At 70.9% G+C, this 55,033-nt stretch carries 54 protein-coding genes (1 of these 54 cut by a window edge); 21 read left to right on the top strand and 33 right to left on the bottom strand.

Features of this window, described 5'->3' with window-relative positions:
* On the bottom strand, window positions 1–461 hold the 5' portion of the coding sequence (locus YU1_RS0108465) for a helix-turn-helix domain-containing protein (RefSeq protein ID WP_029003696.1). Its footprint begins 127 nt before the window's first position; 461 of the gene's 588 nt are visible here — the first part of the coding sequence; it begins with the start codon at window positions 459–461; its stop codon lies off the left edge, out of view.
* A 186-nt stretch (window positions 462–647) separates the two neighbouring features.
* Window positions 648–878: a hypothetical protein gene (locus YU1_RS0108460; RefSeq protein ID WP_029003695.1), complete on the bottom strand. Its 231-nt coding sequence runs from the start codon at window positions 876–878 to the stop codon at window positions 648–650.
* Window positions 879–1,067: 189 nt separating this feature from the next.
* Here YU1_RS0108460 and YU1_RS0108455 point away from each other — a divergent pair, with 189 nt between their 5' ends.
* Complete coding sequence (locus YU1_RS0108455) at window positions 1,068–2,339, top strand: GTP-binding protein (RefSeq protein ID WP_198018869.1); 1,272 nt, start codon at window positions 1,068–1,070, stop codon at window positions 2,337–2,339.
* 28 nt (window positions 2,340–2,367) lie between these two features.
* Here YU1_RS0108455 and YU1_RS0108450 read toward each other — a convergent pair whose 3' ends face one another.
* From YU1_RS0108450 to YU1_RS28600, 3 genes are all read right to left on the bottom strand, one after another.
* Window positions 2,368–5,514 carry an autotransporter outer membrane beta-barrel domain-containing protein gene (locus YU1_RS0108450; RefSeq protein ID WP_029003693.1) on the bottom strand — a complete coding sequence of 1,049 codons (3,147 nt, stop codon included), beginning with the start codon at window positions 5,512–5,514 and terminating at the stop codon, window positions 2,368–2,370.
* A gap of 169 nt (window positions 5,515–5,683) precedes the next feature.
* Entirely contained in the window at window positions 5,684–7,132 is a 1,449-nt protein-coding gene (locus YU1_RS0108445) for an MFS transporter (protein ID WP_280790705.1), read from the bottom strand.
* A 279-nt stretch (window positions 7,133–7,411) separates the two neighbouring features.
* Window positions 7,412–7,951 carry a YcgN family cysteine cluster protein gene (locus YU1_RS28600; protein WP_084539747.1) on the bottom strand — a complete coding sequence of 180 codons (540 nt, stop codon included), beginning with the start codon at window positions 7,949–7,951 and terminating at the stop codon, window positions 7,412–7,414.
* Window positions 7,952–8,135: 184 nt separating this feature from the next.
* On the opposite strand from YU1_RS28600, the gene YU1_RS28595 reads away from it, so the two are divergent.
* From YU1_RS28595 to YU1_RS0108425, 3 genes are read left to right on the top strand one after another with little or no spacing between them, the layout of a single operon-like run.
* Window positions 8,136–10,298, top strand: coding sequence for a transglycosylase domain-containing protein (locus tag YU1_RS28595; protein WP_051356644.1), 2,163 nt, complete (start codon window positions 8,136–8,138; stop codon window positions 10,296–10,298).
* Window positions 10,299–10,318: 20 nt separating this feature from the next.
* Window positions 10,319–10,894 (top strand): DUF1214 domain-containing protein, encoded by a 576-nt coding sequence (locus YU1_RS0108430; protein WP_029003691.1) that lies wholly within the window; start codon window positions 10,319–10,321, stop codon window positions 10,892–10,894.
* Window positions 10,891–11,544: a DUF1254 domain-containing protein gene (locus YU1_RS0108425; protein ID WP_084539746.1), complete on the top strand. Its 654-nt coding sequence runs from the start codon at window positions 10,891–10,893 to the stop codon at window positions 11,542–11,544. The genes YU1_RS0108430 and YU1_RS0108425 overlap by 4 nt, the downstream gene beginning before the upstream one ends.
* A gap of 4 nt (window positions 11,545–11,548) precedes the next feature.
* On the opposite strand, the gene YU1_RS0108420 is transcribed toward YU1_RS0108425, so the two are convergent.
* The 5 genes from YU1_RS0108420 to YU1_RS31875 form a co-directional block, all read right to left on the bottom strand.
* Window positions 11,549–11,752, bottom strand: coding sequence for a hypothetical protein (locus YU1_RS0108420; RefSeq protein WP_029003689.1), 204 nt, complete (start codon window positions 11,750–11,752; stop codon window positions 11,549–11,551).
* Between the two features lie 178 nt (window positions 11,753–11,930).
* On the bottom strand, window positions 11,931–13,070 hold the full coding sequence (locus YU1_RS0108415; protein WP_029003688.1) for an NAD(P)/FAD-dependent oxidoreductase: 1,140 nt from the start codon (window positions 13,068–13,070) through the stop codon (window positions 11,931–11,933).
* A 126-nt stretch (window positions 13,071–13,196) separates the two neighbouring features.
* On the bottom strand, window positions 13,197–13,541 hold the full coding sequence (locus YU1_RS0108410; RefSeq protein WP_029003687.1) for a DUF1491 family protein: 345 nt from the start codon (window positions 13,539–13,541) through the stop codon (window positions 13,197–13,199).
* Window positions 13,541–14,449: a peptidoglycan-binding domain-containing protein gene (locus YU1_RS31880; RefSeq protein WP_051356643.1), complete on the bottom strand. Its 909-nt coding sequence runs from the start codon at window positions 14,447–14,449 to the stop codon at window positions 13,541–13,543. Before YU1_RS31880 ends, YU1_RS0108410 begins: the two co-directional genes overlap by 1 nt.
* Window positions 14,446–15,903: a sensor histidine kinase gene (locus YU1_RS31875; RefSeq protein ID WP_210163760.1), complete on the bottom strand. Its 1,458-nt coding sequence runs from the start codon at window positions 15,901–15,903 to the stop codon at window positions 14,446–14,448. The genes YU1_RS31880 and YU1_RS31875 overlap by 4 nt, the downstream gene beginning before the upstream one ends.
* Before the next feature lie 261 nt (window positions 15,904–16,164).
* Between YU1_RS31875 and YU1_RS0108395 the strand changes: the two genes are divergently transcribed.
* Window positions 16,165–16,611, top strand: a complete 447-nt coding sequence (locus tag YU1_RS0108395) for a DUF5330 domain-containing protein (RefSeq protein WP_029003686.1) — start codon at window positions 16,165–16,167, stop codon at window positions 16,609–16,611.
* Window positions 16,612–16,720: 109 nt separating this feature from the next.
* Window positions 16,721–17,155: a SufE family protein gene (locus YU1_RS0108390; protein ID WP_029003685.1), complete on the top strand. Its 435-nt coding sequence runs from the start codon at window positions 16,721–16,723 to the stop codon at window positions 17,153–17,155.
* Window positions 17,156–17,171: 16 nt separating this feature from the next.
* On the opposite strand, the gene YU1_RS0108385 is transcribed toward YU1_RS0108390, so the two are convergent.
* The 3 genes from YU1_RS0108385 to YU1_RS34365 form a co-directional block, all read right to left on the bottom strand.
* Window positions 17,172–17,543: a DUF805 domain-containing protein gene (locus YU1_RS0108385; protein WP_029003684.1), complete on the bottom strand. Its 372-nt coding sequence runs from the start codon at window positions 17,541–17,543 to the stop codon at window positions 17,172–17,174.
* A 128-nt stretch (window positions 17,544–17,671) separates the two neighbouring features.
* A complete protein-coding gene (locus YU1_RS0108380) occupies window positions 17,672–18,244 on the bottom strand; it encodes a DUF6456 domain-containing protein (RefSeq protein WP_425339141.1) in 573 nt (190 codons plus the stop codon).
* 35 nt (window positions 18,245–18,279) lie between these two features.
* A complete protein-coding gene (locus YU1_RS34365) occupies window positions 18,280–18,732 on the bottom strand; it encodes a helix-turn-helix domain-containing protein (protein WP_245263266.1) in 453 nt (150 codons plus the stop codon).
* A 217-nt stretch (window positions 18,733–18,949) separates the two neighbouring features.
* On the opposite strand from YU1_RS34365, the gene YU1_RS33395 reads away from it, so the two are divergent.
* On the top strand, window positions 18,950–19,396 hold the full coding sequence (locus tag YU1_RS33395) for a hypothetical protein (protein WP_156922008.1): 447 nt from the start codon (window positions 18,950–18,952) through the stop codon (window positions 19,394–19,396).
* Between the two features lie 22 nt (window positions 19,397–19,418).
* Here YU1_RS33395 and YU1_RS0108365 read toward each other — a convergent pair whose 3' ends face one another.
* A complete protein-coding gene (locus tag YU1_RS0108365; RefSeq protein ID WP_029003681.1) occupies window positions 19,419–19,835 on the bottom strand; it encodes a Ros/MucR family transcriptional regulator in 417 nt (138 codons plus the stop codon).
* 386 nt (window positions 19,836–20,221) lie between these two features.
* On the opposite strand from YU1_RS0108365, the gene msrB reads away from it, so the two are divergent.
* Both msrB and YU1_RS28575 read left to right on the top strand, forming a co-directional pair.
* Window positions 20,222–20,653, top strand: a complete 432-nt coding sequence (gene msrB, locus YU1_RS0108360; protein WP_029003680.1) for a peptide-methionine (R)-S-oxide reductase MsrB — start codon at window positions 20,222–20,224, stop codon at window positions 20,651–20,653.
* Window positions 20,601–22,763, top strand: a complete 2,163-nt coding sequence (locus tag YU1_RS28575; protein ID WP_051356641.1) for a S9 family peptidase — start codon at window positions 20,601–20,603, stop codon at window positions 22,761–22,763. The genes msrB and YU1_RS28575 overlap by 53 nt, the downstream gene beginning before the upstream one ends.
* Window positions 22,764–22,767: 4 nt before the next feature.
* On the opposite strand, the gene chpT is transcribed toward YU1_RS28575, so the two are convergent.
* Window positions 22,768–23,433 (bottom strand): histidine phosphotransferase ChpT, encoded by a 666-nt coding sequence (gene chpT / locus YU1_RS0108350; protein WP_029003679.1) that lies wholly within the window; start codon window positions 23,431–23,433, stop codon window positions 22,768–22,770.
* Window positions 23,434–23,709: 276 nt separating this feature from the next.
* Between chpT and cysQ the strand changes: the two genes are divergently transcribed.
* From cysQ to YU1_RS0108335, 3 genes are all read left to right on the top strand, one after another.
* Entirely contained in the window at window positions 23,710–24,519 is an 810-nt protein-coding gene (cysQ, locus tag YU1_RS0108345) for a 3'(2'),5'-bisphosphate nucleotidase CysQ (protein WP_029003678.1), read from the top strand.
* 132 nt (window positions 24,520–24,651) lie between these two features.
* Window positions 24,652–25,242, top strand: coding sequence for a DUF1134 domain-containing protein (locus YU1_RS0108340; protein WP_035714527.1), 591 nt, complete (start codon window positions 24,652–24,654; stop codon window positions 25,240–25,242).
* Between the two features lie 144 nt (window positions 25,243–25,386).
* Window positions 25,387–26,733, top strand: a complete 1,347-nt coding sequence (locus YU1_RS0108335) for a coiled-coil domain-containing protein (RefSeq protein ID WP_210163759.1) — start codon at window positions 25,387–25,389, stop codon at window positions 26,731–26,733.
* A gap of 128 nt (window positions 26,734–26,861) precedes the next feature.
* Here YU1_RS0108335 and YU1_RS28570 read toward each other — a convergent pair whose 3' ends face one another.
* Both YU1_RS28570 and YU1_RS34220 read right to left on the bottom strand, forming a co-directional pair.
* The gene (locus YU1_RS28570; RefSeq protein ID WP_035714525.1) at window positions 26,862–27,170 is read right to left on the bottom strand and encodes a hypothetical protein; all 309 of its coding nucleotides are present in this window, start codon (window positions 27,168–27,170) and stop codon (window positions 26,862–26,864) included.
* Window positions 27,167–27,586 carry a hypothetical protein gene (locus YU1_RS34220; protein ID WP_210163758.1) on the bottom strand — a complete coding sequence of 140 codons (420 nt, stop codon included), beginning with the start codon at window positions 27,584–27,586 and terminating at the stop codon, window positions 27,167–27,169. Before YU1_RS34220 ends, YU1_RS28570 begins: the two co-directional genes overlap by 4 nt.
* Between YU1_RS34220 and YU1_RS0108325 the strand changes: the two genes are divergently transcribed.
* Entirely contained in the window at window positions 27,576–28,514 is a 939-nt protein-coding gene (locus tag YU1_RS0108325) for a LysR family transcriptional regulator (protein WP_029003675.1), read from the top strand. The two genes, YU1_RS34220 and YU1_RS0108325, sit on opposite strands and share 11 nt — an antisense overlap.
* 12 nt (window positions 28,515–28,526) lie before the next feature.
* Here YU1_RS0108325 and YU1_RS0108320 read toward each other — a convergent pair whose 3' ends face one another.
* The 8 genes from YU1_RS0108320 to nifV form a co-directional block, all read right to left on the bottom strand.
* Window positions 28,527–32,447 carry an autotransporter outer membrane beta-barrel domain-containing protein gene (locus YU1_RS0108320; RefSeq protein WP_029003674.1) on the bottom strand — a complete coding sequence of 1,307 codons (3,921 nt, stop codon included), beginning with the start codon at window positions 32,445–32,447 and terminating at the stop codon, window positions 28,527–28,529.
* Window positions 32,448–32,552: 105 nt separating this feature from the next.
* The gene (locus YU1_RS34705; protein ID WP_051356640.1) at window positions 32,553–33,521 is read right to left on the bottom strand and encodes an AraC family transcriptional regulator; all 969 of its coding nucleotides are present in this window, start codon (window positions 33,519–33,521) and stop codon (window positions 32,553–32,555) included.
* A 178-nt stretch (window positions 33,522–33,699) separates the two neighbouring features.
* Window positions 33,700–34,611: an efflux RND transporter periplasmic adaptor subunit gene (locus YU1_RS28560; protein WP_051356639.1), complete on the bottom strand. Its 912-nt coding sequence runs from the start codon at window positions 34,609–34,611 to the stop codon at window positions 33,700–33,702.
* A complete protein-coding gene (locus YU1_RS0108305) occupies window positions 34,608–34,817 on the bottom strand; it encodes a DUF1656 domain-containing protein (RefSeq protein WP_035714520.1) in 210 nt (69 codons plus the stop codon). The genes YU1_RS28560 and YU1_RS0108305 overlap by 4 nt, the downstream gene beginning before the upstream one ends.
* Complete coding sequence (locus YU1_RS0108300; RefSeq protein ID WP_035714518.1) at window positions 34,817–36,898, bottom strand: FUSC family protein; 2,082 nt, start codon at window positions 36,896–36,898, stop codon at window positions 34,817–34,819. The genes YU1_RS0108305 and YU1_RS0108300 overlap by 1 nt, the downstream gene beginning before the upstream one ends.
* Window positions 36,895–37,413, bottom strand: coding sequence for a MarR family winged helix-turn-helix transcriptional regulator (locus YU1_RS28555; RefSeq protein ID WP_051356638.1), 519 nt, complete (start codon window positions 37,411–37,413; stop codon window positions 36,895–36,897). The genes YU1_RS0108300 and YU1_RS28555 overlap by 4 nt, the downstream gene beginning before the upstream one ends.
* Window positions 37,414–37,580: 167 nt before the next feature.
* On the bottom strand, window positions 37,581–38,417 hold the full coding sequence (gene cysE, locus YU1_RS28550; protein WP_084539761.1) for a serine O-acetyltransferase: 837 nt from the start codon (window positions 38,415–38,417) through the stop codon (window positions 37,581–37,583).
* Window positions 38,418–38,419: 2 nt separating this feature from the next.
* A complete protein-coding gene (gene nifV / locus YU1_RS28545) occupies window positions 38,420–39,631 on the bottom strand; it encodes a homocitrate synthase (protein WP_051356637.1) in 1,212 nt (403 codons plus the stop codon).
* Window positions 39,632–39,945: 314 nt separating this feature from the next.
* On the opposite strand from nifV, the gene YU1_RS0108280 reads away from it, so the two are divergent.
* Window positions 39,946–40,152 carry a TOBE domain-containing protein gene (locus YU1_RS0108280; RefSeq protein ID WP_029003671.1) on the top strand — a complete coding sequence of 69 codons (207 nt, stop codon included), beginning with the start codon at window positions 39,946–39,948 and terminating at the stop codon, window positions 40,150–40,152.
* 209 nt (window positions 40,153–40,361) lie between these two features.
* Here the strand turns inward: YU1_RS0108280 and modD are convergent, their stop codons facing one another.
* Both modD and YU1_RS28540 read right to left on the bottom strand, forming a co-directional pair.
* Window positions 40,362–41,201, bottom strand: a complete 840-nt coding sequence (modD, locus tag YU1_RS0108275) for a ModD protein (protein ID WP_156922007.1) — start codon at window positions 41,199–41,201, stop codon at window positions 40,362–40,364.
* A 240-nt stretch (window positions 41,202–41,441) separates the two neighbouring features.
* Window positions 41,442–42,299 carry a hypothetical protein gene (locus YU1_RS28540; protein WP_035714514.1) on the bottom strand — a complete coding sequence of 286 codons (858 nt, stop codon included), beginning with the start codon at window positions 42,297–42,299 and terminating at the stop codon, window positions 41,442–41,444.
* Window positions 42,300–42,815: 516 nt separating this feature from the next.
* On the opposite strand from YU1_RS28540, the gene YU1_RS0108265 reads away from it, so the two are divergent.
* The 6 genes from YU1_RS0108265 (at window position 42,816) to YU1_RS0108240 (ending at window position 48,042) form a co-directional block, all read left to right on the top strand.
* Window positions 42,816–43,370, top strand: coding sequence for a peroxiredoxin (locus tag YU1_RS0108265; protein ID WP_029003669.1), 555 nt, complete (start codon window positions 42,816–42,818; stop codon window positions 43,368–43,370).
* Window positions 43,370–43,915 (top strand): alkylhydroperoxidase, AhpD family, encoded by a 546-nt coding sequence (ahpD, locus tag YU1_RS0108260; RefSeq protein ID WP_029003668.1) that lies wholly within the window; start codon window positions 43,370–43,372, stop codon window positions 43,913–43,915. Before YU1_RS0108265 ends, ahpD begins: the two co-directional genes overlap by 1 nt.
* 283 nt (window positions 43,916–44,198) lie before the next feature.
* Entirely contained in the window at window positions 44,199–45,938 is a 1,740-nt protein-coding gene (gene nifA / locus YU1_RS0108255) for a nif-specific transcriptional activator NifA (protein ID WP_051356668.1), read from the top strand.
* A 124-nt stretch (window positions 45,939–46,062) separates the two neighbouring features.
* Entirely contained in the window at window positions 46,063–46,851 is a 789-nt protein-coding gene (locus YU1_RS0108250) for a 4Fe4S-binding leucine-rich repeat protein (RefSeq protein ID WP_051356636.1), read from the top strand.
* Between the two features lie 82 nt (window positions 46,852–46,933).
* The gene (locus tag YU1_RS0108245) at window positions 46,934–47,626 is read left to right on the top strand and encodes a hypothetical protein (protein ID WP_029003665.1); all 693 of its coding nucleotides are present in this window, start codon (window positions 46,934–46,936) and stop codon (window positions 47,624–47,626) included.
* A 5-nt stretch (window positions 47,627–47,631) separates the two neighbouring features.
* A complete protein-coding gene (locus YU1_RS0108240) occupies window positions 47,632–48,042 on the top strand; it encodes a PIN-like domain-containing protein (protein ID WP_035714568.1) in 411 nt (136 codons plus the stop codon).
* Window positions 48,043–48,255: 213 nt separating this feature from the next.
* Here YU1_RS0108240 and YU1_RS0108235 read toward each other — a convergent pair whose 3' ends face one another.
* The 6 genes from YU1_RS0108235 to YU1_RS0108210 form a co-directional block, all read right to left on the bottom strand.
* Window positions 48,256–49,521, bottom strand: coding sequence for a cysteine desulfurase (locus YU1_RS0108235; RefSeq protein ID WP_029003663.1), 1,266 nt, complete (start codon window positions 49,519–49,521; stop codon window positions 48,256–48,258).
* Window positions 49,518–50,852, bottom strand: coding sequence for a Fe-S cluster assembly protein SufD (gene sufD, locus YU1_RS0108230; RefSeq protein ID WP_029003662.1), 1,335 nt, complete (start codon window positions 50,850–50,852; stop codon window positions 49,518–49,520). Before sufD ends, YU1_RS0108235 begins: the two co-directional genes overlap by 4 nt.
* A complete protein-coding gene (gene sufC, locus YU1_RS0108225; RefSeq protein ID WP_029003661.1) occupies window positions 50,852–51,610 on the bottom strand; it encodes a Fe-S cluster assembly ATPase SufC in 759 nt (252 codons plus the stop codon). The genes sufD and sufC overlap by 1 nt, the downstream gene beginning before the upstream one ends.
* 36 nt (window positions 51,611–51,646) lie before the next feature.
* On the bottom strand, window positions 51,647–53,128 hold the full coding sequence (sufB, locus tag YU1_RS0108220) for a Fe-S cluster assembly protein SufB (protein WP_029003660.1): 1,482 nt from the start codon (window positions 53,126–53,128) through the stop codon (window positions 51,647–51,649).
* A 110-nt stretch (window positions 53,129–53,238) separates the two neighbouring features.
* The gene (locus YU1_RS0108215) at window positions 53,239–53,436 is read right to left on the bottom strand and encodes a 4Fe-4S binding protein (RefSeq protein ID WP_029003659.1); all 198 of its coding nucleotides are present in this window, start codon (window positions 53,434–53,436) and stop codon (window positions 53,239–53,241) included.
* 185 nt (window positions 53,437–53,621) lie between these two features.
* A complete protein-coding gene (locus YU1_RS0108210) occupies window positions 53,622–54,065 on the bottom strand; it encodes a SufE family protein (protein ID WP_245263264.1) in 444 nt (147 codons plus the stop codon).
* Between the two features lie 477 nt (window positions 54,066–54,542).
* On the opposite strand from YU1_RS0108210, the gene YU1_RS0108205 reads away from it, so the two are divergent.
* A partial coding sequence (locus YU1_RS0108205; RefSeq protein ID WP_029003657.1) for an AAA family ATPase occupies window positions 54,543–55,033 on the top strand: 491 nt, incomplete at its 3' end.

Raw genomic sequence — 55,033 nt, 5'->3', positions numbered from 1 at the left:
CGGGCGACGGCGGCCTTGCCGTCGGCGCGCTCGCGGCGGGCGGCGGCGTCGAGCGCGGAGAGGTCGCGCATCACCCGGGCGAGCACCGCCAGGGCGCGGGCGTCGCGCTCGCTGTCGCGCGGCGGCGGGGCGTCCGCGTCCGCGCGCCCCTCGCCGCGCGCGGCGTCGAGGCGGGCCTCGATCTCGGCGATCTGGCCCTCGGCCGCCTTCCACAGGCGGCCCATGAGGCGGCGGCGCGCCACCGCGCCCGGCGGGCGGGCGAGGTCGGCGCGGCGGCGGCGGGTGGTGGGCTCGGGGGCGAGGCGGCCGGGCCGCTTCGGCGCGCCGGCCTCGCGGTCCAGCCAATAATAGATCTGGCGGGTCGACAGGCCGGTCTCGGCCGAGATCGCCTTGACGGGGACGCCCTGCGCATAGAGCGCGCGGGCACGGGCCGCCGTCTCCGGCGACGTGCGCTCGATCATGGGTGCGATCCGCTGTGCGAGGGAAGGACGCGCCGGAGCCCGCGCCCGCCCCGCCGAGGCGGGGCCGCGCGGACAGCAAAAAGGCGCCGCGAGCGGCGCCTCAGCTACAATTCCGGAGCATGGGGAAATCATGCCCGTGCAGCGTCACGCTGTCAAGGCATATTTTCCTAGGATCGTATCCCCAGATCACGCCTTCTGCGGCGCATGGGACTGCCGGCGGGCCGCCAGCAGGGCATCGAGCCGGGCGCGGGCGCGCAGATGGGAGATGGCGGTCACGTTCTCCGCCTGCACGCAGCCGCGCCGAAGCTGATAGGCCGTGTTCCAGTGACAGCCGCACTTCATGCAGTAGGCGGTGCGATCATCGAAGTGATGATCCGCCTCCATCATGATCTTGCTGGCCTGCATGAAGGTCGCCATGTCCGCCGTTCTCCCCGCGCATCAGGCGGTTTCTATGTTCTTGTCCTAGAGCAACAGGATTGCGCGTGGCTGACAACTTGGAAAAACTCCAGACTGGGATGATAAGTCGACCAAAGCAATCGCCCCCTTGCGCCCGCTCCCGATGCCGTGGCATTAAATGATACATTATATCATTTATGGAAGCGCGCCATGCCCGTCACCCGCAACCACCCGCCCCAGAACCGCCTGCCCGACAGCCGCCTGCCCGTCACCGTCCTCTCCGGCTTCCTGGGCGCGGGCAAGACCACCCTGCTCAACCACGTGCTGGCCAATCGCGAGGGCCGCCGGGTGGCGGTCATCGTCAACGACATGTCGGAGGTGAATATCGACGCGGAACTGGTGCGCGCCGGCGGCGGCGATCTCTCGCGCACCCAGGAGACGCTGGTGGAGATGACCAACGGCTGCATCTGCTGCACCCTGCGCGACGACCTGCTGTCCGAGGTCAAGCGCCTCGCCGCCGAGGGGCGGTTCGATGCCCTGGTCATCGAGAGCACCGGCATCGCCGAGCCGCTTCCCGTCGCCGCCACCTTCGAGTTCCGCGACGAGGAGGGCTTCTCGCTGTCCGACATCGCCCGGCTGGACAGCATGGTGACGGTGGTGGATGCCGCCAACCTCCTGAAGGACTACGCCTCCACCGATTTCCTGCGCGACCGGGGCGAGAGCCTGGGCGAGGAAGACCAGCGCACCATTGTCGATCTGATGGTGGACCAGATTGAATTCGCCGACGCCATCGTGCTGAACAAGGTCTCCACCACCGATCCGGAAAAGCTCAGGCTCGCCCGCGCGGTCATCAGGGGCCTGAACCCCGACGCCAGGCTCATCGAAGCGGACTTCGGCCGGGTGCCGCTCGGCGAGATGCTGGGCACACACCGCTTCGATTTCGAGGCCGCCCACGCCCATCCGCTCTGGTTCAAGGAGCTGAACGGCTTCGCCGACCATGTGCCGGAGACCGAGGAATACGGCGTGACCAGCTTCGTCTACCGCGCCCGGCGGCCGTTCCATCCGCAGAAATTCTCCGCCTTCCTGCGCCGCACCTGGCCGGGGCTGATCCGCGCCAAGGGCCTGTTCTGGCTGGCCACCCGCGATGCCCATGTGGGCGAGATGAGCCTTGCCGGCGCGCTCTGCCGCACCGAGGCGCTGGGCTATTGGTGGGCGGCGGTGCCCCAGGCGCGCTGGCCGCAGGACGCCGAATGGCGCCTGGAGCTCAAGCGCCACTGGACCGCCTTCTATGGCGACCGGCGGCAGGAACTGGTGTTCATCGGCATGCGGCAAGGTGGAAGCGGTCTGGACGAGGCCGCCATCCGCGCGGCGCTGGACGACTGCCTGACCGGCCCCACCGACCCGGCGGCGCTGGACTTCGCCACCCTCGCCCACCTGCCGGACCCGTTCCCGGCCTGGGGCCGTCCGGGAGAGAGCGCCTGACGGCGGGTCTCCCCGTGCGGCGGGCCGGTCAGAAGCGCACCGAGAGCGTCCCCTTCAGCGCATTGTCCTGCGTGTTCGAGGCGATCTGGCCCAGGTAGGACACACCAAAACGGAACCGTTCGCCGGCCACCGCGTCGAGGCCGACGCCCACCAGCAGGCTGTCGGCGGCGATCGGCGCGCCGGCGACGGCGAACGGCAGGCTGCCGGCGGCGAATTGCGCCGAGACCACCGGCAGGCCGGAGCCGAACCCGTGCTGCCAGCCGGCGAGCCCGTGCAGGTCCAGCGTCGCGCCGCCGGGGCCGGTGGGCAGCAGGGTCGCTGCGCGCAGGCCGAGCTGCGTGGCGGTGGAATCCAGCGCGCCCGAGGCGATCGACAGCGCGGCCGCGCCGCCCGTCTCGGTCACCGCATCGGTGGAGACGCGGGTGTAGGACAGGCCGGCGAACGGCTCCAGCCGCGCGGCGCCCACGGGCGTGACGCCGAGGTCGAGGCCGTAGCCCAGCTCGGCGAAGGCCTGGGCGGTGGCGGCGGCATAGCCGGAGGACAGGGCCTCGGCGAAGCCGCTGAACGCGACCGTCCGGGCCATCGCCAGATCGTGCCAGCCATAGGCCGCGCCCAGGCGCAGCATCAGGCTGCCCGGCCCCGGCGCGGCCAGCCGCCCGCCCAGGTAGAGCGCGAGGTCGTAATTGTCGCTGGTGCCGCTGGAGGCCCGCGCGCCGGTGTCGAACCGGCTCTGGCTGAAGCCGCCGGCGAGGCCCGCCCGCCAGTCGTTGGAGAGCGGGGCGTCGAGGCCGATGAGGAAGCCGCCGATGGAGCGGCTGTCGCCGGCGGCATTGCCGTTGGCCGTCGCCTGCCCCCAGCCGCCATAGGCTTCGGCCCACAGCGTGAGCGGCAGGCCGGGCACTAGCGTCACGGCCTGGGCGGCATCGACGCCGTTGGCGCCCGGCGCGTCGAAGGCCTGCCGCAGCCGCCCCAGCACGCCGTCGCGCACATAGAAAGCCTGGTCCAGGAGGATGCTCTGGACGCTGGCATAGGCCTCGCCGGACAGCAGGTCATAGGCGGCGGCCGCGGCGGCGGCGTTGAGGCCGAGCAGCGCGTCGAACACGGCGGACTGCGCCGGGAGGCTGTCGAGGCCGCCGCCCGTCGCCCGCTCGTTGGCGGTCGCGCCCGCCGCCGCGAAGGGCACCGCGCTGCGCACCATGTTGAGCGTCAGCCCGCTGCCGGTCGCCGTCGTGGTGGCCGCGAGGAAGGGATAGAGGGCGGACAGCGTGCCGAAGGCCGGGGCCGAGACACGGAAGGTGCCGCTGACCCCGCCGCCGGCCGACAGGATCTGGTAGGCGCCGAGGTGCGGCTCGTAGCTCGCCGCCGGCTTGATGAGCAGGGTGGCGTTGTCCAGCGCGATGGTGCCCGTGGCGGTGATCAGGTCGCTGACCCCGCGCGCGCCCAGCTCGGCCTCGTAGACCGCGCCGGAGCGCAGCGCCACGTCGCCCAGCACCGTCAGCCGGCCGACCGAATGCCCCGGCGCCACGGTGCCGTCGTTGGTCAGGGTCCCGGTGATGGTGCCGCCGCCGGTCAGGGTGCCGGTGTTGACGACGTTGCCCACCACCTGGCCGTCATTGCTGAATTGGCCGGCGTTCGTCACGGTGCCGGTGATGGTCCCGGTGTTCGAGAGGGTGCCGCTGTTGCCGACGGTGCCGGTGATGGAGCCGACGCTGACCAGCGTGCCGCTGTTGGTGACATTGCCCACCACGCTGCCGTTGTTCAGGAAGGTGCCGGCATTGGTCACGGTGCCGGTCAGCGTCGCCCAGCTGTCGGCCGAGGCGCCCGCCGCGATGGCCAGCGGCGCGGTCACGTTGCCGAGGAAGCTGGCGTTGCCGCCGGTCACCGCCACCCCGGCGGGCAGGGTGAGCGTGCTGGCGAAGGAGACGCTGCCGGGGCCGGCGAGGATCAGGTTGCCGGTGCCGCTCACCGCGCCGGACAGGGAGGCGCTGCCGGCTTCCGTGACCGTGGTCGCGCTCATCACATAGATCGGCAGGTTGGTGAGGAAGTTGGTCGGCAGCGCCAGCGTGCCGGCGGTGAACAGATAGGGCGTGAAGGCGGTGCCCGCCGTGCCCGGCGCCGTGGCCTGGAAGCCGGCGAACCCGCCCACCGCGTCGAACAGCAGGTTGAACTGCGCCAGCGGGGTAATGCCGGTGTTGAGCCCGCCGATGTCGCCCACCCGCGACACCGGCGGGGCGGCGCTGTTGTTGTCGCTGGCGCCGACCGTATAGGAATAGCCGATATAGCTGCCGGGGCCGATGGAGACGCTGACGCTGGTGCCGTCCTGGGCGCAGCTGAAGGCCTGGCCGTGATAGGTGCAGCTCGCCGCCGCCACCCCGCCCAGGCTGCCCCACAGATAGGTGATGCCGGTATCCACCAGCACCGGGAGGCTCGACGTCGTGGTGCTGCCGGCATAGCTCACCACCACGGTGCCCGTCGGCGTCTGCCAGTTGGCGTAGCCGTGCGCGTCGGTGGTCGGCAGCAGCTGGATGAAGGCATAGCCGGCGCCGGCATTGCTGCTGGTCAGGCCCGCCTGGATGCCGTCCTTGGTGACGATGTAGCCGGCGCGGACCGTCTGGTCCGACATGCCCTGGAGGTTGAGCAGCGGGTTGGACGACAGCGGCGCGGGATAATTGGTCCAGCCGGTGTCCGGGCGGCCGTAGCCGATGCCCATCATCAGGTAGCAGGAATTGTTCGCGGTGGCGCAGCTCTCGCCGTTCGCGGTGGCCTCGACGAACACCGGCACCACGGCGGTCGCCACCTGCCCGCTGCCGTTGGAGCTGCCCGGAAAGGTCACCGGCAGCGTCGCCCACACCCCGGTCGCCGAATTGCCGCTGGAGGAATAGGAGATGGTTCCGGGGGTTCCCGCGGGCAGGTAGCCCAGCAGGGACTGCGGGATGACGATGCCCTGCGAGCCGGTGTCCACCTGGAGCACCGTGGCCTGGCCGCCGATGGTCGCCGCCACCCGCAGCACCGCCCCGGTGCCGCCGAACACCGGCGCCGACACATAGGGAATGGTGAAGGAGGTGGTGTAGCCGGAATAGAGGCTCCAGCCGGGGCTGGTCTGCGCCTCGGCCCCGAGCGGCACGGCCGCGCCCGCCAGAACACCCCACAGCGCCGGGACCAGCCCCCGCCGCACGCCGCCTCGCGGCCGCGACCAGCCACCCGCACCCATGTTAGCCCCCACCCGCACAGTGCCGTAGAGTGCTACCAAATCCGGAAGCGCACGGCCAGGGCCCGTGGGGGGCGGGAATGGGCGTGGCGAGGGGTGGGCGTGAGGGCGGGCCGGGTCGGCCCCGCCGCCGGGCTCAGTCGGGGGCGTCGGTGGCCTCGTTGACGGCGGCGGCCAGGCTCCGGCGGCGGCGATGGCCGGAGATGTCGGCGCCGGCGTCGTGCGGCAGGCGGGCGTTCCAGAAGGTAGCGGCCATGGCGATGGTGGTCACGGTGACGAAGGCCACCGAGAAATCCGCCAGCCCGGCGACGCTCCGCCCGTTGGCTTCCATGGACAGCTGGAGGGCGAGGCCGGCGACGCAGATGCCCATGGACAGCATGAGCTGCTGGAAGGTGGTGTAGAAGCTCGACGCCGCGCTCATGCGGGCGGCGGGGACTTCGTCGTATGCCACGGTGTTGTAAGCGGTGAACTGCAGGGACATGAAGAAGCCGGCGCCGATCAGCAGCATGTAGAGCGCCCAGTCCGGCCAGGACGGGCGCATCAGCGCGCACAGCGCATAGGTGGCGGTGCAGATGATGCCGTTGACCAGCAGCGTGTTGCGAAAACCGAACCGCCGCAACACCTTGGGGGCGACGCCCTTCATCAGCAGCGAGCCCACGGCGGTGGACAGGGTGATCATCCCGGCCTGCGCCGCGCTCATGCCGAAGCCGAGCTGGAGCATGAGGGGAATGAGGAAGGGCTGGGCCCCCTGGGTGATCCGGGTGATATTGCCGCCGATCACCGAGAGACGGAAAGTCTCTATGCGCATCAAGGACATATCCAGGATCGGCTGGCCCCCGGCGGCGGCCAGGCTGCGGGCGTGGCGCAGGTAGGCGAACCCGCTCAGCAGCCCCGCCGCCATCAGCCCGTAGGTCACCCGGGCATCCCCCTCCCCGCGGCTCGACAGCTCGAAGGCGAACAGCAGCCCGCCCAGGGAAATGCCTGACAGAACAAGGCCCAGGCCATCGAACCGGCCCGGCCGCTCGGCCCGGCTGTCGGCGATGAACAGGCTGACCAGCACCAGCCCCAGCACGCCGATCGGCACGTTGATGTAGAAGATCCAGCGCCAGTCCAGATAGGTGACGAGAAAGCCCCCCACCGGCGGCCCGACCATCGGCCCGATCATCGCCGGCACCAGCAGCCAGGACATGGCCGAGACGAGGTCCGACTTGCTGGTGGAGCGCAGCAGCACCAAGCGCCCGACCGGGATCATCATCGCCCCGCCCATGCCCTGGAGCAGCCGCGCCAGCACCAGGAAGCCGAGGCTCTCGGCCTGGGCGCACAGCAGCGAGCCGAGGGTGAAGACCGCGATGGCGGCGCGGAACACGGTGCGCGAGCCGAAACGGTCCGCCGCCCAGCCGCTGCCCGGGATGAACACCGCCAGCGACAGCAGGTAGGAGGTCAGCGCGATGCTCATGTGCGGCGCCGTCACCCCGAAGTCCCGCGCCATGGCCGGCAGCGCGGTGGACAGGACGGTGGCGTCCAGTTGCTCCATGAACATGGCGCTGGCCACGATCAGCGCGATCGCCCGATAGCCCGGCTGCACGCGCGGTCCGCCCCTCCTGCGAGGCAACGGCTGGGGCGGTCCGCCGGCATCGGCGCCGGACGGCAGGGATTCATGCGGGGAAGGCATCAGGGACTCGTCGGGAACCGCCGTCCGTGCGGACGGCTGGAAACAGATGCGGACCGAGGGTCGTCGCGCATCGTCTAGTCCTTGATCGGCCGGTGGAAAAGCGCGGAATGCGCATGGCTTCCCCGAGAGCCCCGAACGGAGCGGGCGGCAGTTCCGGCAGTTGGAACCCGCCCGGCGGGAGCGGCACCCGCCTCAGGCGCGCTTGGAGGCCCGGGGCTTGGCCCGCGGATCCGTCGGCGCCTTCGCGGCCGGCGCCTTCGCGGCCGCCTTGGCTCCGCGCGGCCAGCGCATGGGCCAGGACACCACGTGCGCCACCAGTTCCATCAGCCCGAACGCATCCTCAGGCCCCGCCGTGCGGCCGGAGATGGCGACGCCGGCGGCCCGGACGGTGGCCGGGTCGCCGGACACCAGCGGGTGCCACCACGGCAGGTCCCGCCCCTCGTCCAGTAGACGGTAGGCGCAGGTGGGCGGCAGCCAGCCGAGGCTCGCCACCGCCTCGGGGGTCAGGCGCACGCAGTCGGGCACCTGCGCCTGCCGGTTGGGATAGTCCGTGCAGCGGCAGGTCTCGCCGTCCAGCAGGCGGCAGCCGATGTCCGTATAGGCGATCTCGCCGGTATCCTCGTCCTCCAGCTTGACGAGGCAGCAGCGTCCGCACCCGTCGCACAGGCTCTCCCATTGCGCGGTGGACATGCGCGCCAGCGGGGTGGTGCGCCAGAAGGGAAGGTCGGCCATGCGCCTTGCTAGCGGATCGCCGGGGCGAAATGAAGGGCATGTTCGGACGCTGCCGAACACCTCGCCCGAACGCGCCCGGCACGCTATAGACAGAATGGACATGCCCCGCGCCGTTTTCCCGCCGCAGGGACATGCCAGAGCTTAGCGCCGTGAGGACACGGCCCAGGGACACGGTTCGGCTGCGGTGAGCGACGGCGAGCATTCCTCCTTCCGGACACGGCTGCGCAACGCGCTGCTGGACCTGGATTCGCGCGTCGACAGCGGACTGTTCCGGCTAGGCGAGTTCACCCGCCGGTCGGCGGCGAACTATTCCGCCTTCATGGAGCGCTTCTCGCTCGGCGGCATTCCGCGCTTCCTCGTGGGCATGGCCTCGGAAGGCTTCACTTTGGGCTCGGCCGGCGCCGTGGTGCTGCTGGCCCTCGCCCTGCCCGCCTTCCAGGAAACCTCCGACGACTGGCTGAAGCGCACCGAGCTCGCGGTCACCTTCCTCGACCGCTACGGCAACACGCTGGGCGAGCGCGGCGTGAAGCAGAACGACACGGTGCCGCTGGAGGACTTCCCGGACACCCTCATCAAGGCGACGCTGGCCACCGAGGACCGGCGCTTCTATGAGCATTTCGGCATCGACGTCGCCGGCACATTCCGCGCCCTGGTGACCAATGCCCGGGCCGGCGGGGTGCGCCAGGGCGGCTCTTCGCTCTCCCAGCAGCTCGCCAAGAACCTGTTCCTGTCCAACGAGCGCACCATCGAGCGCAAGATCAAGGAAGCCTTCCTCGCGCTCTGGCTGGAAAGCCGCCTGACCAAGAGCCAGATCCTCAAGCTCTATCTCGACCGCGCCTATCTGGGCGGTGGCGCCTATGGGGTGGACGCGGCGGCGCGCTATTATTTCGGCAAGTCGGTGCGCGAGGTGAATCTGGCCGAGAGCGCCATGCTGGCCGGCCTGTTCAAGGCGCCGACCAAGTTCGCGCCGCACATCAATCTGCCCGCCGCCCGCGCCCGCGCCTCCACGGTGCTCGACAATCTGGTGGATGCGGGCTTCATGACCGAGGGCCAGGTGTTCGGCGCCCGGCGCAATCCCGCCACCCCCATCGACCGGCGCGACCAGGCGGTGCCGGACTATTATCTCGACTATGCCTTCTCCGAGGTGCGCAAGTTCGTGGACACGCTGCCGAAAAGCGTGAACGAGCGCAGCTTCGTGGTGCGCACCGGGCTCGATCCCAACATCCAGGCGGTGGCGGAAGCCGCCCTCGACCAGTCGCTGCGCGAATATGGCAAGGACTACAAGGTCAACCAGGGCGCCATCGTGGTGATGGAGCCGAACGGTACCGTGCGCGCGATGGTCGGCGGGCGGGACTATGGGGAGAGCCAGTTCAACCGCGCCACCGACGCGCTGCGCCAGCCCGGCTCGTCCTTCAAGCCCTTCGTCTATACCACCGCGCTGCTGGGCGGCTTCAAGCCTACGACCATCGTGGTGGACGCGCCTTATTGCAACGGCAACTGGTGCCCGCAGAATTACGGCCGCAGCTACATGGGCTCGATCCCGCTCATCACCGCACTCCAGCATTCGCTGAACACGGTGGCGGTGCGCCTGGGCGACAAGTTCGGCCGCAACAACATCATCGACCTCGCCCACAAGATGGGCATCAATTCGGAACTGAAGACCTCCCCGGCCCTGCCGCTCGGCGCGGCCGAGGTGACGCTGATCGACATGGCCACCGCCTATTCGGTATTCGCCAACGGCGGCCGCAGCGTCTATCCCCACGCCATGGTGGAGATGCGCATCGGCGACGGCGAGGTGCTCTGGCGGTTCGACCGCGACGCCCCCAAGCCCAAACAGATCCTGCCGCCGAACATCATCGACGAAATCAACCCGATGCTGAACAACGTGATCGAGAACGGCACCGGGCGCCGGGCGCGGCTGGAGAACATCAAGGTGGCGGGCAAGACCGGCACCACCAACGCCTATCGCGATGCGTGGTTCATGGGCTTCACCGGCAATTACGTGGGCGGCGTGTGGTTCGGCAATGACGACTACCAGTCCATGAACAAGATGACCGGCGGCACCCTGCCCGCCATGACTTGGCAGAAGGTGATGGCCTATGCCCACCAGGGCATCGAGCTGAAGTTCATCCCCGGCGTCGGCAACGTGCCCGCGCCCAAGCTGGACGAGCCGCCCGCGGCCATCGAGGTGCCGGGCCTGGAGGCCAACCAGCGCCCCGTCACCCTGTCCCCCAAGGCGGCGGCCGACCTGATGCGCCTCGAACGCCTGTTCAAGGAAGCGCCCCCGCTGCCGATCCGCCCCGCCGGCCCCACCGCCTCGGCGGAGCCCGCCGGCCGGACCAACTGACCCATCGAGACGAAAGCCCCGTGCGCGCCCTCCCCCTTGCCATGACCTTCCTTGCCGCCACCGCCATCGGGCTGGGGGCCACCTGGCTGGCCGTGACCAAGTCGCGGGGCATGGACCTGGTGCGCGCCGGCGCCTGGGAAGGCTGGCCGCGCTCGGGCACGACGCAGGCCGATCCCTATGCCCGGGCCTTCATCTCGCGCTCCGGAGAGCTGCCGCTGGAACTGGCCGACGGCCTCCTGTTCCTGGCGCGCGAGGACAGTTCCGGCCACCCGCTCGACGGGCGCTGCGACATCCGCATCGTCGGCCGGCTGCCGCAGGCGCGGCTGTGGACGCTGTCGGTGACCGACGGCAAGGGCAACCTCATCGACAACGAGGCGCAGCGCCACGGCTTCACCTCGTCCGAGCCGGTCTATACCTCGGCCGGCGACGTCAACGTGGTGCTCAGCCCCCGCGCCCACGCCGGAAACTGGGTGCCCACGGGCGCGCGCTCCCGCGTGCAGGTGGCGCTCCGGCTCTATGACGCCCCCTTCAGCTTCGCCTCCGGCGTAGTGGACGGCTCGATCCTTCCGCGCATCACCACGGAGCGCTGCCCATGAGCCTGCCCGGCGACCGCTCCGCCTTCCGTCCCTCCGCCCCGTTCGCCTCCTTGCGCGGGGGGCTGCCGAACGTCTGGCGCTGGCGGCTGCCGACGCAGGCGGCGCGCCCGTCCGTGCTGCTGGTCCTGGCGATTGTCCTGGTGTTGGCGGCGCTGGTGCACCTCGTCTCGATCCTGGCCATGCCGATGCTGGCGGACCGCACCGCCTTCCGCCGCCTGGCGGCCGACCGGCCGATGAACGAACTGGTGCTGCTGCCAGACGCGACCGCCGCGGGAGGGGCGCTGCCCATGCTCGACCCGGCGTTCGTGAATGCGGTGTGCCTGTACGACCTCGCCAAGCAACCGCTGAAGGTGCGCGTGCCGGCGACGGCCGATTATACCTCGGTGTCGTTCTACACCGCGCGCGGCGTCGGCTTCTATGCCCTGAGCGACAAGGCCGCTGGGCGCGTCATCGAACTCGACCTCATGACCCAGGCGCAGAAGGCTGCGCTGCCCGAGGACGAGGAAATCACGGCCGCCGACCGTCTCGTGGTGGCTTCGCCGTCTGTGACCGGCATCGTGCTGGTGCGCGCCTTCTCGCGCGACCGGGACATGCGCGACGTCGTGCGGCGCCAGCTGGAAACGGCCACCTGCACGCCCTCTCCCACCTGACGCGTCAGCGCGCCCGGCGGCCGCCGCCGGAAAAGAACGGGCCCAGCGGACGGCGCGGCGCCTGCGGCACCGGCTGGGCGATGGCCGCAGGCTCGGCGTGACGCTCGATGCGCACCACCGGCAGGATGTAGATCTGAGCGCTCGTGCCGGTTTCCACCGGGGCCTTGGTACTGCGATGAACGGTCGGGAATGGAACCACGGTCGTCATGCCCTGTCCTCCAGAACGGGTTTGCATGAGTAACGTCGATCCAACCTGAAGGTTTCCTGAAGCTTGGCGGGAGCGTCAAATGGAGGGACTATGCAACCTCCAGCACATGCTCGCACCGCGCCACATCCGGATCAGGTTACCCCAACACCCCCTCCCAGCAGGGGACGGGCACCTGCCTTCAGGCGGCCACGGGCTGCTCGGCGAGCATGCGCACCACCCGCTCGCCGATGGCCAGCGAGGAGGTCAGGCCGGGGCTCTCGATGCCGAACAGCCCCACCAGCCCGTCGATGCCGTGCTCCTGTGGTCCCTGGATCAGGAAATCCGCCTGGGTGCCGCGTTCGGCCAGCTTCGGCCGCACGCCGGAATAGTCCGGCGTGAGGGAGCCGTCCGGCAGGCCCGGCCAGAAGCGCCGCACGGAGGCGTAGAAACTCTCGCCCCGGACCGGATCGACGGCGAAGTCCACCGCGTCCGGGTCCCCGGTTTCCAGCCATTCCACGTCCGGCCCGAAGCGCATGCGGCCGGCGAGATCCAGCGTCACATGGGTGCCGAGGCCGCCGTCGATGGGCGCGGGATAGATGAGGTGCTTGAACACCGGCTTGCCGGCATAGGAGAAATAGGAGCCCTTCGCCAGCACCAGCGGGTGAACCGGGGCGATGTCATAGCCGGCGATGCGCCCGGCCACCTTGTGGGTCCAGGGGCCGGCGGCCAGCACGAGGCTGCGGCAGGTGATCGCGAGCGGGCCGTCCGGCGTGTCCACCTCCAGCTCGAACCGGCCGGGCCGGGCCGTGCCGGCCCGCATGCCGTGGTTGAGCAGCACGGCGCCGCCGGCCGCCTCCACCTCGCCCTGGAGCGCCAGCATGTATCCGTGCGTATCGACGATGCCGGTCTCCTTCACGTGCAGCGCCGCCACCAGGTCCAGCGCCGGCTCCAGCGCGCGGGCGGCGGCGGCATCGATCAGCTCGGTATTCTCGACGCCGTTCTCCCGCGCCCGCACGGCGATGCCGGCGATCTTCTCCGCCTCGGCGTCCGAGGTCGCCACCACCAGCTTGCCGCACTTGCGGTGGGCGACGCCGTGGGTCTCGCAATAGCTGTAGAGCCGCCGCCGTCCCTCGACGCACAGCACGTGGCGGAGCGAGCCGGTGGGATAATAGACGCCGGAATGGATCACCTCGCTGTTGCGCGAGGAGATGCCGCTGCCGATGCGGGGCCCGGCTTCCAGCACATAGACCTCGCGCCCGTCGCGGGCCTGGGCCGCGGCGCACGCCAGCCCGACCACACCCGCCCCGACCACCACATGCTCGACTTCGATGACGTCCATGGACACGTTCCGGCCTGCCAGAAAAGCTGCGACGCGCGCACGCTAAAGCCCGGCGCGGCCGGAGGAAAGCGGCCGTCGCGACATAATGGCGGATATCGAACGAGCGCCGCGCCGACGGGCCGTGGACTATGCCTCGGCGAGGTCCAGGAAGCTGCGGCCCTGCTTGTCCTCGATCTCCACCAGCCAGAGATCGGGATCGAAGCGCATCTCCTTGACGATGCGCGCCTCCACGTCCGCCTCGGGCGCGCCGGGCGGCACGATCGCGCCGAACAGGCGGTCGACCGGATAGCTCTCGTCGATCTCGCTCTGCGGGGCCGGGCCAAAGAGCGCCGCCGTGCCGTCGAGCGGGGTCACCTTGACGAAGACCGCGCCGGCCTCCTCGGCCCCGCGCCGCCGGACCACCGCATAGGCCCCTTCCACCTGGCAGCGCCGCAGCAGGGCCGAGACGAAGATGGCGCTCTTGAGTCGCATCAGTCGATGGCCGTGCCGGAGACGGCGGCCAGTTCGCGCACCATGCGGTCGGAAATCTCGCCGTCCACCGGCAGGTTGCGGTCGCGCTCGAAGCGCTGCACCGCCTGCCGGGTCTCCGGCGACAGCCGCCCGGTCACTTTCAGCGGGCCATAGCCGAGCTTGGCCAGGGTCTTCTGCACCGCCAGCACGCGCGGCGAGGCCGGCACGTCGCCGGGCGGGCGGATGGCCCCGGTCACGTCGGCCGCGCCGCCGAGGCCGGCTGGCGGCACCGGGACGCCGCTGCGCCGAAGCTGGGCCAGCACGGCATCGCTCGCCTCGCCCGTCACGCGCAGGCGGGCGCTCTGCTCGAAGCTGCGGATGGCGGCCTCGGTCTTCGGGCCGGTCAGCCCGTCGGCGGGACCGTCATAGAGACCGCGCCGCGCCAGTTCCTTCTGCACCTCGGCCACCACCGGCTGGGGTTGGCGCGCCGCCGCCGGCGGCGTCGGCGCCGTCGCGTTCAGCAGGGCGGCGATGGATTGGGGCGGCGCCGCAGGCGGCGCGGCGGGCGCGGCCGGAGCCGGTGCCGGCGCAGGTGTCGTGGCGGCCACCGGCTGCGGGCGGGCGGCCTGGACCGGCGCCGGCGCGGGGCTGGCGGAGGGGGCCAGCGACAGCCTCGTGGAAATGGCCTCCGGCAGCACGAAGCCGAAGACGAAATTGGTCCGGTTGCCCTGCTGGAGGGCGAAGACGTTCACCAGCACGCCCACGGCGGCGGCGGCGAGCAGCGCCCCGGCCATGACGTCGAGCCGGCGCCGGCGGCGGACCGCGCGGGCGCCGTCCAGCGCCGCATAGGGGTTCGCCCCGGACAGGAACGCGCCCTCCTGCGCCGCGTCGGCCTCATAGCCGCGCGCGCTGCCGAGTTCGATCCTCATGCGATCTTACGCCCCTCGCCGCCGCGGCGGCCGCTGTCGTCTTCGGCGCCGGCGCGCGCGAACGGCGCGACCACGGTACCTGCGCGCTTGATGGGCAGGCTGATGGTGACGGTGGTGCCGCCGCCCACCGCGCTCGCCACGTCGAAGGCGCCGTCATGCAGTTGCACCAGCGCCCGCACCACGGCGAGGCCGAGGCCGCTGCCGCGCGCCCGGCGCTCGGCGTCGCCGGTCTGGAAGAAGGGCTCGCCCAGGCGTTCCACCTCGGCCGCCGACATGCCGGCGCCGGCATCGCGCACGCTGAGGCTGATGACGCCGTTCTGCGCCGAGACGTTGACTTCCACATGCCCGCCGTGATCGGAGAACTTCACCGCATTGGACAGCAGGTTCAGCGTCATCTGCCGCACCGCCCTCTTGTCGGCCATGGGCCGCGGCAGGCGCGCCGGCAGGATGCTGGAGACCTTGATGTTGCGGCGGGTGGCGTCGAGGCCGATCATCTCCACGCAGCCGTCCACCAGATGGGCCATGTCCAGCGGCTCGAACGACAGTTCATAGGCGCCCGCCTCCACCCGCGACAGGTCGAGGATGTCGTTCACCACGCCCAGCAGGTGCTGCCCGCTCTCGTGGATGATGCGGGCGTAGTCCTCCTTGCGGCGGGCATCGATGCGCTGCCCCGTGTCGGTGGCGAGCAGCTCGGAAAAGCCGAGGATGGTGTTGAGCGGCGTGCGCAGCTCATGGCTCATGGCGGCCAGGAAGCGGCTCTTGGCGTGGTTGGCCCGTTCCGCCTCGGTGCGCGCGTGATGGTCCGCCTCGACCCGGAGCTTCAGCGCATGGACGTCGCGCCAGCGCGCCCGCGCGCGGCCTTCGCCGGCCGGCAGGCAGCGCATCTCCATCCACACGAAATCCGGCGCCGCGCCTTCGGGCTCGCAGCGCAGGCGCACCTCGCAGACGCTCTCGGCCGGCGCGGCGCCGGCGGAGGCGGCGGACAGCGCCGCCAGGAAGGACGGGCGGTCCGGCACCAGGATGCGGTCGAACAGGCCCTGGCTGATCCAGGCCTCTTCCGGCAGGCGTGCGCGCACCGGATCGGCATGCTCGACGCCGATCACCTCGCCGCCGCGCCCGTGCAGCGTCACCAAGGCGAAATCCACGCTGAGCAGCGAGCGATCCAGCCGCTCCGCCGCCAGCGACAGGCCGGCGGCCACGGCGGCGAGCGCCGCGCTGATCAGCCCGCAGCCCAGCAGCCAGCCGCCTTCCGGCACGCCGGTCTCCGACAGGCCGAGGGCGGCCGCCAGCAGCAGGCCGCCGCCGGCCAGCGCGCACATGAAGGCCAGGGCGCCGAGGGCGGCGGCGCTGTGACGTCCCACGGCGGCAAGGTCGCGCATGGACGTCCGGCCGCGCGGCGCCGCCGCATCCTGCCGTGCATCCGGGCCGGCTTCTCCCTGCCGATGATCGCTCAAGACCCAGTCCATCTGCTCCACCGTGCGACCGGCGCGGAAGGCGCCCTGCATGTTCCTAAGGGGAGCTTGGCACGGAAGGCTTTAAGCGAACGCTAAGCGCGGCACCGGGTGCCGCGCCGCCGCCGGACTTGCCATCAGTGTTAACGATGTCTTGAAAAGAAGGGGTGCGCGGCCCCCCGCCGGACTGCCCCGCGCGCTCGCGTCTGGTATTTTGGGGTGAGCCTGGCAAAGGAGGCTGGCCAGGCATGCGCGAGGGCGCCGATGTTCTTTTTGATCCGCATGGCCTTCTGGCTGGCCCTGATCCTGCTCATTCTGCCCATCGGCCTGACCAGCGATGGCGGGCGGCAGGTGGGCGCGTGGCAGGCCCTCAGTGCCGTGCAGGCGGCCATCGCCGACGCGCGCGGCTTCTGCCAGCGCCAGCCGGACGCCTGCGCCGTGGGCGGGGAGATGCTCGGCCATCTCACCGACAAGGCCCAGGCCGGCGCCAAGTGGGTCTATGACACCATCGGCACGCCGAAGGGCGAGCACGGCAAGGCCGACGCCCAGGCCGCCCCCGCCGAACCCGCCCGCCAGAATGCCGGCAAGGACGGCGAAGCCTCCCACGACCTGACGCCGCAGGACCTCGCGCCGGCCTGGGCTGTCGAGCCCGCCCGCGCGGCGCCCCCGGCCGCCCCCGGCATGCCCCTGCCGCCGCGCCGCCCGGCCTGAGTTTCCTCCGGCCGGCGCGTTGCTTTCAACGGCGGACGACTGACCCTATATGTCTGAGGCTCCCGGCGCCGACGGACCGGGCAGGCACGACGACAGACGGGTTCCCGCTATGGATGCAGGCAAGACGGCCGAGGATCTGATCGAGGATTTCGAGTTCCTGGACGATTGGGAAGACCGCTACCGCTTCGTCATCGAACTCGGGCGGGCCCTGCCGCCATTGCCCGAGGCGCAGCGCACCGAGGAGAACAAGGTCCAGGGCTGCACCAGCCAGGTCTGGTTGGTGGGCACACGCCGCGAGGGCCCGGACGGGCCGGTCTTGGAATACCAGGGCGATTCCGACGCCCATATCGTGCGCGGGCTGGTGGCCGTGCTTCTCACCATTCTGTCCGGCCATTCCGCCGAGGACATATTGAAGACCGACGCGCTCGCCGTGTTCCGCCGCATCGGCCTTGAGGGGCACCTCACGCCGCAGCGTTCCAACGGCCTGCGCTCCATGGTGGAGCGCATCCGCGCCGACGCCCGGGCGGCGCTGGCCGCCGCCTGAGCGCGCGGCGCGGCCGTCAGGCGGCGGCCGGCGTCGCCAGCGGGTCGGAGCCGTAGCGGTTGAAGCCCGCTGTCCCCCTCTGCATGGCGAAGATCAGCAGCACCAGCGCGCCGATGATGGTGAACTCCAAGAGGAGCCACCAGCCGGTGCGGTCGATGTCGTGCAGCCGTCGCACGGAGACCGCGAAGGACGGAATGAGATGGGCGAGAAGGACCACCGCGCCGATCGGCCCCTGGTGGTCGAGGCCGGTCTGGAAGATGAGCAGGTCCAGCAGCGAGGCGGCAATGGACAGCACCACGAACACCAGATGGAAGACCCAGTATTCCCCGCGCCGCGAGCGGCCGGAAAACGTCGCGTACTTCCTCATCGCAGCAAGATAACCGTCCATCCCGTTCCCCCTCGGTCCGACGTGGCAACATGGTCCGCCGATCAAGCGCGCCGTCAATACATGTTTCGCCGGCAGCGCCCCGAACGGACGCGCGCTCCACAGCCCAGGCGCGCCCTCCCCCGCCGCGCTCAGCCCCCGGGCGGCGGATCGGACGCCCGCCACGCGCGCGACGCCACGCCGCCGCGCCCCACCGCCGCGCCGGCGAGGCCGTAATGCGCGGCGAGGCGGTCGAGCCCGAGGCCGAGCACCACCTTGGCCGTGCGCGCCGGCCAGCCGCGCTCCCCCTCCACGTTTTCCAGTCCCTTGAGGAAGCAGCACACGTCGAGCACCACCCCGGACAATTCGGGCCCGACGGCACCGACCGCCGCCGCAACGCGGGCCTTCGCCGCCAGCACGGCATCTGAGAAGCTGCCGGGACTGCCACCGCGCGCCGAGCCGAGCGCGGACCAGTCGCTGCTGATACGGGGCGTCAGGCTGGCCCGGGTGAAATCGAGCCGCAGCCTTTCCCCGGCCTGGAACTGGGCCGGTGAGATCAGGGGCTGCCCATCGCGCCCCTTGCGGCGGGCGAGCCAGCCCAGCGGGCTTTCGTCGGCCTGCACCAGCACCGCCTGCGGCCGGCCGTCCACCACCATGGCGCGCACCTCGCGCCGCCGCCGCGCCACGGCGCCCTCCGGGCGCGCACGGACGCTCTCCTGCGTCATCCCCTCCGCCCGGCGCGGGGCCTCCCGGCGCCCGGTCATCGGCCCACCGCCCAGCGCAGGAGATATTCGATGTCCGCCACCTGGGCGTCGAACGCGGCGTCGTCGCGCCGGTCCTCCACGCGGCGGCAGGCATGGGCCACGGTGCGGCGATCCCGCGCGAAGCCCACGGCCACCTGGCATTGCGACAGGCCCAGCGCCACGTGGGCGAGATACATGGCGAGCTGCCGCGCGCCGGCCACCGGCGCCTCCCGCGTCGGCGTGGCCATCACCAGATCGGCCGCGCACTGCTGCTGCCGGGCGGCGAGCAGCACCGCGAGCCGGCACAGCAGCAACAGGTCGGCCGCGCCGGCGGAGACGGCGCCCCCCGTCCCGTGGCTGCCCGAGGCACGGGCCGATGCGGCCCGGCCCCACGGCAGGCCGGCTCGGAACAGCGATGAGGCCCGGCGGCGCCGCAACGGCACCGCGCGGACAGAAGCATTTCGTGCCATATAGTCCTCCGCAATCAAGGATTAATTTCCTATATCTTGCGCAAGGATGGCACAAGGGGAGATAAGTCCCCCGCACGGCCGGGACCGTGAAATGAATTTAATTATTTGATTTTAAATCATCTTATCGATTCGCCGCGGCGTATCGGAGCGGCAAAAACTAGGAACTTATCCCCACCATCACGCCCATGGCGCATCGTGGCATCCGAAAGGATATGCCATGCCCCAGACCGCAGACGCCCCACCCCTCACGACCGACGCCGCGAACACCGGCCGACGCCCTGAACAAGATCGGCAGGATTGCCGGCAATACTTCGATACTGGAGAGGGACAACTAACGCCCCGCCGCCACGGGCGGGACCGCCGGCCGGCCACGGCGGGAGGCAGGCAGCGCGGGCCGGCGGCGATCCTGGCCTTTGCCGCCGGCGATCGGGAGGCGGCGATCGGCCAGCGCCTGGCGGCGCTGGTGGTGTTCGCCCGCACGCGCCCGGACATCCTGGCGGCGCTGCGCGCCTCCCGGCAGGCCGCGCGTGCAGGGGCGCGGGGCTATGATCCGGTGCGGCACGCCGCCCTGTGCCGGCTGGCGAAGGCCGCGGGCGCCCGTGAACCCGCCGAACACAAAAAAGGCGCCCGCGGCCCGAAGACCGGCGGACGCCTCTCGATCTGACCGCCCTGGCGCGGCGGGTGCCTCAGCGGCGACGGCGGCGCTGCTGGCCGAGGCCCATCTGCTTGGCAAGCTCGGAGCGGGCGGCGGCATAGTTCGGCGCCACCATCGGATAGTCGGGCGCAAGGCCCCACTTCTCGCGATACTGCTCGGGGCTCATGTTGTATTGCGTGCGCAGGTGGCGCTTCAGCGACTTGAACTTCTTGCCATCTTCCAGGCACACGATGAAATCGGGGGTGACCGACTTCTTCAGCGGCACGGCAGGCTTCAGCGGCTCGGGCGCGGGCTCGCCCTCACCCTTGGAAACGCGCTGGAGCGCAGCATGCACCTCGTTGATGAGGTTGGGCAGGTCCGCCGCCGCGACCGAATTGTTGCTGACGTACGCAGAGACAATATCCGCGGCCAGCTCGATGTAGGTGGTCGATTCCGTTGCTTCGCTCATGGGTCTTTCTTCAGGTTCGAAACGAAATTCAAGACGGTACGCTTCACCGCGGCGAAAATGTCGCCCCCTAACGCTGCTGCGCGCGCTGCGCAGCGACCACACAGCGATTCGAGCGAGCGCCGCTGCTGCCTACCTATGTTGATCCGACATGAATTGCAAGTTCATTTTCCCCAAAATCAGGGATCTTCTTCCCTGCTCTTTTACAAACGCCGCCAAAGGCTCCGGCAGCACTACAACGTGTAAAGACCACATGACGCATCCTTCATGTGCGGTGCACAGCTTGCGGTGACGAAGCCGCATTGCGGTGCGCGGGTGCTTGCGCCGGCGCCGCCGGATGCCTACCTGTCGCGGCAAGAATTTCGCCAATATGTTTCGAAAGGCGCGCCATGGCCGACGATGTCTCCCAGCAAAAAGTCCTGCGCAGCGAGGAAGAGTGGCGCAAGGAACTGACGCCCGAACAATATCGCGTGATGCGCCAGCACGGCACGGAGCGGGCCTTTACCGGCCCGTATTGGGACGAGAAGCGGCCCGGACTTTACGAATGCGCCGCCTGCGGCGCGCCGCTGTTCAGTTCGGACACCAAGTATGAGTCCGGCAGCGGCTGGCCGAGCTTCTTTCAGCCGCTCGATCCGGCGGCGTTGAAGAATGTGGAAGATCAATCGCATGGCATGCACCGCGTCGAGGTGCGCTGCGCCCGCTGCGATGGACATCTGGGCCATGTGTTTCCCGATGGGCCGCGGCCCACGGGCCTGCGTTTCTGCATGAATGGCACCGCCCTCAACCTCAAGCCCGAAGGCGAGGGACCCGGTGCTGCCTGAAATCCCGCGCGCCCCCCGGCGCCCCACCACCCGCACCGTCCACGGCACCGCCCTCACCGACGCCTATGCTTGGCTCCGCGCCGACAACTGGCGCGAGGTCATGCGCGACCCCGCCGTCCTGGCCGGCGACATCCGCACCTATCTCGAAGCCGAGAACGCCTATAGCGACGCCGCCTTCGCACCCCACGGCGCGCTGAAGGACGGCCTCGTCGCCGAGATGCGCGGGCGCATCAAGGAGGACGACGCCAATGTCCCCTCCCCCGACGGCCCGTTCGCCTATTATTCCCGCCACCGCATGGGCGGGCAGCACCCCCTGGTGTGCCGCAAGGCGCTGCCGGAGGGGGACGAGGCGATCCTGCTCGACGGCGACGCGGAAGCCGCCGGCAAGGCCTATTTCCACCTCGGCCCGGTGCGGCACAGCGCCGACCACCGCCGCCTCGCCTTCGCCGCCGACGAGGCGGGTTCCGAGCTGTTCACCATCCGCGTGCGCGATCTCGCCAGCGGGCAGGACCTGCCGCTGGCCATCGCCGACACCACCGGCGACCTGCTGTGGGGTGCCGACGGGGCGACGCTCTATTACATCCGCCGCGACGCGGAGCACCGCCCCTCGCTGGTCTACCGCCACCGCATCGGCACCGACCCGGCGACGGACGAGCTGATCTACCAGGAGCCGGACAAGGGCTTCTTCGTCTCGCTGGGCGAAACCCAGTCCAAAGCCTTCGGCCTGATCGCCTGCGGCGACCACGAGACCTCCGAAGCGCATCTGCTGGACCTTGCCGACCCGGCGGCGCGGCCCCGCCTCGTCGCCGCCCGCACGGTCGGCGTGCGCTACGACGTGGAGCATCATCCCTCGGTGAAGGGCACCGACAGCCTCGTCATCCTGACCAATGCGGACGGCGCCGAGGACTTCAAGATCGTCACCGCGCCGATGGCCGATCCCGCGCGGGCCAACTGGCGGGACCTGGTGCCCCACCGGGCGGGGCGGATGATCCTCTCCCACACCGCCTATCGCCATCACCTGGTACGCCTGGAGCGCCAGGACGGCCTGCCGCGCATCGTGCTGCACGCCTGGGCGGATGGCGCGGAGCATGCCATCGCCTTCGCCGAGGAGGCCTATTCGCTGGGCCTCAACGGCGGCTACGAGTTCGACCCCGCCACCCTGCGCTTCACCTATGCGTCCATGACCACGCCGTCCGAGGTGTGGGCCTATGACATGGCGGCGCGCACCCGCGAGCTTCTGAAGCGCCAGGAGGTGCCCAGCGGCCATGACCCGGCGGCCTATGTGACCCGCCGCCTGTTCGCCACCGCCCCCGACGGCGAGCAGGTGCCGGTCTCGCTGCTGTACAAGGCCGGGACCCCGCTCGACGGCTCGGCGCCCTGCCTGCTCTATGGCTATGGCGCCTACGGCATCGCCATGCCCGCCGGCTTCTCCACCAGCCGCCTGTCGCTGGTGGATCGCGGCTTCGTCTATGCCATCGCCCATGTGCGCGGCGGCACCGACAAGGGCTGGCGCTGGTATGCCGACGGCAAGCTGGCGAAGAAGACCCACACCTTCACCGATTTCATCGCCGCGGCGGAGCACCTGGTGGCGCACGGCTTCACCCGGCCGGAGCGCATCGTGGCGCAGGGCGGCTCGGCGGGCGGCATGCTCATGGGCGCCATCGCCAACATGCGGCCGGATCTGTTCGCCGGCATCGTGGCCGAGGTGCCGTTCGTCGACGTGCTCGCCACCATGCTGGACGACACGCTGCCGCTCACCCCGCCCGAATGGCCGGAATGGGGCAATCCCATCCGCGACCCGGAGGCGTTCCGCACCATCCTGGGCTACTCGCCGGTGGATAATGTGCGCCCGCAGGCCTATCCGGCCATCTTCGCCCTGGCCGGCCTGACCGACCCGCGCGTGACCTATTGGGAACCGGCGAAATGGGTGGCCCGGCTGCGCGAGGCGAACACCTCGTCCCGGCCCATCCTGCTGCGCACCAACATGGAAGCGGGCCACGGCGGCGCCGCCGGCCGGTTCGACCGGCTGGAGGAAGTGGCGCTGGTCTACATCTTCGCGCTGAAGACCGTGGGCCTGCTGGAGCCTCGAATGGAGAGCGTTCCGGCCTGAGAGATCAGCCTTGCAGGGCGGTGAGCGTGACCGTCTCGCCGTCCTGCGAGAAGCCGAGCACGAGGCCGCAGTCGCGGGCCAGCAGCCCGGCATAGAAAGGCTGCACCGCATGGGCGTCGAGGCCGCCCTCGGGCGGAATGCCCTCCAGCAGCGGCACCACCGTCTGCGGAATACGGGCGCTGACGCCGGTGGCGGCGATGGAGAAGCCCATCTCCGGGCCGGCGCCGACCGGCGCCACCTGGATGACGCCGCCGCGCGGCACGGTCATGCCCGACAGCAGCATCAGGTTCAGCAGCAGCTTCACCCGGTTCTTCGGCAGCAGCTCGCGCGGCAGCATCCATTCGATCTTGGTGCGCGCGTCCTCCATCATGCCGCGCACCACCTGCTCGGCGTCGCCGAGGTCGAGGCTGGCGCGGGCGGAGCCGGCGGCGCCGAAGGCGAGGCGGGTGAACTGGAGGCGGGCGGAGGCCTGCCGGGCGCTCTTGGCGATGAGATCGAGCGCCACCTCGCGCATGTCCGGCGCGTCCTCGTCCTCCAGCACCTCCAGGCCGTTGACGATGGCGCCGACAGGGCTGATCACGTCATGGCAGACGCGCGAGCACAGCAGGGCCGCCAGATCGAGGGCCGAGATGGACAGCGTGAGGGACGAGCCGGTGGGCGCGGAAGACATGGCGTATCCGTTAGCGGTTCCGAGACGGCGAAGGACGCGAAACCGAGGGCGCACACATCATGATGCAGCGCAACCGAATCCCGCAGAACGGCGCGTGCGCGCTCTGATATACCCGGACTTCGCCGGCTACAAGCATAAGCGCCGGCGTGCGGCTGCCCTCTTGCCCGTTGCCCTGCCCGTTCCCCTGCCCGGGATTTGGCTCTAAAAGCGGCCCGGTTCCCCGGCGCCGACGCTGCATTGCGGCATCGGCCGCTCCCCTCCTGCCCCGGCCTGTCCATGTCGCTGCCCGCCCCCGAGGATATGAAGCTGCTCGCGGCGCTCGCCCGCATCGCCCTTGATGCCGGCGGCGCGATCCGCCGCATCGAGGCGGCGGGCATCACCGCGCGCACCAAGGCGGATGCGAGCCTGGTGACGGACGCCGACCAGGCGGCCGAAGACCTGATCTGTCCGGCGCTGGCCGCGCTGCTGCCGGACGTGCCGATCATCGCCGAGGAAGCCATGTCGGCCGGCTGCGACGTCACCATCGGCCCGCGCTTCCTGCTGGTGGACCCGCTGGACGGCACCCGCGAATTCGTGTCCGGCAACGGCGAATATACCGTCAACATCGCCCTGGTGGAGCATGGCACGCCCACCTTCGGCGTCGTCTACGCCCCGGCGAAGGGCCTGCTCTATGCCGCGGCGCCCGGCGGCGCCTTCAAGGCCGACCGCGCCCCGGAGGCGGAGGTGGCGTCGGAAGGCTGGACCCGGATCCGGTGCCGCCCGCGCCCTTCCGGTCCGCTGCGCATCGCCGCCAGCCGCTCGCACGCCGATCCGCAGACCCGCGCCCTGATCGACAGCCTGCCGGTGGACGCCTGCATCTCCGCCGGTTCGGCGCTGAAGTTCGGCCTGCTGGCCGACGGACAGGTGGATCTCTACCCGCGCCTGTCGCCGGTGATGGAATGGGATTCGGCCGCCGGACACGCGGTGGTGGCCGCCGCCGGCGGACGCCTGCTGCGCCCCGACGGCCAGCCCCTGACCTACGGGCATCCGGAAAACGGCTTCAAGGTCGCCGGCTTCATCGCCGAGGGCGCGCCCGCTCCGGCCTGAGCGGGTGGCGGCCGGTCGCGGCGGCGGTAACGGTGGCAGCCTTGCGCCCCGCCTTCTCTGCGTCACAGTGAGACGCAACAGTGCAAGGCCGATTCGCGGCTCTTCCGTCCGACGCCAACCGCGAGATCCCGCATGACCATCCCGCGTTTTTCCCTGGCCCGCCTTGTTGCCGGGCTTGCGTGCCTCGTTGCCCTCGCCGCCCCGGCGGCGGCCCAGCAGCAGGCCCCCGGCGGCCAGCCCGGCACATATTCAACCAACGAATTGGTGACCAAGGGCCATTCTTTCTTCGGCTCGGTCTCGCGCGGCCTCGCCTTGACCATCGAGAAGGCGGTCAACCAGTGGGGCCAGCCCAACGGCTACATCCTCGGCCAGGAGGGCACTGGCGCCTTCGTCGGCGGCCTGCGCTACGGCGAGGGCGTGCTCTATACCCGCAATGCCGGCGACCTGAAGGTCTATTGGCAGGGCCCGTCCATCGGCTGGGATTTCGGCGGCGACGGCGGCCGCACCATGATCCTGGTCTATAATCTGCGTACCGTGGACGACGTGTTCCGCCGCTTCGGCGGCGTCACCGGCTCGGCCTATTTCGTCGCCGGCTTCGGCATGACGGCGCTCACCGCCGACAATATCGTCGTGGTGCCCATCCGGTCCGGCGTCGGCGTCCGGCTCGGCGCCAACATCGGCTATCTCAAATTTACCTCGCAGCCCACATGGAACCCCTTCTGACCAGGCTCGCCGGCGCATACGTAAGGGATGCTTAAGTCAAGTGAAGCGGGTGGCGGTGCTACGCGGTGGCACGCCGCCCGTTTGCATGGCATGAATGGGCCTCGGCGGGGGTGAAAGCGCAGGTTTCGCGTGATCGAACAGATCATGTTCTTTGCATTGGGCCTATTGAGCGCGACCCTGGTCGCGCTCTTGGTGCTGCCTGCCGTCTGGCATCGCGCGGTGCGCCTGACCACGCGGCGGGTGGAGGCGGCGGTGCCGGTCTCCATCTTCGAGATCCAGGCGGACAAGGACCAGCAGCGGGCGGCCTTCGCCTTGTCGCAGCGGCGGCTCGAGCTTCAGCTCGACCAGACGCGGGCGGCCATCGTGGCCCAGGCGGCGACCATCGAGGAGCAGCGGCTCCAGGTGTTCGACCTGGACAAGCGCCTCACCGCCAAGACCGCCGCGCATGAGGCCCTCACCCTCGCCCATGCGGACCTGGAAGCCCGCTTCGCCACCCAGGGGGCGGAGCTTGCGGACAAGACGCTGCTGCTGGAGCAGGCCACCACGACGCTGGCCAACACCCGCGCGGCGCTGGCCGCCACCAGCACCGCGCTGACCGAGCAGATCGGCCGCACCGAGGAGCTTCAGGTCACGCTGGCCGAGCGCGACGCCGCGCTGCTGGAGCGCGATGGCCGGATCATGGAGCTGGAGCGCGGCCTCGGCGATGAGCGCGCCGCCCATGTCGCCACCGACGCCCGCCTCAAGGACACCGAGACCCTGCTGTGGCAGGCGCGGACCGATGCCGGCGCGGACGCCGTCAAGGCAGCGGAGACCGAGGCGCGGCTGTCGTCGGAACTGAGCCAGGCCCGGCGCGCGCTGATGGAGAAGATCCAGCAGAGCGAGGAGCGCGGCACCGCGCTGGCCGAGCGGACCGCGCGCGTCGCGGAACTGGAGGCCGCGCTGGCGCTGGCCACCCAGGACCTGGAAAGCACGCGCAGCGCGCTGCATCTGCTGGAGCACCGGCGCAGCGAGGAGTTCACCGCCTCCCAGGGCGAGACCCGCCGCCTATCCGACGCGCTCGACATGCTCAAGGCCGACCACGCGATGATGAGCGAGGCGCTCGACCGCGCCCGCGCCGCCCGCGACGTCCCGGCCCCGCCGCCCGGGGCCGCGCCGGCCCAGATCGTGCCCCAGGCCGCGCCTCGGGCCGGGAACCGGGACGCGGCGGCGCCCGCCATGGGCGACGCGGAGCGCTCGGCGCTGAAGGAAACCATTCTCGATCTCGCCGCCAAGGTGGCGGCTCGGGCGGCCGATGCCCCCGGCTCGCCCCTGCCCGAGCTTCTGGCCCGCGCGGACACGGCCGAGGCCGGTGCCAACGGCCTCACCCTGGCGGCCCGCATCCGCGCCGCGCGCGCGGCGGACGAGGTGCCGGCGGACGAGGGGCTGGAGGCCGGGATACCGGACACCGAGACGCCGCCTTACGTTCCGGCCCGTCAGGCCGCCGGCGAATAGCACGCCGCCGGGTCCGCGCGGCGGTTCAGGCGGAGCCCCCAAACGCAGAGCGGCGCCCGAAGGCGCCGCCGAGGAGAAGCGGACCGTCCGCTTGGATGCATCGTCGGCGATTGGCCGTCAGCCGGGGCTCACCAGCGGCGGCCGCAGACCTGCACCCAGCGCGGCGGGCCATAGGGGCGGGACTGGCGCACCCAGTAGCAGCCGCCGCGCGGCGGCGGGCCCCAGCCACGGGCCCACGGCGGCACCGGGCCGCGCGGCGGGCCGGGCACCCAGTTGCAGCGCGAGGGGCCGCATACCCAGGCGGCGGGCTCCACCGGCGCGCCGGCCACCGGAGCGGGCGCCGCTCCGGGCGAGATCGGGCTGGCGGCCTCGGCGGCCACCGTGCCGAGCGCGAGCGCGCCGAACAGCGCGGCCGCGCAGAGAGTGGCACTTCTCATCTTATTTCTCCCACCTGACCAGACGGCACGCAAAGGTGCAGAGCTGAAATCGACAAAGCGTGACCTTTGTTCCCTCCAGCCGGGCCGTTCGTCGACTGATTGCTTAAGCAATCATGAATGCCACCGAAGGCCCGCGCCGCCGGTTCGCCATCGGATACTTGCCACTTTGGCGAAATTACGCCACCCGCACTGCGCCCACCGCGACGCAACGTCATGCAACGATGCGAGACGTGGAATTTATTCGGCTTCGCTCCGGCCAAATCGGCGGAAAACCGGGCGTCCTGCGCCGGGCGAAGCCTTGTCCCCAGGCCTTGAATCGTTTTAGCCCGCATGCGTTCTTCCGCTTGCGGGCGGCGGCAATCCTTGCCAGGGATGGGCGGGGACGGCAGCGCACCGAGTGGCTTGATGATCGACAAACTGGAATACCTGATTGCCCTCGCGCGGGAACGCCACTTCGGCCGCGCGGGCGAAGCTTGCGGCGTCACCCAGCCGACGCTCTCCGCCGGCATCAAGCAGTTGGAGGACACGCTCGGCGTGCTGCTGGTGCAGCGAGGCTCCCGCTTCATGGGCTTCACGCCGGAGGGGGAGCGCACGCTGGAGTGGGCCCGCCGCATCGTCGCCGACAGCCGCGCCATGCGCCAGGACATCGATGCCCTGAAGCGCGGCCTGTCCGGCCCGCTGCGCATCGCCGCCATTCCCACCGCTCTGCCCATGGTGGCCGCGCTCACCACGCCGTTCCGCGCCCGCCACCCGGACGTGCGCTTCACCGTCATCTCCTCCACCTCCATCGAGATCCTGAACCATCTGGAGAATCTGGAGATCGACGCCGGCCTGACCTATCTGGACAACGAGCCGCTGGGCCGGGTGAACACCGTGCCGCTCTATCGCGAGCGCTACCGCCTCGTGACCGCGCCGGGGGCCAAATATGGCGACCGGGACAAGGTGACCTGGGCCGAGATCGCCGAGCTGCCCCTGTGCCTGCTCACCCCCGACATGCAGAACCGCCGCATCGTCGACGGCCTGCTGGCGGCCTCCGGCGCGGTGCAGAAGCCGACGCTGGAATCCAATTCCATGATCGTGCTGTTCACCCATGTGCGCACCGGGCAATGGTCGAGCGTCATGCCGGCCATGCTGGCGGACAGCCTCGGCCTGACCTCGCAATTGCGCTCGATCCCCATCGTCGAGCCTGAGATCACCCACTCCATCGGCCTCGTGGTGCCGCATCGCGAGCCGACGACCCCGCTCACGGCGGCTTTGGTGGCCGAGGCCCGGCGCATCGCCCCGCGCCTCGACCAGGACCTGGGCGCCGGGCGCGACCCAGCGCTCGCCACCCTCTCCCCGTAGGCCGCCGGCGGCTCAGAACGTCCAGGCGAGCCGGGCGGTCAGGCCGTTGTCCGAGAGCGATCCGCCCCACTGGCCGGCGTAGGACACCGCCAGCATGGCGGCCGGCGACAGGGCCACCGACAGGCCCGCCTCCAGCGCCAGCGCGTCCTGCGCCAGCGGCACGCCGGAGACGCTGAACGGCGCGCTGCCGGCAAAGGCGAGCGTGGCCGTGGGATCCACGTCGCCGAAGGCATGCCGCCAGCCCGCCATGCCCTGGACCGTCGCGCGCATGGTGCCGAGCACCACGTCCGTATCGGCCCGCAGGCCCAGCGTGGTGAAGGTGACGCCCGCATGGGTGCCGCTGCCGGACAGAGCGGCGATGCCGCCGCTCTCCGCGATGCCGCCGCCCGACACGTTCACATAGGCCAGCGCCGCGAACGGCTCCAGCGCCGCCGGCCCGAGGCCGACCCGCCAGCCCACGTCGCCGAACGCCTGGATGGCGCTCAGGTCCTGGCTGCCGGACAGGGCATTGACGAGGCCGGGAATGGCGATGACCCGCGCCGTGTCCACGTCCGAATAGGCATAGGCCGCGCCGAGGCGCACGCCGAGGGCGCCGAATTGGGCCCCGCCATAGAGGCCCGCATGCACGGTGTCCGCATCGGCCGAGGCATTGCGCGCGCCGACCGTGAGGCTGCCCTGGCTGTAGCCGCCGAAGGCGCCGATCCGGTAGGCCTCGCCCACCGCCCCGTCGATGCCGGTCAGGAACCCGCCGATGCTGCGGTCGAAGCCCGCCGCATTGCCGTCGCCGGACACCGAGCCCCAGGACCCGAAGGCCCGGCCCCACACGCCGTTCGGCTGCGCCGCCGCCCCGCCCGCCGCCGGCGCGGTGCCGAAGGCCTGCCGCAGCCGGTCCACCACCGCCGCGCGCACGAAGCGGCTGTCCTCCAGCGCGCCGGTCAGCAGCGAGCCGTAGAGGTCGCCGGACAATTGGTCGAAGGCGCCGCGCGCCAGCGCCTGCGTCGCCAGCGAGCCCACCGTGTCGTGCAGCAGGTTGCCGGTGGGCAAGGTGTCGAGCGCGACCGCCGTGGCGACCTGGTTCGGCGTCTGCGCGGCGCTGGCGAAGGCCCGCATCTGCGCCACGTCGAGAAAGAGCGTGCCCGACCCGGTCTCCAGCGTCACCCCGTAGAAGGCGGAGATCATGGCGTCGCCGAGCAGGGTATAGCTGCCCGTCACGCCGCCGCTGGCGGTGAGGATGGTGAGGCGCGCGCCGGGCGTATAGAGCCCGCCGATGCCGGCGACCGAGAGCAGGGCGCCCTCGGCGATGGTGGCCGTGCCGCTGACCGTGATGAGGTCGGCCGTGCTGCCGGACACCTCGGCCCGGTAGAGCGAACCGGCCGCCTGGGTGAAATTGCCCGCGACGGCGATGGTGCCGACCGAGTTGCCCGGCGCCACCACGCCGCCGGACAGGATGGCGAGCGTGCCCACCGTGCCGTTGCCGGCGAGCGTGCCGCTCGCCTCCACCTGCGCGGTGCCGCCCAGCGTGCCGGCCAGCGACAGCGTGCCGGCGGTCACCCGCGTGGTGCCGGCGAAGGCAGAGGCATCCCCCACCAGCGTCACCGTGCCAGTCCCGCTCTTGATGAGGCTGCCCGAGCCGGTCAGCGTGTTGGCGAAGGTGCCCGCCCCGGACTGGTCCAGCACCAGCGTGCCGTTGTCCAGGATAGCGCCGCTGCCGAAGCTCGCCGTGGTGCCGGCGAGCGTGCCGCCGAGGATGCGAGTGCCGCCGGAATAGCTGTTGGCGGCGGCGAGCCGCGTGGTGCCCGCGTCCACCTCCACCGTGGCGAGGCCGGCGATGACCGGCGCGAAGGTATAATCCGTGGCGGTGTGGTTGAAGACGATGCTGCCGGTTCCGTTCACCACCGTCACCGAGGCGGCGTTCAGCGTGCCCGGCGCCACCGGCGCGCTGCCCGCGGCGGCGCCGATCACCAACTGGCTGGTGGACGGCCCGAATGCGTTGCCCATGGCCACCGCGCCCGCCGTCACCGTCCCGCCGTCGGCGATGACGAGGGTGGAGGACACCCCGCCCATGGCCAGCAGCCCGGCGACGGTCAAGGTGGAGCCCGCGCCATTGACGGAGACCGCTCCCACGTTGCCGCCGTCGGCGATGGAGAGGGTCTGCGCCGTGACGGTGCCGCCATTGCTGATCGCCAGCAGGCCGGTGCCGTCGGTGCCGACGAACAGCCCGCCATTGACGCTCCAGCGCGACCCGGCCCCATCCACCGAGACCGCCCCGACAGCGCCTGGGCTGAGGCCGAGGCCGGCGGTGCCGGAGCTGACGCTGGCGCCATCGGAGACATCCAGCTCGCCATAGCCGCCGAAGCCGACATAGAGCAGGTTGCTCACCGCCAGGCTGGAGCCGGCGCCGCTGACGCCGAGCAGGCCCGTCGCCGTGGACTGCCAGCCGATCACGGCATCGTTGGCGCTGACCCCGCCGCCGCCGGTGACGGTCAGCAGGGCGCTTCCCGACGCGCCCACATAGAGCACGCCGCTGGTCCACTGGCTGCCCGGCCCGGACACGCTGGCCTCGCCCGGCGTCCCGAACAGATAGCCGATCACTCCCGACGCATCGGCGAGCTTCGCCCCGTCGGACACGGTGAGCGCGCCATAGCCGCCATAGCCGATCACCACCGCGTTGGAGGACGTCCAGGCCGTGCCCGCGCCGCTGAGATCGAGCTGCGCCACCGGCGCGCCGAGGCCGTTGCCCACCAGCGTGTCGCCCGCGGTCACGGCGGCACCGCCGAGCACCTCCACGGTCCCGTCCGTATTGATCGTCACCGTGCCGGCGGTGTCCCAGCGCGCCCCGGCGCCGGCGACCACCACCAGTCCCGGCACGGCGAGCTGGCCGATACTGGCGCCGGTGTCGGACACCCGCGCCCCGTCGCTGATGATGAGCGTGCCCTCGCCGGTCCCGCCCACAGTCAGCGTGCCGCCGATGATCCAGGCGGACCCGGTGCCGAGCACGCCCACCTGCCCCACGCTGCCGCTGTTGCCGATCACCGCCGCGCCGCCGGTGGTGACCACGCCGCCGTCGGCGATGGTCATCGCCCCCTGCCCCAGCACACCGACGGTCAGGCTGCCGGCCACGTCCCAGCGCGAGCCTAAGCCGGTCACGGTCATGCTACCGGTCTCGCTGCTCACGCCCACGCCCACATCGGCGTCGCCCGCCGTGGTGATCGCGCCGCCCGCCGTCACCGCCACCATGCCATTGGTGCCGACGGAGAAGGCCCCCGTCACGTCGAGCCGCGAGCCGGCGCCGCTCACCTCCACCGTGCCGCTGGGCGACAACAGGCCCGCAACGATCATATCGCCGGTCGAAACGCGGCCGCCGTCCTCGATCCTGAGGTCGCCGGAGCCGAAACCGCCCACCTGCAGCCCCCCGGCATTGGTCCAGGAGGAACCGGCGCCGGTGATGGTCACGGTGGCGAAGGCGGTGTTGGTCAGTTCGCCCAGCACCGCGCCGCCGGAGGCGAGGGCGGCACCGTCCGACACCTCCACGGTGGCGGCGCCGTTGGTGCCGATGCCGAGCGCTCCGCTGCTGGTCCAGGCCGAGCCGCCGCCGGACAGCACGACGCCGCTGAACGTGCCCGCGGTCACGCCCACGCTGCCGGTGGCGCCGGAGACCGTCGCCCCACCGATGACGATCAGCCCGCCATCCGCGTCCACGCCCACCGTCACCGCGCCGCCGTTGACGAGGCCGGTGCCGCTGCCCGCCGCCGTGAGCGTGCCGGCGGCGCCGCTGCCGATCAGCGTGTTGTCATAGGCCGACACCACCCCCGCCGGCAGCGTCTGCGTGCCGGTGACAACCAGGTCCGCCGCCCGGCTCCCCGCCCCCGCCGCCAGCAGGGCGACCAGCGAGGTGGAAGCGGCCAACAGGCGCGGCGGAAGCGGGCGGGGCATGGCGGGGCTCCGGAGAAGGCGGGAACGGGGGATCTGGAAATCGGCTGTAGCAGGTTCGCGCGCGGCGTCTTGATCGCGCTTGCGGTGGGCCGGCTTGCGGCCGGCTCAGCGGTCGGTGGGCACGCGGACGGTCACCGCCACCTGATGCCCGGTCTCCCAGGGCGGGGCGCGGTAGATCACATAGGCGGGCGTCTCGCCGAAGCCGCGCCGGGCACGGGGCAGCCAGATGACGCAGACGCCGAAGATGGCCTCCGCGATGAGGTGCTGCGGCCCGGCCAGATCCAGGCTGGCGAAGAAGCCCTCGCGCATGTCGAGCCGCCGGAACGGCGCGCGCAGCGCCGGCAGGCCGAGGCCGGGATCGATGATCGCGCAGTCGTAGCGCATGCGCTCCGGTCCGGTCAGCGCCGGGTCGTCATAGAGGATGCCCACCGGCGACAGGCCGTCGAGGCTGACGCCGGCGGCCTGGAGGGCGCGGGCGAAGCGGCGCCAGTGGTAGGGGATCAGGTCCAGCCCGCCGTGGAAGCGCATGGCGATGAGCCGTGCGGCCGGCTGGCGCACGGCGGCGGTTCCCTCGACCAGGTCGTGATGCAGCCGGCGCGGCGCCGGCGTCGATGCCAGGACCATCGCGCGCATACGGCTCGGCGTCATGCCGAAGCGGCGGGAAAAGGCGCGGGTGAAGGCGGGCTGGCTGTTGTAGCCGGTGCGCAGCGCCGCATCGAGAATGCCGGTGGAGGTGCGGCAGATGATGGTGGCCGCATGCTCCAGCCGGATGCGGCGGGTATAGGCGCCCAGCGTCTCGCCCATGGTCTCGGCGAAGCGGCGGTGGAAATGGAATGGGCTCAGCCCCGCCTGCCGCGCCACCGTGTCGAGGTCGGTCACCACCGAGAGGTCGGTCTCGATCCGGCCGAGCACCGCCAGCAGGAAGCCGTCCTCCACCGCCTCCGGCGGGACGCCGGCCGCCGGCTCGGACTGCCAGCGGGTCCAGGCGTGCCACGCCTGCCGCTCCTCGACGAAGGTCTCGCCCAGACGCTCGTAGGAAAACGCGTCCGGCCCACTCTCAAAAGACTTGTGCATCCCCGGGGCAATCCTGGTCGCGACGGAACGCACGGCGGCCGAAAAAGCCGCCGCCCATTGCATCACCCTGCCGCCCCAACCTGCCGTTGTACCGACGAAAAATCGGCTCAACAGGCGTTGCGAACCTAGCTGCGCCGGCCCGCCTTGTCACCGCACAGCGGGCTACCGCAAGGTCCGCTCACGGCTGCGGCGCGGGCGTCGCCTCCCCGGCCGCCACCGGCTGGCCGGCGCCGGGCAGCACCTCCACGGTGGCGGTGCGGCCGGCCACCAGATTGGCGGTCGCGGGATCGATGGCGATGCGCACGGGCACCCTCTGGGCGAGGCGCACCCAGCTGAAGGTGGGGGTCACGTTGGCCAGCAGGCTGGTGCCGTCGCTGCGCTCGCGGTCCTCGATGCCGGCGGCGATGCTCTCCACATGGCCATGCAGCGGCACCGTGCCGCCCATGAGGTGGATGAGCACCGGGTCGCCCACATGGATGCGCGGCAGCTTGGTCTCCTCGAAATAGCCGGCCACATAGAAGGAATGGGCATCCACCAGCGCCGCCACCGCCTTGCCGGCGGTGACGTAATTGCCGGGGCGCAGGTCGAAATTGGTGATCTTGCCGTCCACCGGCGCGCGCACGCTGGAGCGCTCCAGGTTCAGCGCCGCGAGGTCGCGGTCGCTCTGGGCCGAGGCGAGGGCGGCACGGTCCTGGGCCAGCTCGGTCTCCACCTGCTCGCGCTTCTGCTGCGTCACGGCGCTGTCGTTGAGCTGGCTGTAGCGCTTGGATTCCCGCACGGCCTGATCGAGCGCCGCCTGCTTGCTGGCGAGGCTCGCCTCGGCCTGGGCGAGCGCGATCTCGAAGCGCCGGGGGTCGATGCGGAACAGCAGGTCGCCCTTGTGGACCGTGGCGTTGTCCGGCAGGTCCACCTCGGAGACGAGGCCGGAGACATCGGGGGCCACCTCGACCACGGCGGCGCGCACGCGGCCGTCGCGGGTCCAGGGCTCCTCCATGTAATAGCGCCACAGGTGCCCGCCCACGAGCACGGCCAGGACCAGGGCACAGAGGGTCACGCCGATGCGCCCGGCGGTGGCGAGATAGGATTTCATGACAGCGACCATTGGGTGGACAGGGCGACGAGGCCGCCCAGGACAAGGACATAGAGGCAGACGTCGAAGAAGGCGCGATGCCAGACGATGCGATAGAGGCCGGCCCGCAGCAGCAGCGGGCGCAGCAGGGCCATCACCGCATAGGCGGCGATGGCCAGCGGCAGCAGGGTGGGCACGAAGACCCCGTAGAGATCGATCTCGCCCATCACACCGCCTCCTTCCAGATCAAAGGCTGCGGCGCCTGCGCCGCGAAAGCCGGGGCGGCGGGCATGAGCGCGCAGCGCAGGGCGGTCAGCGCCACGGCCGCGTCGGTGCGGCGGTGGCCGGCGGGTGCGGCGAGCACCGCCTCCAGCGCCGCGTCCAGCGGCTCGCGCAGGTCCGCCATGGCGTGCTCATAGGCCCCCGCCGCCACATCGCCGGAGACGGCGACGGCGCGGGCCACCACCTGCGGCAGCAGGGCCTCGATGGCGGCGCGGGCGGGTGCCGGCAGCACCATGCGGGCGCGCTTCAGGTCGGCCACATTGATGGCGGCGATCACCTCGCGCAGGGCATGGCCGGTGGCCGGCGCGCCCTCCCCCGCCTTGGCGAGGCGCGGCACCAGCAGGCCCAGCCGGTCGAGCATACGCCCGGCCAGCGGCTCGGCCCGCGCCTCGGTGGGGCCGGAGGCGATGGCGGCAAGGTCCGCCGCATTGGCCGCCAGGAGGCGGCCCATGGCCCGCTCCACCGTCATGGAGCGCACCAGGGCGATGACGATGGCGCTGAATCCCATGCCGGCCACCGCCGCCAGATTGCCGTTCAGGAAGGTGGCGAAATCCGCCGAGAAGCGCTCCTGGATACCGCTCAGCACGGCGAAATTGACCACCAGCGCCATGCCGGTGCCGCCCCAGCCGGGCATGCTCAGCAGCATGCCCGCCGGCACCATGTAGAGGGCCAGGGTCACGGCCAGCATGGGGAAGCCGTCGATGCCCGGCAGCAGCGCGAACTGGTAGATGCACACCACCACCAAGGCGATGAGGGTGCCGCGGATGAAGGACAGCAGCATCGGCACCGGGTCGTCGAAGCCGGCCATGATGGAGGCGCCGACCGCCGCCATCTGGGCCGCGCCCGCGCCTTCCGGCCAGGCGGAAGCGATCCAGAAGGTGCAGCAGGCGAGGATGGCGAGCGCCGCCGCCGCGCCGGACCAGATCGCCAGCCGGGCGTCGCGGTGGACCGGGGCCGGCGGCGGCACGCGGCGGCTGGCGCGCAGGCCCGACGGCATGCCCGCCCGGCCGGTGCGCACCGCCAGCCACAGGGCCCGGCACTCGTCCTTCAGCTCCATGAAGAGCTTAATCCGTTCAATGAGATAGGCGAGCTTGAGGGCATCCCAGCCAGCTTGAGGGCCGAGCGCGGGCTTGAGGCCGTCGAGCAGTTCCCGCAACTGCGCCGCCTCCGCCGGATCGGCGCTCTCGCCCGCGGCGGTCCAGGCCTTCAGGCGATCGAGGACCTCGGCCAGCCGGGGCGGCAGCCCCTCCGCCTTGAGCGCGGCGACGCGCTCGCCGATGGTGGCGAGCAGGGGCAGCAGCAGCAGCATGCGGCCGCGCAGGGCCTGCATCTGGCGGGTGGTGCCGCGCAGGTCGGAATGGTCGTAGGCGAGGTGGACGGCGAGGCCGTGCAGTTCGGTGGCGTCGAAGGCGAGCCGCGCCCGGCGGCGGCGAGCCTCGGCGCCGCCGGCGCCGGACAGGGCCTCCACCGCCAGGGCGCCCGCATCCTTCAGCCAGCCGTCCACCCGGGCGGCGATCACCGGGCCCACGTGGCGCGGCCAGACCAGATGGCCGACGAGGCCGGCGCAGGTGATGGCGAGCACGATCTCCTCCACCCGCGCGACCGCCGTCTCGAACACGGCGGACGGGTCGCTGACGGAGGAAAACCCAATGATCGCAGCCGTATAGCCGGCCAGCATGGTGAGGTAGGAGCGCGGGGTGCGGTCCAGCAGCGAGACCGCGAGGCAGCCGCCCACCCACAGCGCCAGGGCCAGGCTCAGCAGCTCCGGCGCGGTGGCGAGGGCGGGCACGCTGACCACCGCCATGACCGCGCCGAGCCCGGTGCCGATGACCCGGTAGACCGACTTGGAGGTGAGCGCGCCGGACAGCGGCTGGGAGACGATATAGACCGTGCCCATGGCCCAATAGGGCTTCTCCAGCCCGAAATAGAGCGCGATGAACAGCGCCAGCATGGCGGCGGCGAAGGTCTTCAGCGAGAAGAACAGGTCACCGAAGCCCGGGCGCAGGGTGAGCAGGGACCGGATCATGCCGCCTGCCCTCCCCGCTCGGCGCCGGGGGCTCCCCGCTCGGCGCCGGGTCTGCGGGCCTCGGCCTCGCGGTGCAGGCGGGCCTCCACGGTGCGCAGCACCTCCAGCGCCACGGCGAGGTCGGCGGCCGCCACGTCGCCGAGCAGGCGCGACCTAACCCCTTGGACGATCGTCTCGATTTCCGCCGCCTTGCGGCGCCCGGCGGGGGTGACGTGCAGCGTCTTGGCGCGCCGGTCGGCGGGGTCCTCGCGGCGCTCCACCAGATGTTCGGCGGCCAGCATGTCGATGAGGCGGACCAAGGACGGGCCCTCGATGCCCAGCTCTTCGGCGAGTGTGCCCTGCCGCTGGCAATCGCGCCGCGACAGCATGAGCAGCGGCAAGGCGGTGGCCTGGGACAGGCCGTGCACGGCCAGCGCATGGTCAAGCTCCCGCCGCCACAGGCGGTTCACCTGCATCACCAATTGGCCGAAGGCCGATGCGCCGGGCGAGGCGGAAGCTGTGGTTTCGTAAGTCATGCATTTAATTAGGAGCCTAATTATTAACTTGCAAGCATCCTGCGCCGCGCTCCGCGCATGGCTCGGCGCCCGCCGCGCATGGCGCGCGTTTCGACGCGGACTTCACCACTCGAAACACCCTGTCTTGCGACACGGGGCCGGCCGCGGCGCGGCCCCCGCGCGCCCGCTCACACCCCGGCCGCATCCTCCCGCCGCACCACGCGCGGGGTCGGGCAGTCGGAGGGCACCGGCGGCAGGTGGCCATATTCCTGGTGATGGGCGAGGCGCGCCTCCAGGAACTCGATGCGGTCCAGCAGCGCCGACACCGCCTCCCCCACCGGGTCGGGCATCAGATGGTGCTCCAGGTCGATGCGGCCGTCGCCGAGGCGGCGGCGGTCGGCCACCGCCTTGACCACCCGGCCGGGGATGCCGACCACGGTCATGCCCGGCGGCACGTCCTCGATGACTACCGAATTGGCCCCCACCCGCGCCCCGGGGCCGACCGTGATCGGCCCGAGGATCTTGGCTCCCGCCCCCACCAGCACCCCGTCCTGGAGCGTGGGGTGGCGCTTGCCCGGGGTCCAGGAGGTGCCGCCCAGGGTGACGCCGTGATAAAGCGTCACGTCGTCCCCCACCTCCGCCGTCTCGCCGATGACGACGCCGGCGCCGTGATCGATGAAGAAGCGCCGGCCGATGCGGGCGCCGGGGTGGATGTCCACATTGGTCAGCAGTCGGGCGAACCAGGAGATGAAGCGGGCGGCGAACTTGCCCCGCCCGCGCCACAGCCGGTGGGCGATGCGGTGCCAGATCACCGCGTGCACGCCGGGATAAGTGAGCACGATCTCAACAGTGGCGCGCGCGGCGGGATCGCGCGACGTCACGCAGGCGACGTCCTCGCGGATCTGGCGCCACAGGCCGGGGGGCGCGGCGGGCACGGCGATGGACCTCGCGAGGACAGGCGGCGCCGGCGCGGCGTCCGGCGGCAGGGCGGGCGCGGCATGCCCCGGCTGGCGGCGGGCGCCCATGATCACGACGCGCTCTCCATCGCCGCGCGGCGCAGGCGCAGGGCCGCGTCGGTGAAGCTGTCCTGGTAGAAGCGCAGCAGCATCTCGGGCGAGACATTGGCCTTGGTGCGCTGGGCGAAGGCCCTCACCCGGTCGAGGATCTGCCGGCCGCGCGCCGCGTCCACCGTGATGCCCTGGTCGGCCAGCGCCTTCTCGATGGCGGCAAGGCCGGAATGCTTGCCCAGCACCACGCGGTGGCCGCGCCCGAACAGCTCCGGGTTCAGCGCCTCGTAGGTGGCCCGATCCTTCAGCAGGCCGGAGACATGGATGCCGGATTCATGGGTGAAGACGTCGGCGCCGACGATGGCCTTGCCGCGCGGCAGCGGCCGGGCGGCGGCGGCGGAGACCAGCTCGGCCAGCGGGCCGAGGGCGGCGGCATCGATGCCGGTGTGCGCCCGCGCGGTCTGCTTCAGGGCGATGGCCACTTCCTCCAGCGCCGCATTGCCGGCCCGCTCGCCGATGCCGGCCACCGTGACGCTGGCATGGCGCGCCCCGCCCATCACCGCCGCCAGCGTGTTGGCGGTGGCAAGGCCGAGGTCGTCATGGGCGTGGAACTCCAGCTCCAGGTCGGTGGCCGCCGCCACCCGGCGCACCAGCGCATAGGTGCCGAACGGCTCCAGCACGCCCAGGGTGTCGGCGAGGCGCAGGCGGAAGGCGCCCGCCGCCTTGGCGGTCTCGGCGAGGCGGCAGAGGAAATCCGGATCGGCGCGGGAGGCATCCTCCCCGCCCACCGCCACCTGGAAGCCCAGCTTGCGGGCGAAGCCCACCACATGGCTCACATTGGCCAGCGCCCAGGCGCGGTCCTTGCCCAGCTTGCCGGCGAGCTGCTTGTCGGAGGTGGGGATGGAGACATTGACGATGCCGACCCCCGCCGCCACGGCGGCCATCACGTCGGCCTCGCTCATGCGGCACCAGGCCATCACCCGGGTCGGCAGGTTGAGCGAGACGATGGAGCGGATGGTCTCGATCTCCTCGTCGCCCATGGCCGGGGTGCCGGCCTCGATCTCCGGCACGCCGGCGGCGGCCAGCGCCTCGGCGATCTCGATCTTCTCCTTGCGGGTGAAGGCGACGCCCGGCGCCTGCTCGCCATCGCGGAGCGTGGTGTCGTTCAGGAAGGCGGTGCGCGCCGCCGGGGCGGGCTCGAAGGGGGAGGATACGGGCGTCTTTGCGAGCATGGGTCCCTTCCGCCGATGACGCGTGACAGGTACCCTGCCCGAAGCAACCCGCGTGCCATCGCGACAAAGTTCTGGAAGATAATGGTTTTCCGGCTACGGCCTACCGGGGTGCGGGGGTGGCGCGACGGGCGGTGTCCGGCTTTCGGCGCGTTCGCGACAGCCGTGTCGCATGGCCCTGTCCGGGCCTGTCGGCGCGCCGCCGCGCCGCGCCGGCGTGCCTCCGTAGAAACCCGGCTTGCGCGGCATCGGGCGGCCCCTTTAAAGCTATATACCTCCGGGCACAGCACCGGCGGCACAGGACAAGGATGGATCCGATGAAGATCAGCGCGCGCAACCAGATCAAGGGCAAGGTGATTTCCGTCGATCACGGCCCCATCTCCGGCAAGGTGGCCATCGACATCGGCGGCGGCAACGTGCTCGTGTCGCACATCACCGAGGACGCGGTGAAGGAACTGGACATCAAGGTGGGCGACGAAGTGGTGGCGCTCATCAAGTCGTCGAGCATCATCGTCGGCAAGTGACCGCGACGGGTGATCCCGGCCGGGTGATTTCGGCCGGGTGAGCCGCGCCACTGAGTGACCGCTCACCGCCCGCCGCCCCATGCACCGGAAGAGCCCTCTCCCGCTTGCGGGGGAGGGAGCAGCCGCGCGCATGCAGGGCCGGCACGCCCTTTGCCCAGCCCACCGAACAACCGCAACACCGCCGCTCCTCGCGCCGGAGAAGCCGTCGCTCAGGCCGGCTCCAGCGTCACCTTCACGTCCGCCGGCGCCGCCCAGTAGGGGGCGGAGGAGACCAGGATGTGGGCGCCGGCGCGGGCATAGTCCGCCGCGTTGCCGGCATTCACCCCACCCGCCGCCGCCACCAGCGCGGGGCTGCCCGCCTCGGCCACCGCCGCCACCACGGCGGCGATGTCGGCGGGCGTCATCTTCTCGCATTGCAGGATGTCCGGCCCGGCAGGCAGGATGGCGCGGGCGCCCTCCACCGTGTCCACCTCCACCACCACCCGCTTCTCCGGCGCCAGGCGGCGCAGCCGGGCGATGGCGGCGGCCGGGTCGGCCAGGAAGGCGCGATGCTCGGGAAACACCAGCAGCGTCTCCGACAGGCCGAGCCGGTGCGGCTCCGCCCCGCCGGCGCGGATCGCCGCGATCATCGCCGCCTTGTTGCCGGGGAAGGTCTTGCGCGTCGTCACCACCGCCACGTCCGGGGCCACCGCGCGGGCGGCATCGACGATGGCCGCCGTGGCGGTGGCGATGCCGGAGAGATATTCCACCAGCGTCTGCGCCACCTTCCAGGCCTGATGCAGCGCCCCCGCCGGGCCGGAGGCCTCCAGCAGCAGGTCGCCCGCATCCACCCGCGTGCCGGTCGCCGCCCGCACCTGCGCCACGCCGCCGGCGGCGCGCACCAGTTGCGCCGCCGCCTCGATGCCGCACACCACGCCCGGCCGGCGCATCTGGAAGCGCATCCGCCCGGGCTGGGCGCCGATGCCGAGCAGATGGGTGGTGAGGTCGCCGTGCGGCACATCCTCCGCCAACAGGGCCTCGATCCGCTCCGGCGACCACTCCCGCATCATCTCGGCTCCGCTCGCTCGCGCCCCATCGCGCGCGGGCGGGATCGCGCCGGGACCGCCCCGCCGCGCGACGGCCCGCCCGTCCGGGCCGAGCTTAGAGCGCGGCGCGGCCGGCGGCCAGCCCGCGCTGAGCCGGATTTCAACAAGAGGGTCTCCGCCGGACGCCCCGGTCCGCAGCCGAAGCCGCGGCTGCGAGCCGGACAGGCCGGATGGGGCGCGCGGGCCGGCCCGCGCCCGCCGCCTTCAGTGCGCCATGCCCGCCGCCGTGCCGGCGCCGATCGCCTCCATGGTGCGCACCGCGTCGAGCGTGGCGTCGGCGATGCGCAGGGCGCGCTCGCCCGGGTTGAGCCAGCTCGGCTCGGCGCCGAGGCGGGGATCCACCTCCGCCAGCTTCAGCTCGGCCGGCACGTCCACGCCGCCGCGCACCAGGCCGCGCAGGTGCCCGGTGAGCGGCGCCGCCACCGGCTGATCGTCGCACAGGCCGATCACCTCGTCCCGCGTCACCCGGTCGCCGATCGCCGCGGACGAGGTCCACAGCCCGGCGCAGGGGGCGCGGGCGAAGCGCTCGCGCCCCGCCCCGGCCAGCGGCGTGGAGCGGCCGTGGGCGGGCAGCGTGGAGCCGTCGCGCAGCACGCCGATGGCCTCCGGCGCGGTCTCCACCGCCACGTCCACATGGCGGCCGGCGGTGAAGCCCGGCCCGAGGCCGATGGTGAGGCGGGCGAACGGGCGGATGTCCACCTTCAGCCCGCGCATGCGCAGGCGCGCGTCCACCAGCAGGTCGATGAGGCCGAGGCACAGCAGGTCGCCCAGCTCCATGGCCGTGACCATGACGCCGCCGCGCTCGGTGAAGCCGCGCAGCACCTCCACCAAAGCATGGGCGGGGCGGGCGGACAGGCCCATCACCTCGGAGAAGCCGGTGACCAGCGCATCGTCGAACGACAGGCTGCGCCGCAGCACCGGCTGGGTGGGATCGCGCGAGAGCACGACGCCGTAGCCGGCATGGAACAGGCGGTGGGCGACGGCGGAGGCCACGTCGTTGGTGCCGAGGACCACCGCCACCGGGGCGCGTCTCGACGGGATGAATTCGCTTTCGCTGCGCATCGTGTCTCCGGCCCCAAAGGGCTCCGCTCTGCTCCGCCCCGTTCCGCCGCCCCCCACCGGGCACCGGCGGCGCGGGCAGGCCGCGCGGCGCCGGCGCCTGGCCCCGAAAGGCCAGACGGCGCATGCCCCGCCCGGCTCCCGAGGGTGGCCCCGGGCGGGACGCAGCCCCTCTAGCGACATTCGTGCCAAGCGCTGCCCCCGCCCCGGCCGGCCGGCGGCGGCGCGGCGGGGCGGCGCCGGCCGCAATCTTCACGCTTTCTCAACCCCGCCGCCGCCCGCCGCTTGGCGGCGCGGTGGCTTTCCGACACGGCCCGACACCGCCGTTGCGGCGCGTCGTGTCGGGAAGCCGACATTCAGGCCTTGTCGCAAAGCTGCTGATTGGAATCAGAAGCATTTTGCACAGCAGCATGGCTGGCACGTCGATTGCTTGGAACGGTCCATGGCGGCGCCTGGCCCAGGCCCTCGGCGCCCGCGCGTGGCGCCCTCCCCCCAATGGCGCGACCTTTGGAGACAGACATGCTCGGCATTGGCAGCACTCTTCCGGCCTTTTCCATCACCGGCGTGAAGCCGGGCTTCAATTTTCATGAAGAGAACGGCACCTCCGCCTTCGAGACGCTCACGGACGCAAGCTTCCCCGGCAAGTGGAAGATCATCTTCTTCTACCCGAAGGACTTCACCTTCGTCTGCCCGACCGAGATCGCCGAATTCGCCCGCCTGTCCGGCGATTTCGCCGACCGCGACGCGGTGGTGCTCGGCGGTTCCACCGACAATGAGTTCGTCAAGCTGGCCTGGCGGCGCGACCACAAGGACCTCAACCGCCTGCCGATCTGGTCGTTCGCCGACACCAACGGCTCGCTGGTGGACGGGCTGGGCGTGCGCTCGGCCGACGGGGTGGCCTATCGCTACACCTTCGTGGTCGACCCTGAGAACGTGATCCAGCACGTCTATGCCACCAACCTCAACGTCGGCCGCAATCCGAAGGACACGCTGCGGGTGCTGGACGCGCTCCAGACCGACGAATTGTGCCCCTGCAACCGCGAGGTCGGCGGCGACGTGCTGAAGGTGGCCTGATGAGCATCGAGACGCTCAAGGCCCAGCTTCCCGCCTTCGCCAAGGACGTGAAGCTGAACCTGTCCTCGCTCACCCGCGAGGACAGCCTGACGCCCCAGCAGCTCTACGGGCTGCTGGTGGCCTGCGGCCTGACCACGCGCAATCCCGCCGTGGCCCAGGCGCTGGAGGCCGAGGCGGCGCCGCACCTCTCGCCCGCCGCGCTGGACGCGGCCAAGGCGGCGGCCTCCATCATGGCCATGAACAATGTCTATTACCGCTTCACCCATCTGGCCTCCAACAAGGCCTACGAGACCTTGCCGGCCAAGCTGCGCATGAGCGTGATCGGCAATCCGGGGGTGGAGAAGGCCGATTTCGAGCTGTGGTCGCTGGCGGTTTCCGCCATGAACGGCTGCGGCCGCTGCATCGACGCCCACGAGGCGGTGCTGCGCGAGGCCGGCATCACCGAGCCGCAGATCCAGACGGCGGTGCGCATCGCCGCCGTCGTCGCCTCCACCGCCGTGGCCCTTGAGGCGGCGGGCGAGGCTTATCCGGCCGCTGCGGAATGACCGCGGCGGCAATCCTCATTTTGAATTGATCCAGATCAAAGCTGACACGCGCTTCCGCGGGTTCCATAGTTCATTCATCGATACATCAGCGGCCCGCCCTCAGAGGCCGCACAGGGGAACACCGACCGGAGGCTGATCCCTCGCACGCCGCCTTGCGGCTGGGAGCACGCCTATGACCGACGCATTCCAGGTGCGTGTCCCTCGGGCATCGTCGAACCTTGCCGGGGACCCGACACGCGCGCCCGTGACGGACAGGAGCGCCGCCGCGCGCCAGGACGACATCATGCCGGCCATGTCGCGCGGCACCTCGCCGGAGGTGGCGCTGATCGGGGTCTATGAGATCTCCAAGATCCTCACCGCCCCCCGCCGCCTCGAAGTCACCCTCGCCAATGTGGTGAACATCCTGTCCTCCATGCTGCAGATGCGGCACGGCATGATCTGCATCCTCGACGGCGAGGGCGATCCGGACATGGTGGCCACCACCGGCTGGACGCCGGAGATGGCCGGGCAGATCCGTGCCCGGGTGCCGCAGAAGGCCATCGACCAGATCGTCGCCACCCAGACGCCGCTGGTGGTGCAGGACATGTCCGCCGATCCCCTGTTCGAGGGGCATGAGGACCTGTTCGGCTCGCCTGACAACGCCACCGTCTCCTTCATCGGCGTGCCGATCAAGGCGGAGACGCAGGTGATGGGCACGCTCTCCATCGACCGCGTCTGGGACGGCACCGCCCGCTTCCGCTTCGACGAGGACGTGCGCTTCCTCTCCATGGTCGCCAACCTCGTCGGCCAGACCGTGCGCCTGCACAAACTGGTGGCCAGCGACCGCGACCGGCTGATCGCCCAGACCCACCGCCTGGAGAAGGCGCTGAAGGAGGAGAAGACCGGCCCGGACAAGGACCCCGCCGACACCGGCGCCGCCGCCGGCCCGTCCATGGGCATCGTCGGCGACAGCCCGCTGGTGAAGCGCCTCATCGCCACCGCCCAGGTGGTGGCGCGCTCCAACTCCACCGTGCTGCTGCGCGGCGAGAGCGGCACCGGCAAGGAATTGTTCGCCCGCGCCATCCACGAGCTCTCCCCGCGCAAATCAAAGCCCTTCGTCAAGGTGAACTGCGCCGCTTTGCCCGAGGCGGTGCTGGAATCCGAGCTGTTCGGCCATGAGAAGGGCGCCTTCACCGGCGCGCTCAGCATGCGCCAGGGCCGCTTCGAGCTGGCCCACGGCGGCACGCTGTTCCTCGACGAGATCGGCGAGATTTCCCCCTCCTTCCAGGCCAAGCTGCTGCGCGTGCTCCAGGAAGGCGAGTTCGAGCGGGTCGGCGGCAACCGCACGCTGAAGGTGGACGTGCGCCTCGTCTGCGCCACCAACAAGAATCTGGAGGAGGCGGTCTCCAAGGGCGAGTTCCGCGCCGACCTCTACTACCGCATCCACGTGGTGCCGCTGATCCTGCCGCCGCTGCGCGAGCGGCCGGGCGACATCCCGAAGCTGGCGAAGAATTTCCTCGACCGCTTCAACAAGGAGAACAAGCTGGACATGATGCTGTCGGCGCCGGCCATCGACGTGCTGCGCCGCTGCTATTTCCCCGGCAATGTGCGCGAGCTGGAGAATTGCGTGCGCCGCACCGCCACTCTGGCGCACGACCATGTCATCACCCCGCACGATTTCGCCTGCGACAGCGGCCAGTGCCTCTCGGCCATGCTGTGGAAGGGCTCGGCGCCCCGGCCCACGCTGCCGGTGCCGCCGGCGGCGCCGACAGCGCTGACCCCGCTCTCGCCGGTGCCGCTCTCCCCCGCGCCCCTGGCCGCCGCCGGCCCGGCGCTTGCGGTGGCGGACGCGCTGCCGGTCACCTGTCCCGGCACCGAGGCCTGCCCCGCCGTGCCGCCGCGCCAGAGCGAGAAGGAGCAGCTGCTCCAGGCCATGGAGCGCTCCGGCTGGGTGCAGGCCAAGGCGGCGCGGCTGCTGAACCTCAGCCCGCGCCAGATCGGCTATGCCCTGCGCAAGCACGGCATCGACATCAAGCGCTTCTGATGCCCGCGCCCGGCGGCGCGGCCGCCCTTGTCCCACCGGCACCGCGCCGCACCGAGCAGCGGACGGCGCAGTGGACGGCGCGGCGCCGGCGGGCCGGGAGGGCCGGCGTGGGAGATGAGCGGGCATGAGCGGGAACACCGACACGCCGCCGCCCGGACGCGCCGGCGCCGAGCCGGCCGAGGCGCTGGACTGGCAGGGCCGCCCGGTCCGCTGCCAGGACTGCCCGCACGAGGACATGCATGAGATCGGCCGCTGCGACCTCGGCAAGATCTGCGTCGCCGACCGGCGCGGCAAGCGCATCGACGGCTTCTTCGCCCGCAATCCGGAACTGGCCACACGCTACCTGAACCACCCCTATTTCGAGGTGCGCCTGCTGGCGGCCAAGCACGCCAGCCTGTTCCTGCTCGCCCCGCTGCGCGAGGACCCGGAGCCGGACGTGCGCATCATGGTGGCCTACCGCCTGCCGCTGGCCCGGATGCGCGACATGCGCAAGGACCCCGACCCGCGGGTGCGCATGGCGGTGACCTACCGGCTGGAGGGCAGCGACCTCGTCGCCATGCTGGGCGACCCGGACTATGCGGTGCGCCTGGTGGCGGCGCGGCGCGCCCCGCCGGGCACGCTGGTGATGGCGCTCTATGACGACGAGGCGGAGGTGCGCCGGGCGGTGGCTGGCCGCATCCCGCTCGCCAACCTTGTGACCATGGCCGGCGACCCCGACCCGCTGGTGCGCCTGGCGGTGGCCGAGCGCCTGGCGCCCGAGCGCCTCACCGTGCTGATGCGCGACCCGGACATGCGGGTGCGCTTCGCGGTGGCCGAGCGCATCCCCGGCCGCCACCTCCCCACCTTCGCCGACGACGAGGTCTCCGAGATCCGCGAACTGGCGCTGAAGCGGCTGATGAGCGAGGCGGGGTGAGCGGGACGGGTGGGGGCGAGACGGTGGCGATATTGACATCCCCCTTGCATCGACGGCCCAATACCAGCCATCCGGAGGGGAAATGAACGCGTTGATCGGCATTGGCCTATATACGCCGGCGGAGGCCGGACGGCTGCTGGAGCTGCCGGCTGCGACGGTGAGCCGCTGGCTGCGCGGCCATACGGCCAACGGGCGCCGTTATGCCCCGCTCTGGAAATCGCAGGTGGATCTGGAGGATGGCCACACCTACCTCGGATTCCGGGACCTGATGGAAGCGCGGGTGGCCGCCGCCTTCATCAGCCATGGCGTCTCGCCGCAACGTGTGCGCGCCGCCATCACGCTGGCCCGCGAGGTCTATGGCAAGGACCACCCGCTTTCCACGAATCGTTTCCGGACCGACGGCAAGGACATCTTTCTCCGCGTGATCGAGAGCGCCGAGGATGGGGACGAGCGGGAACGGCTGCTGAATACGTTTCAGAAGCAATACGCCTTCGCCGAGGTAATCGAACCCTCCTTCAAGCACGTGGAGTTCGACGACCAGGGCAGTCCGCTGATCTGGTGGCCGCGTGGCAGGAAGGGGCAGATCCTCGTCGATCCCGCCCGCGCCTTCGGCCAGCCCATCGATGCCGTCTCCAGCGTGCCCACCAGCGTCCTCGCCGCTGCGGGACGCGCCGAAGGCGTCGCCCGGGCGGCCCGTGCCTTTGACGTCCCCCCGCCCTCGATCAGGCGCGCCATGGAATTCGAAGACGCGCTGGAAGCGAGATCCGCCGCGTGAACGTCATGCTCGACAACTGCACCGCTCCGGTGCTGGCGTCGACACTGGATGGTTTCATTTCCTTCGACGGCCACAGGGCCTTCCACATCAAGGATGTCCAGGGACTGGCGAACGGGCGCAGCGCCACCGACGTCCAGTGGATCGAGCACCTGCGCCATGCATCGGCATCCTGGATATTCATCACCGGCGACGCGCAGGTGCTCAAGAACCCGGCCGAGCGGGCCGCCTTGCGCTCCGCCGGCCTGCACGGCTTCGTCCTCGCAGCGGCCTACCAGAAGACCCCGCTGCACCAGGTGGCGGCCACGCTGGTGTGGAAGTGGCCCGAGATCGAACAGGTGACGAAGCTCATCGCGCCGCCCTCCATGCACGAAATTCCCATCGGCAAGATGACCCGGCTGCGCCAGCTTCCGCTGTGAAGCGTGGGCGCCTCGGGCGCAAGACGGCCCCAGGCCCGCGTCCCCTCGGCCCGGTGCAATTGCCCAAAAGCGCCACGGTGAAACCGGGCCGTGCCGGCGGGCTCTGCCGCCAGGTCGAAGCCCAGCCGGCGCAAGCCCGGTTTCACCTGACGCTTCGCCGGCCCGCCCCCGCCGCGCGGCCCCCTGAACAGGCCGCGGCGGCGGGCGCCGGGCTCAGGCGAAGAATGCGCGCGCCTTCTCCAGGGCGCCGGCGAGGGCGTCCACGTCCTCCGTCGTGTTGTAGAGGGCGAACGAGGCGCGGCAGGTGGACGACACGCCGAACCGCTCCAAGAGCGGCATGGCGCAATGGGTGCCCGCCCGCACGGCGACGCCGGAGCGGTCGATCACGGTGGCGACATCATGGGCGTGCGCATTCTCCAGCGCGAAGGAGATCAGCGCGCCCTTGTCCGCCGCCGTGCCGTAGACGCGGATGGCGTTGATCTCGCGCAGGCGATCCTCCGCATAGCGCAGCAGCGCGCTCTCGTGCGCCCGGATGCGCGCCTTGCCGAGCGAGGAGATATAGTCCAGCGCCGCGCCGAGGCCGATGGCCTGGACGATGGGCGGCGTGCCGGCCTCGAAGCGGTGCGGCGGCGCGCCATAGGTGACCGCGTCGCGCGACACCTCGCGGATCATCTCGCCACCGCCGTTGAACGGCGGCATCTGAGCCAGCAGGTCATGCTTGCCGTAGAGCGCGCCGATGCCGGTGGGCCCATAGAGCTTGTGGCCGGTGATGACGTAGAAGTCGCAGTCGATGTCGCGCACGTCCACGTCCATGTGGACGCTGGCCTGCGAGCCGTCCACCAGCACCGGGATGCCGCGGGCGTGGGCGATGCGCACCACCTCCTTCACCGGCACCACCGTGCCCAGCACGTTGGACATCTGGGTGATGGCGACCAGCTTGGTGCGCGGCGTCAGCAGCTTCTCGAATTCCGCGATGAGGAAGTTGCCCGCGTCGTCCACCGGCGCCCATTTCAGCACCGCGCCCTGCCGCTCGCGCAGGAAGTGCCAGGGCACGATGTTGGCGTGGTGCTCCATGATCGAGAGCACGATCTCGTCGCCCGCGCCGATCTGCGTGCGGCCGAAGGTCTGGGCCACCAGATTGATGGCCTCGGTAGCGCCCTTGGTGAAGATGATCTCCTCGGTGCGCTCCGCGTTCAGGAAGGCGCGCACCTTCTCGCGCGCGCCCTCATAGCCCTCGGTCGCCGCATTGGCGAGATAATGCAGGCCGCGATGAACGTTGGAATACTCCGACGTATAGGCCTGGGTGAGCCGGTCCAGCACCGCCCGCGGCTTCTGCGCCGAGGCGGCATTATCCAGATAGACCAGCGGCTTGCCGTAGACCGACATGGATAGGATGGGGAAATCCGCGCGCACGCGCGCCACGTCGTAGCCCTCGGCGGTGAGTGCCGGATGACTAAGGATGCCGGGATGGGCGTTCATGCGTCGCGCGCCTCTAGCCAGGCCACGGTGGCGGCGGTGAGCGCCTCGCGCAGGCCCTCCTGCGCGATGCCGTCGATCACCTCGCCGACGAAGGCCTGGATCAGCAGCGCCTCCGCTTCCTTGGCCGGGATGCCCCGCGCCATGAGGTAGAACTTCAGCTGGTCGTCCAGCGTGCCGGTGGTGGCGCCGTGGCCGCACTGCACGTCGTCGGCGAAGATCTCCAGCTCCGGCTTGGAATAGGCCTCGGCCTCCTCCGACAGCAGCAGCGCGCGGGCCATCATGCGGGCGTCGGTCTGCTGCGCCGCCTGCTCCACCGCGATCTTGCCCTGGAAGGCGGCGCGGGCGGCGCCGTCCACCACCGCCTTGAACACCTCCCGGCTGGTGCTGCCGGGGGCGGCGTGGGTGAGCATCAAGGTGGCATCCGCATGCTGCCGACCGGCCAGCAGGCTGACGCCGGAAAGCGTGGCATTGGTGCCCGCCCCCTTCAGCCGCACGAACGCCTGGTTGCGCACCACGGCGCCGCCCAGGGTGAAGCCGCAGGTGGTGAGCGTGGCGGCGGCGCCGACGCTGGCGATCAGGCTCGCCACATGCAGGGCGGCGGAGCCCTCGCGCGTGATCTTCACATGGTCGAGGCTCGCCCCGTCGCCCACATCGAGGCCCAGCACGGCGCTGACCTGATAGTCAACGCCCTCCGGCCCCTCATGGGTCTCGATGAGGCTCAGCTTCGCGCCGGCGCCCAGGGTGAGCAGCGAGCGGCTGTAGACCGCCACCGGCGCGGTGCCGGTGGTGATGAAGGCGAGATGCAGCGGGCGGGCCACCACGGCGCCGGGCGCGACGGTGAGGACCACGCCGCCGCGCACCAGCGCGCCGTTCAGCGTCACCGCCGGCTCGGCCGCCGGCAGCACGTCGGCGAACGCCGCCGGCAGCAAGGGGGCATCGGCCGCGAGCTGATCGGCCAGCGACGCGATGGCGAGGCCGGGCTCCAGATCGGCGAGATCCGACAGGTCCGGCGCGAACACGCCATCCACCACCACCAGGCGGCGGAAGCCGAGGCCGGCGATCACCGCGCCGGCGGTCGCCGCCTCGGCCTTGGCGGCGGCCTCCGGCGGCGGCGCCAGCGGCTTGGCGTCGCGCATCAGGCGGCGCAAATCGGTATATTTCCACGCCTCCAGCCGGCGGTGCGGCAGCCCGGCCTGGGCGAACGCATCGAACGCCGCGGCGCGGGCGGCGGCGACGGCGGCCCCGCCGGGCAGGCCCGGCGCGGCGGCGGCGAAGGCGGTGGCGAGGCCCTGCTCGGCCTCGGTCTTGAGGGCGGCGACGGGAGCGTTCATCACGCCGCCTCGCCCTGGTACTGCGCGTAGCCGGTGGCTTCGAGCTGGAGGGCGAGATCCTTGCCGCCGGTCTCCACGATGCGGCCGGCGGCCAGCACGTGCACCACGTCGGGCACGATATAGTCCAGGAGGCGCTGGTAATGGGTGATGACGATCATCCCCCGCTCCGGCGCGCGCAGCTGGTTGACGCCATTGGCCACCACCTTGAGCGCGTCGATGTCGAGGCCGGAATCGGTCTCGTCCAGCACGCAGAGCAGCGGCTCAAGGAGGGCCATCTGCAGCGTCTCGTTGCGCTTCTTCTCGCCGCCGGAGAAGCCGACATTGAGCGGCCGGCGCAGCATGTCCGGGTCGATGCCGAGCTTCTTGGAGAGTTCGCGCACCCGCTTCATCAGATCGGGCGAGGACAATTCCTCCTCGCCGCGCTTGCGGCGCTGGGCGTTGAGCGCGGCGCGCAGGAAGGTCAGCGTGGCGACGCCGGGGATCTCCAGCGGATATTGGAAGGCCAGGAACAGGCCCTTGGCGGCGCGCTCGTCCGCCGCCATGGCGAACAAATCCTCGCCATTCAGCAGCACCTCGCCGCCGGTGATCTCATAGCCCGGCTTGCCGGCCAGCACGTAGGAGAGCGTGGACTTGCCCGCCCCGTTCGGCCCCATGATGGCGTGGATCTCGCCCTTGTTCACGGTGAGGGAGAGGCCGTTGAGGATCTGCCGGCCGGCCACCTCGGCCTTCAGGTCGCGGATTTCCAGGAGCGCCGTCATCACGAAGTCCTCGCCTTGAGGGGTTGTGCGGAAGGGTCAGCCGACGCTGCCTTCGAGGGAGATCGAGATCAGCTTCTGCGCCTCGACCGCGAATTCCATGGGAAGCTGCTGCAGCACGTCCTTGACGAAGCCGTTGACCACCAGCCCCACCGCCTCCTCCTGGGAGAGGCCGCGCTGCACGCAGTAGAACAGCACGTCCTCGGAGATTTTCGAGGTGGTGGCCTCGTGCTCGAACACGGCGGTGGGGTTCTTCGCCTCCATGTAGGGCACGGTGTGCGCGCCGCACTGGTCGCCGATCAGCAGGCTGTCGCAGGCGGTGAAGTTGCGCGCGCCCTTGGCCTTGCGATGGGCGGAGACGAGGCCGCGGTAGGTGTTCTGCGAGCGCCCGGCGGAGATGCCCTTGGAGACGATCCGGCTCGACGTATTCTTGCCGAGATGGATCATCTTGGTGCCGGAGTCCACCTGCTGGTGGCCGTTGGAAATGGCGATGGAGTAGAACTCGCCGCTGGAATTGTCGCCGCGCAGGATGCAGCTGGGATATTTCCAGGTGATGGCCGAGCCGGTCTCCACCTGGGTCCAGGAGATCTTGGAATTGTCGCCCCGGCAGTCGCCGCGCTTGGTGACGAAATTGTAGATGCCGCCCACCCCCTCGGCATTGCCGGGGTACCAGTTCTGGACGGTGGAATATTTGATCTCCGCATCGTCCATGGCCACCAGCTCGACCACGGCCGCATGCAGCTGGTTCTCGTCGCGCTGCGGGGCGGTGCAGCCTTCCAGATAGCTCACATAGGCGCCCTTGTCGGCGATGATGAGCGTGCGCTCGAATTGGCCGGTGTTCTTCTCGTTGATGCGGAAGTAGGTGGAAAGCTCCATCGGGCAGCGCACCCCCTCCGGCACATAGACGAAGGAGCCGTCGGAGAAGACGGCGGAATTCAGCGTCGCGAAATAATTGTCGCTCGCCGGCACCACGGAGCCGAGATACTTGCGCACCAGCTCGGGATATTCCCGCAGCGCCTCGGAGATGGGCATGAAGATGACGCCGGCGTCCTTCAGCTCCTTCTGGAAGGTGGTGGCCACCGAGACGCTGTCGAACACCGCGTCCACCGCGATCCTGCGCTCGCCTTCCGGGCGCACCACGCCGGCCAGAAGCTCCTGCTCGCGCAAGGGGATGCCGAGCTTCTCATAGGTCTTCAGGATCTCCGGATCGACCTCGTCCAGCGAGGCCAGCTCCTTCTTCTTCTTCGGCGCGGCGTAATAATACAGGTCCTGATAGTCGATCTTGGGATAGTTGACCCGCGCCCAGTCCGGCTCGCGCATGGTCAGCCAGCGGCGATAGGCCTCCAGGCGCCATTCCAGCATCCATTCGGGCTCGTTCTTCTTCTGCGAGATGAAGCGCACGATGTCCTCCGACAGGCCCTTGGGCGCCTTGTCGGATTCCACGTCGGTGACGAACCCGTACTTGTACTGCTCGACGTCGATCCGGCGAACCTGCTCGATCGTCTCCTGAACGGCGGCCATGCGCGGCTCCTTTCGCGACTGTCGGTGGGACCCGCGGCCGGCGCGCGGCCGCGGTCAGGAGAGGGCCGGCGGGACGGCGCGGGGGGCGCCGCGCCACGCCGGGCGCGGCCTCAGCCCGCGGGAACGCAGGTCTTGGGCACCGGGCACACCGCGTCGCACTGCGGAGCGTCGAACGCCCCCTCGCACTCGGTGCACTTCTTGGGGTCGATAATGTAGATGTCGTTCTTCAGCCGGATGGCGGCGTTGGGGCACTCGAATTCGCAGGCGCCACACACCGTGCATTGGGAAGCGATGATCTTGTAGGCCATCAACGTGACTCCTGAGGGCGCGGGAGCTCGCTCGTCGTCCCGCCACCCCAGCATCGCAAGCCCCGTGCCAAAGGGGTTTCATCTGTATTTGCTGGAGTTTTTCCAGTTCCCAACAAGCCCCCGCCCTGTCGCGCCCCCGACAGCGTGTCGCGACTGCGACATGGCGCGTGTCGGCCCGCGCCGCCTCAGATCGGGTCGGCGAGCGCGGCCTGGGCGTCGGCACGGATGCGCGTGACCATGGAGCGGAAGCCGTTGGAGCGCTGCGGGGTCAGATGCGCCTTCAGGCCGAGCTGCTCGAACACCGCCACCGGGTCGGCGGCGAGGATGTCGCGCGCCGGCCGGCCGGAGAACATGGACAGCAGGATCGCCACCAGCCCGCGCACGATCTGCGCGTCGCTGTCACCGCGGAAACGCAGCACCGGCCCCGGCGCGACCGTGGTGGCGAGCCACACCTGGCTGACGCAGCCGGGCACCTTGTTGGCGGCGCTGCGCTCGGCCTCCGCCAGTTCCGGCAGGGCGCGGCCGAGCTCGATCACATAGCGGTAGCGGTCGTCCCAATCGTCCAGCAAGGCGAAGTTCTCGACGATGTCGTCGAGGGTGGGGAGCAAGGTCAGGTCCAGCATGTCCATCGGGCGGCACCTCTTGAACGCGCCCCGCCGCGCGCATCGTGCGTACGGACGGGGCCGGTCGTCGCCGGAGGGCCAAGCAAGGGGCGTACCGCGCCGCCCGACACGCCCGCGACACGCCCGCCGGACGGCGCCCGGCCCGTGTGCCGTTTCCCACCGCCATGGTCGCGTGCCCACCAGCGATGTCGGGTTTGAAACACGTGCGCCTTGGAACCGTTCGATTTTATAACATATTGAATTTTATCGCATTTTTCGAACGTCGCACCGCTGGCACAGCAGTTGCAGAACTCCTCCGTGGATGGCGACGGGTTGCTGGCTCCGCACTTTCCGACCTGCCGGAGCCCAGGTTCAAAAACCCCGCCGCCGAAGGGTTCGGCCCAGCCCCGTCGGGCGCGGGCCTCACACGTTCCGACGGCGCAGGTCCCGCCCGACCGTCACGCTGCCATGGGTACGAACCAAGGTTCGAAGGAGATCCCAGTCATGTCGTCACTGAGACAGATCGCGTTTTACGGCAAGGGAGGCATCGGCAAGTCGACGACCTCCCAGAACACCCTGGCGGCGCTGGCCGAGATGGGGCACCGCATCCTCATCGTCGGCTGCGATCCCAAGGCCGACTCCACCCGCCTCATCCTCCACGCCAAGGCGCAGGACACCATCCTCTCGCTCGCCGCCGCCGCCGGCAGCGTCGAGGACCTGGAGCTGGAAGAGGTGATGAAGGTCGGCTACCGCGACATCCGCTGCGTCGAGTCCGGCGGGCCTGAGCCCGGCGTCGGCTGCGCCGGCCGCGGCGTCATCACCTCCATCAACTTCCTGGAGGAGAACGGCGCCTATGAGGACATCGACTACGTCTCCTACGACGTGCTCGGCGACGTGGTCTGCGGCGGCTTCGCCATGCCCATCCGCGAGAACAAGGCGCAGGAGATCTACATCGTCATGTCCGGCGAGATGATGGCCATGTACGCGGCCAACAA

Source organism: Azorhizobium doebereinerae UFLA1-100, from assembly GCF_000473085.1.
Classification (GTDB): Bacteria; Pseudomonadota; Alphaproteobacteria; order Rhizobiales; family Xanthobacteraceae; genus Azorhizobium; species Azorhizobium doebereinerae.
Note: the sequence above shows the minus strand (reverse complement) of the source record. Positions and strands in the feature narration are given on the sequence as shown.

Excerpts from the sequence above, each read along its gene's own strand:
- YU1_RS34705 (WP_051356640.1), bottom strand. The coding sequence starts at position 33,521 with ATGCACAAGTCTTTTGAGAGTGGGCCGGACGCGTTTTCCTACGAGCGT.
- sufD (WP_029003662.1), bottom strand. The coding sequence starts at position 50,852 with ATGAACGCTCCCGTCGCCGCCCTCAAGACCGAGGCCGAGCAGGGCCTC.
- YU1_RS34365 (WP_245263266.1), bottom strand. The coding sequence starts at position 18,732 with ATGGCACGAAATGCTTCTGTCCGCGCGGTGCCGTTGCGGCGCCGCCGG.
- YU1_RS0108210 (WP_245263264.1), bottom strand. The coding sequence starts at position 54,065 with ATGGACATGCTGGACCTGACCTTGCTCCCCACCCTCGACGACATCGTC.
- YU1_RS28570 (WP_035714525.1), bottom strand. The coding sequence starts at position 27,170 with ATGAGAAGTGCCACTCTCTGCGCGGCCGCGCTGTTCGGCGCGCTCGCG.
- YU1_RS0108280 (WP_029003671.1), top strand. The coding sequence starts at position 39,946 with ATGAAGATCAGCGCGCGCAACCAGATCAAGGGCAAGGTGATTTCCGTC.
- YU1_RS0108265 (WP_029003669.1), top strand. The coding sequence starts at position 42,816 with ATGCTCGGCATTGGCAGCACTCTTCCGGCCTTTTCCATCACCGGCGTG.
- YU1_RS0108235 (WP_029003663.1), bottom strand. The coding sequence starts at position 49,521 with ATGAACGCCCATCCCGGCATCCTTAGTCATCCGGCACTCACCGCCGAG.
- YU1_RS28575 (WP_051356641.1), top strand. The coding sequence starts at position 20,601 with ATGGCACCGCCCTCAACCTCAAGCCCGAAGGCGAGGGACCCGGTGCTG.
- YU1_RS0108385 (WP_029003684.1), bottom strand. The coding sequence starts at position 17,543 with ATGGACGGTTATCTTGCTGCGATGAGGAAGTACGCGACGTTTTCCGGC.
- nifA (WP_051356668.1), top strand. The coding sequence starts at position 44,199 with ATGCCGGCCATGTCGCGCGGCACCTCGCCGGAGGTGGCGCTGATCGGG.
- YU1_RS0108415 (WP_029003688.1), bottom strand. The coding sequence starts at position 13,070 with ATGGACGTCATCGAAGTCGAGCATGTGGTGGTCGGGGCGGGTGTGGTC.
- YU1_RS0108250 (WP_051356636.1), top strand. The coding sequence starts at position 46,063 with ATGAGCGGGAACACCGACACGCCGCCGCCCGGACGCGCCGGCGCCGAG.
- YU1_RS0108340 (WP_035714527.1), top strand. The coding sequence starts at position 24,652 with ATGACCATCCCGCGTTTTTCCCTGGCCCGCCTTGTTGCCGGGCTTGCG.
- YU1_RS0108305 (WP_035714520.1), bottom strand. The coding sequence starts at position 34,817 with ATGGGCGAGATCGATCTCTACGGGGTCTTCGTGCCCACCCTGCTGCCG.
- YU1_RS0108245 (WP_029003665.1), top strand. The coding sequence starts at position 46,934 with ATGAACGCGTTGATCGGCATTGGCCTATATACGCCGGCGGAGGCCGGA.
- YU1_RS0108455 (WP_198018869.1), top strand. The coding sequence starts at position 1,068 with ATGCCCGTCACCCGCAACCACCCGCCCCAGAACCGCCTGCCCGACAGC.
- msrB (WP_029003680.1), top strand. The coding sequence starts at position 20,222 with ATGGCCGACGATGTCTCCCAGCAAAAAGTCCTGCGCAGCGAGGAAGAG.
- modD (WP_156922007.1), bottom strand. The coding sequence starts at position 41,201 with ATGATGCGGGAGTGGTCGCCGGAGCGGATCGAGGCCCTGTTGGCGGAG.
- YU1_RS31880 (WP_051356643.1), bottom strand. The coding sequence starts at position 14,449 with ATGAGGATCGAACTCGGCAGCGCGCGCGGCTATGAGGCCGACGCGGCG.
- YU1_RS28600 (WP_084539747.1), bottom strand. The coding sequence starts at position 7,951 with ATGGCCGACCTTCCCTTCTGGCGCACCACCCCGCTGGCGCGCATGTCC.
- ahpD (WP_029003668.1), top strand. The coding sequence starts at position 43,370 with ATGAGCATCGAGACGCTCAAGGCCCAGCTTCCCGCCTTCGCCAAGGAC.
- YU1_RS0108325 (WP_029003675.1), top strand. The coding sequence starts at position 27,576 with ATGATCGACAAACTGGAATACCTGATTGCCCTCGCGCGGGAACGCCAC.
- chpT (WP_029003679.1), bottom strand. The coding sequence starts at position 23,433 with ATGTCTTCCGCGCCCACCGGCTCGTCCCTCACGCTGTCCATCTCGGCC.
- YU1_RS0108365 (WP_029003681.1), bottom strand. The coding sequence starts at position 19,835 with ATGAGCGAAGCAACGGAATCGACCACCTACATCGAGCTGGCCGCGGAT.
- YU1_RS28540 (WP_035714514.1), bottom strand. The coding sequence starts at position 42,299 with ATGCGCAGCGAAAGCGAATTCATCCCGTCGAGACGCGCCCCGGTGGCG.
- YU1_RS0108320 (WP_029003674.1), bottom strand. The coding sequence starts at position 32,447 with ATGCCCCGCCCGCTTCCGCCGCGCCTGTTGGCCGCTTCCACCTCGCTG.
- YU1_RS0108240 (WP_035714568.1), top strand. The coding sequence starts at position 47,632 with ATGCTCGACAACTGCACCGCTCCGGTGCTGGCGTCGACACTGGATGGT.
- YU1_RS0108460 (WP_029003695.1), bottom strand. The coding sequence starts at position 878 with ATGGCGACCTTCATGCAGGCCAGCAAGATCATGATGGAGGCGGATCAT.
- YU1_RS28555 (WP_051356638.1), bottom strand. The coding sequence starts at position 37,413 with ATGACTTACGAAACCACAGCTTCCGCCTCGCCCGGCGCATCGGCCTTC.
- YU1_RS0108335 (WP_210163759.1), top strand. The coding sequence starts at position 25,387 with ATGTTCTTTGCATTGGGCCTATTGAGCGCGACCCTGGTCGCGCTCTTG.
- YU1_RS0108215 (WP_029003659.1), bottom strand. The coding sequence starts at position 53,436 with ATGGCCTACAAGATCATCGCTTCCCAATGCACGGTGTGTGGCGCCTGC.
- YU1_RS0108300 (WP_035714518.1), bottom strand. The coding sequence starts at position 36,898 with ATGATCCGGTCCCTGCTCACCCTGCGCCCGGGCTTCGGTGACCTGTTC.
- sufB (WP_029003660.1), bottom strand. The coding sequence starts at position 53,128 with ATGGCCGCCGTTCAGGAGACGATCGAGCAGGTTCGCCGGATCGACGTC.
- nifV (WP_051356637.1), bottom strand. The coding sequence starts at position 39,631 with ATGCTCGCAAAGACGCCCGTATCCTCCCCCTTCGAGCCCGCCCCGGCG.
- YU1_RS0108380 (WP_425339141.1), bottom strand. The coding sequence starts at position 18,244 with ATGACGCAGGAGAGCGTCCGTGCGCGCCCGGAGGGCGCCGTGGCGCGG.
- sufC (WP_029003661.1), bottom strand. The coding sequence starts at position 51,610 with ATGACGGCGCTCCTGGAAATCCGCGACCTGAAGGCCGAGGTGGCCGGC.
- YU1_RS0108425 (WP_084539746.1), top strand. The coding sequence starts at position 10,891 with ATGAGCCTGCCCGGCGACCGCTCCGCCTTCCGTCCCTCCGCCCCGTTC.
- YU1_RS0108390 (WP_029003685.1), top strand. The coding sequence starts at position 16,721 with ATGGATGCAGGCAAGACGGCCGAGGATCTGATCGAGGATTTCGAGTTC.
- YU1_RS28560 (WP_051356639.1), bottom strand. The coding sequence starts at position 34,611 with ATGAAATCCTATCTCGCCACCGCCGGGCGCATCGGCGTGACCCTCTGT.
- cysQ (WP_029003678.1), top strand. The coding sequence starts at position 23,710 with ATGTCGCTGCCCGCCCCCGAGGATATGAAGCTGCTCGCGGCGCTCGCC.
- cysE (WP_084539761.1), bottom strand. The coding sequence starts at position 38,417 with ATGGGCGCCCGCCGCCAGCCGGGGCATGCCGCGCCCGCCCTGCCGCCG.
- YU1_RS0108410 (WP_029003687.1), bottom strand. The coding sequence starts at position 13,541 with ATGCGACTCAAGAGCGCCATCTTCGTCTCGGCCCTGCTGCGGCGCTGC.
- YU1_RS0108395 (WP_029003686.1), top strand. The coding sequence starts at position 16,165 with ATGTTCTTTTTGATCCGCATGGCCTTCTGGCTGGCCCTGATCCTGCTC.
- YU1_RS0108420 (WP_029003689.1), bottom strand. The coding sequence starts at position 11,752 with ATGACGACCGTGGTTCCATTCCCGACCGTTCATCGCAGTACCAAGGCC.
- YU1_RS33395 (WP_156922008.1), top strand. The coding sequence starts at position 18,950 with ATGCCCCAGACCGCAGACGCCCCACCCCTCACGACCGACGCCGCGAAC.